This window comes from Stenotrophomonas sp. YJH_SMC_94-11, from assembly GCF_059370435.1.
Genome location: NZ_JCAFTR010000007.1, coordinates 229,338 through 282,003, shown reverse-complemented (window position 1 = coordinate 282,003; position 52,666 = coordinate 229,338). Strand labels below are relative to the sequence as shown.

Here is a 52,666-nt window from a genome sequence, read left to right as displayed (position 1 = left end):
GCTGCTTACATCCACGGCTTCTACAATCCAGCCCGGCTACACTCGGCGCTGGGCTACCACTCGCCTAACAACTACGCCCGGCAGCTCCGGGCTGCCGCCTGAAACGGCTTCATGGCGTCCGTTTTCAGGGGGCCAGATCAGGATACCCCTTGATATACCCCCACCGTCTCATGGATTGAAGCGGATTGCCCCGGTCTGCTGCGGACAATAAAAAAGCCCGGAAACCCTTGTGATGCGGGGGTTTCCGGGCTTCTCCGGTCCTTATCGAACCGTTCGTTGGTGGAGGTGGGCGGAATTGAACCGCCGTCCGAAGGCACTCCATCCCCAGCACTACATGCTTAGCTCACCGTTGGATCTCGTCCCCGAACAGCACGGTGCGCAAAGCGCATCCGGGAACCAGCCTGTTGTGTTCTAGTGCCGGACTGACAGGCAGCCGTCCAGCGCGATTCCATGATAGTGACTCTACACCGCGAGCATGGACACAAGCGGTTTCGAGGCTTAGGCCTTAAGCGGCCAGAGCGTAGTTGTCGTCGTTGGCAACTAGAGTTTTGCAGCTGGATTTACGAGGAAAGCTACCCCCTCGGCATGCGCCAGGCGACTTCACAACCCCCGTCGAAACCAATGCACCCCCGGTTTCTTCAAGTTCTGCAAGGTACAAGGCCTGTTTGGTGTTGCCACGGTCAGAGCCTGCCCAACAGTGGCAATGCTACGGCAAAACAGCTGAACAGTCACCTTGGCAATCCACAACAAGTTGTAGAGCCTCCGTCATAGCGGATTGGTAACGTCATGGGCACGAATTTGCGACACACTGGCGGCGACCATCCGGGCCAGGACAAACACGGAGACTGTGGGTGACCGAGGCAAGCCAACAACGCAGCCTGCGACAGCTGGTCGGACCCGTCGGGGCCGACTACCAGCGACGGGCATTGCCCCCCGGCTGGGTCTGGGCCGTGCTGGGCGCGCTGCTGGCGGCCACCTGCCTGACCGAACTGCCGGCCACGGCCGCGGCGGCACTGGTCGCCAGCGCGGTGGTGGTGCACTGGTCGCAGCGCGGTCGCATCCATTGGCTGGGTTGGCGCTTGCCGGGCCTGGCCTTACTGGCGGCCCTGCTGTGGGGGCCGGAAGTGCTGTCGCAGTGGTTCGAGCACGGGCTGGCCGTGGTCCTGATGTCGCTGGCCAGCCTCAGCATTGGCGTGCACGTGTGGCAGTCGCGGCAGATGGCCCGCCAGCTGCAGGGCGCGGCCGATGCGCTGGATGATGCCCAGCTGCTGGCGTTGCTCCCGGAAGATGCCGCACAGGTGGCCCAGCAGTGGCGGGCGGGGGAAGATCGCTATGCGCCGGAACTGGCGGTGGTGATGCACCTGGCCGTGATGCACGCGGCGCTGGCGCCGCGCATGCGAGGGCAGGGCGTGCTCGCGGGGTGACCCGCCTTTTGTAGGGCCGAGCCTGCGCTCGGCTGCTCTTCTTGCCGAAGCCGGGCATGGCTCGGCTCTACAGAAAACCAAGGCAGCCGAGCATGGCTCGGCTTTACAGGGTGATGCGCAGTCGCCTTACGCGTCGCGGTTGCCGCGACGCATCACGCGCTGCTTCTCGATCGCCCAGTCGCGGTCCTTGGCGGCATCGCGCTTGTCGTGGGTCTGCTTGCCCTTGGCCAGCGCGACTTCGAGCTTGATCTTGTTCTTGCTCCAGTACATCGCAGTGGGCACGATCGTGTAGCCATCGCGCTCGACCTTGCCGATCAGCTTGTCGATCTCGTTCCGGTGCAGCAGCAGCTTGCGCTCGCGCCGGTCATTGGCCACCACGTGGGTGGAGGCCTGGATCAACGGGGTGATCTGTGCGCCAATCAGGTAGATCTCGCCGCGCTTCACATAGGCGTAGGCATCGATGATGTTGCCACGGCCTGCGCGGATCGACTTGACCTCCCAGCCCTGCAGGGCGAGGCCGGCCTCGAAGCGCTCTTCGATGTGGTATTCGTGGCGGGCACGCTTGTTCAACGCGATGGTTTTGTTGGCCGTCGCGCTCTTTGCTTTATCCTTGCCGCTGTTCTTGCTCATTTCCGTATTGTCTCCGATTCGGGCCCGCCCGGTCGATTGCCGAAACGTCCTGTATTCATGCCTACTATCCGCCGCAGCGCCCTGGTCGAACATTCGGCCGCGCGCATGTTCGACCTGGTCAACGACGTCCAGGCCTATCCGCGCCGTTTCCGCTGGTGCTCTGCTGCCCAGATCGTTGAGGAGGGCGAGGACCGCCTGGTGGCGCGACTGGACCTGGGCCTGGGCTCGTTCAGCACATGGTTCCAGACCGAGAACACCCTGCAGCGCCCGCACAGCATTGATATGCAGCTGCGCGATGGCCCGTTCAAGCAGCTGCACGGCCGCTGGGAATTCCATGCGCTGGCCGAGGATGCCTGCAAGGTCACCCTGACCCTGGAGTTCGAACCCAGCTCGCGCCTGCTCGGTCCGGCGCTGGCGATCGGCTTCCAAGGGCTGGCCGATCGCATGGTCAACGATTTCGTCCGCGTCGCCGACGAGGGCTGAGCGATGATCGAGGTCGAGGTGGTGCTGGCCTGGCCGCAGCGGGTGCTGTCGCGCCGCTTGCAGCTGGAAGAAGGTGCGACCGTGGCCGACGCCATTGCCGCCGCCGCGCTGGAAGGCAGTGCCGATTGCCCCGCCGTCGCCGTTCATGGTGTGCTGGCTCGCCCGCAGCAGGCACTGCTGGAAGGTGATCGCATCGAGTTGCTGCGCCCGTTGCTGGCCGACCCCAAGGACAACCGCCGGCGTCGCGCACTCGGCGGTTGATTCCGGCAGCCGTACCTGCGGACGGGCAGGGGGCTCAGCGGCCCTTCTTCTTCTTGTCCTTCGGCAGGTTGCGGCCGAACTGGCGCACGGTCTGCTGGGCCAGGGCCTTGTCGTTGCCCGGGAAGTAATCGCCTTCCCAGCGGGTCACGGTGTCATTCTCGAAGAACACCACGAAGTTCTTCACTTCGGTACGACCCAGGCGGTTCACGCGCTGGCTGGAGGTGTAGTCCCAACGCTGGGCGTGGAACGGGTCGGGAATGGACGGGGTGCCCAGCAGCGCGGTGACCTGCTGCTTGCTCTGCCCGACCTGCAGCTTGGCCACGGCATCTTCCCGGATCAGGTTGCCCTGATAGATGGGTTGCTTGTAGATGATGCCGCACCCGGTGGTGGACAGGGCGACGGCGGCGACCAACAGGAGATTGCGCATCGGGACTGGCGGTTGGGGAAATCAAACCGATGATACACTCCCGGCGTGCCACCGCGACCCAATCCGAGGCAGCTGGCGCTAAATCGCCAATGAACGGAGACCTATGGAAACCCACGACCTGCGTAAAGTCGGCCTGAAGGTGACCCATCCGCGGATGCGGATCCTGGCGCTGCTCGAGCAGCGCAATGCCCAGCACCACATGACCGCCGAAGACATCTACCGCCAGCTGCTGGAGCACGGCGACGAGATCGGCCTGGCCACGGTGTACCGGGTGCTGACCCAGTTCGAGGCCGCCGGCCTCGTGCTCAAGCACAATTTCGAGGGCGGCCAGGCGGTCTACGAACTGGACCGTGGCGGCCACCACGACCACATGGTCGACGTGGACAGTGGCAAGATCATCGAGTTCGAAAGCCACGAGATCGAGGAGCTGCAGCGCAAGATCGCCGCAGACCATGGCTACGAGCTGGAAGAGCACTCGCTGGTGCTGTACGTGCGCAAGAAGCGCAAGTAATCCGTTTCGGCCAGCTGGATGCGACGAAACCCCGGGCCTGCCCGGGGTTTTTCGTTGATGGGGTCAGAGCCCTTTCCGTTCAGGTAAGGGATCCGACCCCTTGCGGCCCAGCAGGATCTCCAGGTCCACCGCCTCAGCCATGGCCCGGTTGCCGGCATCACCCGGGTGGAGGTGGTCGCCGGAGTCGTAGGCCACGGCCATCCGTGAGGGATCGGCCGGGTCGCGCAGCGCCGCGTCCAGGTCGATCACCGCGTCGAACGGGCTGTCCGTGCGCAGCCAGGCATTGAGCTGGCGGCGCAGGGTGTCCTTGTCCGGTTGGTAGTAGTCGTCCAGCGGCGTGCCGGGCACGGCGCCAGCGAACGGTGGCAAGGTAGCGCCCACGATCCGCACACCTCGGCGGCGGGCCTGTTCTGCCAGCGCGCGATACCCCGCCTGCAGCTCGCTCAGCGTGGGCCGGGCCTGGTTGCGGGCGAATGCGGTACCTGGCCAGCTGATGTCATTGATGCCGATCAGCACGATCACACTGGATACCGCAGGCTGGTCCAGCGCGTCGCGCCGGAAGCGGACCAGGGCGGATTCACCCATGCCGTCGCGCAGCAGCCGCCCCCCGGAAATGCCGGCGTTCACCACGGCTATGCCCCGCGCTGCCAGGAGCGCGGCCAGATGATCGGTCCAGCGCTGGTCCTGGTCGAGGCTGGCGGTGGCACCGTCGGTGATCGAATCCCCGATCACCACCACGCTGCGCGCGTCGGTGTCGGCCTCGACGTCAATTCCGGTCAGCAGCAGGCGGGCGGTGGTGCTGCTGGCTGCGCTCAGGGCCTGGGCCCGGCTCTGGTCGCCAGGGGCGATCCAGCTGGTCTGGCGGCCTTCCCAATGGAACGTCTGAACGGTTGCCGGCCCCGGCACAAAGACGCTGACCTGCAATGCCTGGCGGTCATCCGTGGCCAGCGGGAGCGGATCGCTCAGCTGTTCCTGACCGGGCCCGATCAACACCCCGGGCTGGCCGCCGAAGCTGAGCGGTTGCGGGATGGCGCCCGCGCGTGCGGCCACGCTGGCCGCCCCGATCCGCAGCGGCCGGGTGCCGTAGGCATTGCTCAGCCGCACCCGCAGCCGCGGGCCGCCCAGGCTGACACGCACCGTCTGGCGGAAGGTCTGGTCCTGCAGCGTGGCCGGGACCAGGGTCGGGAACAGGAAATCCGCGTTCCAGACCGGCTGCGGGCTGGCCTGCCAGCTGGCGACCCAGTGCGGGGCGGATGCGGCACTGGCGGCGCCGGACACGGCGAGCAGGGCGGTGGTGGTGAGCTGGCTCAAGCGGTTCATCGGGCAGTCCCGAGTGGAGGGACCGCCATGGTGATTCCGTGCTTATCTGTGAACTAGACTGCGCACGGACAATCATCTGTGAACTGGATTCATCGCCATGGCGCGACCCGACATCAACCGATCCGGCGAACTGGAAGTGTTCGTGCGGGTGATCGAGACCGGTGGCTTTTCCGCTGCGGCCCGCACGCTGGACATGACGCCGTCGGCGGTGAGCAAGCTGGTGGCGCGGCTGGAGCAACGGCTGGGCACGCGCCTGCTGCAACGCTCCACCCGCCAGCTGCAGCTGACCCCGGAAGGCTGCGCGTTCTACGAGCGTGGCCTGCGCGTGCTGGCCGACCTGGACGAGGCCGAGCGTTGTGCCAGCGCCCATGCCGAGCCGCGCGGGCGGCTACGGGTCAACTCCAACGTGCCGTTTGGCCGCCATTTCCTGTTGCCGCTGCTGCCGGCGTTTCTTGAGCGTAACCCGCAGGTGGGCGTGGACCTGACCCTCAACGACGAGGTGATCGACCTGTTGGAGCAGCGCACCGATGTGGCAGTGCGGGCCGGGCCGCTGAAGAGCTCCAGTCTGGTGGCGCGACGGCTGGGCGCGACGCGGATGATGATCGTGGCTGCACCGGCCTACGCGCAGCGGCACGGGCTGCCACGCACTGCCGAGGAGCTGCAGTCGCACAACCGGCTGGACATCGGCCATGCCCGTGCGATGCAGGGGTGGCCGCTGCTGCAGGAGGGGCGCGAGCGGATGCTGCTGCCCAGTGGCAATGCCCGCGCCAGCAACGGCGATGCGCTGCGCCAGCTGGTGCTGGGCGGGCTGGGCATGGCGCGGCTGGCGGCATTCCAGGTGCAGGAGGACATTGCTGCCGGGCGCTTGCTGCCGGTGCTGGAAGAGGCCAATCCCGGTGACCTGGAAGAGGTGCACGCGGTGTTCCTCGGGCAGGGCGGTTACCTGCCGCTGCGGGTGCGCGCGTTCCTCGATTTCCTGGTGGAGAACGTCGACCTGACGCAGCCGTTGGGGTGATACGGGTAGTGCCGGCCGCTGGCCGGCAACCTCACGATCATCGTCCACCGGTGTTGGGTTGCCGGCCAGCGGCCGGCACTACCGTGCGGGTGGGTTGTAGATCCACGCCATGCGTGGATAACCGTGAACAGGCCTCAGGCCTGCAGCAGCTTGCGGGCGGCGGCGCGCGCTTCCTTGCTCACTTCCACGCCGCCGAGCATGCGCGCCAGCTCTTCCTCGCGCGCCTTGTTGTCCAGCTTTTCCACTGCGCTCTGGGTCATGCCTTCCACCGGGGCCTTGCTGACCCGGTAATGGGCGTGGCCCTTGGAGGCGACCTGCGGCAGGTGGGTCACGCACAGCACCTGGCGCTTCTCGCCGAGCGCGCGCAGCTTCTGGCCGACGATGTCAGCCACCGCGCCGCCGATGCCGGAGTCGACCTCGTCAAACACCATGGTCGGCACCGCATCCAGGTCCAGCGCGGCCACTTCGATGGCCAGCGAAATACGTGACAGTTCACCGCCCGAGGCCACCTTGCGCAGGGCGCGCGGCGGTTGGCCGGCGTTGGCCGCCACCAGGAACTCGACGCGCTCGGCACCCTGCGGGTCGGGCTTGCCGCTGTCCTGTGGCTCCAGTTCGATCAGGAACTGGCCGCCGCCCATACCGAGCTCGGCGATGATGCCGGTGGTGGTGGCCGACAGTTCGGCAGCAGCGCTGCGGCGGCTGGCGGTCAGCACTTCAGCCTGTACGCGCCAGGCGGCGGCGGCCTTGTCGATCTCGCCGGCCAGGCGCTGCAGGCGCTCGTCGGCGCCACGCAGCTGCTCCACTTCGGCATGCATGCGCTCGCGCTGTGCGCCCAGTTCGTCCATCGGCACGCGGTGCTTGCGGGCCAGGTCGTGCAGGCGGCCGAGGCGGCGCTCGTTCTCCTCGAACTGTTCCGGGTCGGCATCCAGATCGTCGTGCACGCGATCAAGCAGCGACAGGGCTTCGTGCAGCTGGATCGAGGCGTTCTCGATCAGGCCGTCCACTTCGCCCAGGCGCGGGTCGTGTTCGATCAGGCGCGACAGCTCGTGGCGCACCTGCTGCAGCAGGTCCAGCGCAGAGCTGCCGTCATCGCCGTTGAGCTGGTTGCTGGCTGCCTGGCAGGCGCTCAGCAGGGCGCTGGCGTGGGCCTGGCGACGGTGGCTGGCGCCAAGCGCGGCAATCGATTCCGGTTCAAGGTCCTCGCGGTCCAGTTCGCGCAGCTGGTGCTCCAGGAAGGCGATCCGGTCACTGACGTCGCCCTGTTGCGACAACGCCAGCGATTCATCGACCAGTGCCTGCCAGGCCGCGGCGGCGTGGCGCACCTGGCGGCGCTCGTTCTCGTTGCCGGCATAGGCATCCAGCAGGGCCAGCTGCGACGGGCGCGCCAGCAGCGCCTGCTGTTCATGCTGGCCGTGGATCTCCACCAGCAGCGAGGCCAGGTCGCCCAGCTGTGCCAGCGTCACCGGGCGGCCATTGATCCAGGCCCGCGAGCCGCCGTCGGCGCGGATCACGCGGCGCAGCTGGCATTGGTCCTCGTCGTCCAGCTCGTTGTCGGCCAGCCACTGGCGGGCGGCCTGCAGCTGCTCCAGCGCGAACTCGGCGGAAAGCTCGGCGCGTGCGGCACCATGGCGGACCACGCCGCTGTCAGCGCGCAGGCCGGACAGGAAGCCCAGTGCGTCGACCATCAGCGACTTGCCGGCGCCAGTCTCGCCTGAAACCACGGTCATGCCTGGCCCGAACTCCAGTTCGGTGGCGCGGACGACGGCGAAATCCTTGATCGAAAGATGTCTGAGCATGGGTAAGGGGGTGTCAGCAGCCGCGCAACGCTAGCACGCGGGCGCGGGAGGTCCAATGACTTGCCAAGGCGATGCGCCGCCATTATCTAGTGTCCGTGTCTCACAGGTTGATTCCATGCACGGTTCTCCCGACCAGCTTGCCCCGCGTGCGCGCCACCTGCTGCGCACGCTGATCGCGCGATACATCCAGGACGGCGAGCCGGTCGGCTCGCAGACGCTGGCGCGCGTGGCCGGCCTGGAGGTCAGCCCGGCCACCATCCGCAACATCCTGGGCGACCTGGAGGATCTGGGCCTGCTGGCCTCGCCACATACCTCGGCCGGCCGCGTCCCGACCGCGCATGGCTACCGGGTGTTCGTCGACAGCCTGCTGCAGATGCAGCCGCCGGGCGAGGGCGAGCTGGCCCGGTTGCGTCAGGAACTGGCCGGTGGCGGCAGCACCCAGGCCCTGCTCGGCAGCGCCTCGGAGCTGCTGTCGGCGATGAGCCACTTCGTCGGCGTGGTCAGCGCACCGCGGCGCGAGCAGTTCGCCTTCCGCCAGATCGATTTCGTGGCGCTGGACGGGCGCCGGGTGCTGGCGATCCTGGTATTTGCCGACAACGAGGTGCAGAACCGGGTGATCGAGACCCGGCAGGAGTTTGCGCCAGGCCAGCTGGAGCAGGTCGCCAACTACCTCAATGCGCATTTCGCCGGCCTGCCGATGGCCGAGATCCGTACCCGACTGCTGCTGGAGCTGCGCGACGCCCGGTCCGAACTGGAGCAGTTGCTGGCCCACAGCATCGAACTGGCCGAGCAGGCCCTGCAGCCGGCGGCCGACGACATGCTGGTGGCCGGGCAGACCCGCTTGATGGGCGTGCAGGACCTGTCCGACCTGGAGCGCCTGCGCGAACTGTTCGAGCTGTTCTCCAGCAAGCGCGAGATCCTGCAGCTGCTGGAGCGGACCATCCAGGCGCCGGGGGTGCGCATCTTCATCGGCGAAGAGACCGGAATGATGCCGCTGCAGGGCGTCTCGCTGGTCACTGCCCCGTACACCGCCAATGGCCAGGTGCTGGGCGTGCTGGGCGTGATCGGTCCCAAGCGGATGGCCTACGACCGGGTGATCCCGCTGGTCCAGGCCACCGCCGATGTGCTTGGCGCGGCCTTTTCACCGGCCGGACGCACGCCGGGAACATCCGACGCTTGAAACGCAGCATCCCGCCCACACTAGGGTGGGTGGAGGCGGAGAGTGACCGCCAGGGACCCAGACATGAACCACGAACATCCAGATATCGAATCCCAGCAGAGTGCCGCCGATGCGGCTGCCACCGCCGGCGTCAACGACGAAGTCGAGCGCCTGCGCGCCGAAGTCGAGCAGGTCAAGGCCGATGCGCTGCGTGAGCGCGCCGACCTGGAAAACCAGCGCAAGCGTGTTGCCCGTGACATCGAGCAGGCCCGCAAGTTCGCCAACGAGAAGCTGCTGGGCGAGCTGCTGCCGGTGTTCGACAGCCTGGATGCCGGCCTGAAGGCCGCTGGCGACGACCCGCACCCGCTGCGCGAAGGCCTGGAGCTGACCTACAAGCAGCTGCTGAAGGTCGCCGCCGACAACGGCCTGGCGCTGCTGGATCCGATCGGCCAGCCGTTCAACCCGGAACACCACCAGGCCATCAGCCAGGTGCCGACCCCGGGCGCGGCCCCGGGCAGCGTGGTGACCGTGTTCCAGAAGGGCTACCTGCTCAACGAGCGCCTGCTGCGGCCGGCGCTGGTGGTGGTGGCCGCCGACTGATCCGGCAGGGCCGGGCGGCAGACAGGCCCGTCACCCGACCCGACGCTGAACGCGCCGGATCGTCGGAAACACAGCGTTCGGGAGGTGGCTTGAATGTTCCACGAGCCTCCCCCACATCGTATTCATCCACCGGCCGCACGGCCGGACTGACCCCAACAAGCATCCTCAGGAGTCTCCCCCATGGGCAAGATCATTGGTATCGACCTCGGCACCACCAACTCGTGCGTGGCGATCATGGACGGCGGCAAGGCCCGCGTCATCGAGAATTCGGAAGGCGATCGCACCACCCCGTCGATCGTCGCCTACACCAAGGACGGCGAAGTTCTGGTCGGCGCCTCGGCCAAGCGCCAGGCCGTCACCAACCCGAAGAACACCTTCTACGCGGTGAAGCGCCTGATCGGCCGCAAGTTCACCGACGCCGAAGTGCAGAAGGACATTGCCCACGTCCCGTACAGCATCCTCGCCCATGACAATGGCGACGCCTGGGTCGCCACCAGCGACGGCAAGAAGATGGCCCCGCAGGAAATCTCGGCCAAGGTGCTGGAGAAGATGAAGAAGACCGCCGAGGACTTCCTCGGTGAGAAGGTCACCGAAGCGGTCATCACCGTGCCGGCCTACTTCAACGACAGCCAGCGCCAGGCGACCAAGGACGCCGGCCGCATCGCCGGCCTGGACGTCAAGCGCATCATCAACGAGCCGACCGCGGCTGCGCTGGCCTATGGCCTGGACAAGGGCGACAACAAGGATCGCAAGATCGTGGTGTACGACCTGGGCGGCGGCACCTTCGACGTCTCGGTGATCGAGATCGCCAACGTCGACGGCGAGAAGCAGTTCGAAGTGCTGGCCACCAACGGCGACACCTTCCTGGGTGGCGAAGACTTCGACAACCGCGTCATCGAATACCTGGTTGAAGAATTCAACAAGGACCAGGGCATCGACCTGCGCAAGGATCCGCTGGCCCTGCAGCGCCTGAAGGATGCTGCCGAGCGCGCCAAGATCGAGCTGTCCAGCGCCCAGCAGACCGAAGTGAACCTGCCGTATGTCACTGCTGACGCCTCGGGTCCGAAGCACCTGAACATCAAGCTGACCCGTGCCAAGCTGGAAGCGCTGGTGGACGACCTGATCAAGAAGTCGATCGAGCCGTGCCGCGTCGCCCTGAACGATGCCGGCCTGCGTTCGAGCGACATCAGCGAAGTGATCCTGGTCGGCGGCCAGACCCGCATGCCGAAGGTGCAGCAGGCGGTGACCGAGTTCTTCGGCAAGGAACCGCGCAAGGACGTCAACCCGGACGAAGCCGTGGCACTGGGTGCGGCGATCCAGGGCGGCGTGCTGGGCGGCGACGTCAAGGACGTGCTGCTGCTGGACGTGACCCCGCTGTCGCTGGGTATCGAAACCATGGGTGGCGTGTTCACCAAGATCATCGAGAAGAACACCACCATCCCGACCAAGGCCTCGCAGGTGTTCTCCACCGCCGAGGACAACCAGTCGGCCGTGACCGTGCACGTGCTGCAGGGTGAGCGCGAACAGGCCCGCTTCAACAAGTCGCTGGCCAAGTTCGACCTGTCCGGCATCGAGCCGGCCCCGCGCGGCCTGCCGCAGGTGGAAGTGTCCTTCGACATCGACGCCAACGGCATCCTGCACGTGTCGGCCAAGGACAAGAAGACCAACAAGGAACAGAAGGTCGAGATCAAGGCCGGTTCGGGCCTGTCCGAGGAGGAGATCGCGCGCATGGTCGCCGACGCGGAAGCCAACCGCGAAGAAGACAAGAAGTTCCAGGAACTGGTGCAGGCCCGCAACCAGGCCGACGCCCTGATCCACGGCACCCGCAGCGCCATCACCGAGCACGGCAGCAAGGTCGGCGGCGATGTCATCGGCAAGGTCGAGGCGGCGCTGGCTGACCTGGAAACCGCGATGAAGGGCGACGACAAGGCACAGATCGAAGCCAAGTCGAAGGCACTGGAAGAAGCTGGCCAGTCGCTGTTCGCCGCTGCTTCGGCCGACCAGGGCGGTGCCCCGGGTGCCGACGCCGGCAATGCCGGCAAGGCGCAGGACGACGTGGTCGACGCTGAGTTCACCGAAGTCAAGGACGACAAGAAGTCCTGATCCGGACCGACGCGGGACGCTGGCCACCAGCGTCCCGTTGTCGCATCAGGGTCCTGACCGCCTACCGGCGTGTCGGGGCGCCCGACGCAAGAGCGGACCTGGTTCCGCTCTTCCGCTTTGACGAATCCCGACGTTCCGGAACCCGATTCACGATATGAGCAAGCGCGATTACTACGAAGTGCTGGGCGTTGCCCGCACCGCCACCGACGAAGAGCTGAAGAAGGCCTACCGTCGCTGCGCGATGAAGTTCCACCCGGACCGCAACCCGGGTGATGCGGCGGCCGAAGCCTCCTTCAAGGAGTGCAAGGAAGCCTACGAAGTGCTGTCCGACGGCAACAAGCGCCGCATGTACGACAGCCACGGCCACGCCGCGTTCGAGCATGGCATGGGGGGTGGTGGTCCGGGCGGCCCGGACATGAACGATATCTTCGGCGATATCTTCGGCAACATTTTTGGCGGTGGCGGCGGTGGTCCGCGCCAGGCCCGTCGCGGCGCCGACATCGGCTACGTGATAGAACTGGACCTGGAAGAGGCCGTGCGCGGCGTCGAGCGCCGGATCGAGATCCCGACCCTGGCCGAATGCGGCGACTGCGATGGCAGTGGCTCCGAAGACGGCAAGGTCGAGACCTGCAACGTGTGCCATGGCCGTGGTCAGGTGCGCATCCAGCGCGGCATCTTCGCCATGCAGCAGGCCTGCCACAACTGCGGCGGCCGTGGCCAGATCATCGCCAAGCCCTGCAAGACCTGCCACGGCAACGGCCGTGTCGAGGAAGACAAGGTGCTGTCGGTGAAGGTGCCGGCCGGCGTCGACACCGGCGACCGCATCCGCCTGCAGGGCGAGGGCGAGGCCGGCCCGGCCGGCACGCCGCCGGGCGACCTGTACGTGGAAGTGCGCGTGCGCGAGCATGCCATCTTCCAGCGCGATGGCGATGATCTGCACTGTGAAGTGCCGATCCGCATCTCGCAGGCGGCGCTTGGCGACACCGTGCGCGTGGCCACCCTTGGCGGCGAAGCGGAGATCCGTATCCCGGCCGAGACCCAGACCGGCAAGCTGTTCCGCCTGCGCGGCAAGGGCGTGCGTTCGGTGCGCAGCCGCAGCGAAGGCGACCTGTACTGCCGCGTGGTGGTGGAGACGCCGGTGAACCTCACCAACGAGCAGCGCAAGCTGCTGGAACAGTTCGAAGCCACCTTCGTCGGCGAGGAAGCGCGCAAGCATTCGCCGAAATCGGCCACTTTCATCGACGGCGTGAAGGGCTTCTGGGACCGGATGACGTCCTGAGTTTTTCAACGGAAGCGTTGAGCGGAAGCGCCGGGCCATGCCCGGCGTTCTCGTTTGCGATCCGCGATGCTTTCCGCCGGGCATGCGCCGTGATGGTGGATCCACGCCATGCGTGGACGGCGTTACCGGAAAAACGCCGCAGGTGTCTGCCCCAGCTGGCGCTTGAACATGCTGGTGAACGCGCTGGGGCTGTCGTAGCCCGTCGCCAGCGCGACATCGATGACCTTGTCGCCGATCGCCAACCGCTCCATCGCGGCCAGCAGCCGTGCCTGCTGCCGCCACTGCCCGAAGGTCATGCCCAGCTCGGTGGCGAAGCGCCGCTGGATGGTTTTCACGTCCACCTCCAGCGCCTGTGCCCAGTCCTGCAGCGTGGCGTCATCGCCGGGGTGCTTCTGCAGGTGCTGGCAGATCCGCTGCAGGCGCGGGTCGCTTGGCGCAGGCAGGTGCAACGGCAGTACGTCCATGCGGTGCAGCTCGTCCAGCAGCAGGCGGACCACGCGGCCATCGCGGCTGTCCTCGATGTGCTCGCCCTTGACCAGCGTGGCGGCCTGCAGCAGCTCGCGCAGCAGGGGCGAGACCTGCACCGCGAACGGCTCGGCCGGCAGGTGCAAGGCGAACGACGGATCGATGTACAGGCTGCGCATGTGCACGGCGGCGATGCAGTCCACCGCGTGCACCATGCCGGCCGGCATCCAGATCGCGCGGTTTGATGGGACCACCCAGCGCCCGACTTCCGACCGCACCACCATCAGGCCGGAGATGGCGTAGACCAGCTGGTGGCGCTGGTGCTTGTGACCAGGGATGTGGGTACCTACCGGGTACTGGGTGACCCGATAGGTGACCGGTCGATGCAGTGGAACCTCCCGCCAGGGCGCGGCCGGATCGACGTCACTGGCAATGTCCTTTTTGCGATAGGGCATGACCTGAACGCGGCAGAAGGGAGAGAGGGGCAACCGTAGCATGCGTGGCTCGCCCCCAACCTGACTGCGTCCATGTCCACCCTGGCTTCTCCCGCAACGACCTCACGCCCGGCGGCTCCCGGCGTGCTGGCCGCCATCTCCACCTCGCACGTCGTCAACGACATGATGCAGTCGCTGATCCTGGCCATCTATCCGGTGATCAAGGGCGGCTTCAATCTCAGCTTCACCCAGATCGGCCTGATCACGCTGACTTACCAGCTCACTGCGTCGATCTTCCAGCCGTTGATCGGTGTAGCCACCGACCGCCGCCCGGCACCGTATTCGCTACCGATCGGCATGGCCTCGACCTTGTGCGGCATGCTGCTGCTCGGCTTCGCGCCGAACTACGCGATGGTGCTGCTGGCAGCGGCAATGGTCGGCATCGGCTCGGCGATCTTCCATCCGGAGGCCTCGCGCATCGCGCGGCTCGCCTCGGGCGGCCGTCATGGCTTCGCACAGTCGGTGTTCCAGGTGGGGGGCAATTTCGGTACCGCGTTGGGCCCGCTGATTGCGGCGGCAGTGATCGTGCCGTACGGCCAGCATGCCGCGTCGTGGTTCGCAGGCGCGGCCCTGATCGGCATCGCATTGCTGACCTATGTTGGCCGCTGGTACGCGTTGCATCTGGGCACGCCGCGCCCGGCCAGTACCGCCTCGATGGCGCCGCGCCATCCACCACGCACGGTGGCCAAGGTGCTGGCGATCCTGCTGGTGCTGATCTTCAGCAAGTACTTCTACATGGCCAGCATCGGCAGCTACTTCACCTTCTACCTGATCCACCATTTCGGCATTCCGGTGGCGCAGGCGCAGCTGCACCTGTTCGCGTTCCTGGTGGCGTCCGCCGCTGGCGGCTTCCTCGGCGGCCCGTTGGGTGACCGGATCGGCCGCAAGCCGATCATCTGGACCTCGATCCTCGGCGTGGCGCCTTTCGCGCTGATGCTGCCGCATGCCGACCTGTTGTGGACGACGGTGCTGGCGGTGCTGATCGGCTTCGTGCTGTCTTCGGCGTTCTCGGCGATCGTGGTCTATGCGCAGGAGATGATGCCGCACCGCATCGGCATGGTGTCCGGCCTGTTCTTCGGTTTCGCGTTTGGCATGGGCGGGCTGGGTGCCGCCGTGCTCGGCCTGCTGGCGGACAAGACCAGCATTGAGTACGTCTACCAGCTGACCGCGTTCCTGCCGCTACTCGGCATCGTGGCGGCGTGGCTGCCGCCGTCGCGGCCTGCTGCTCACTGAGAGGTTTTGGTTTGCAGGGCTTGCAGCCCTGCACCTGCCGAAGCAACGTCAACGTCAAAAGCTGGCTATCCGCGGGTTGGCAGGGTGGGTCCGGTTGCAGGGGACGCCGTAAACCCATCCATGGGGGCTTGGCCGCGGCATCCATGCCGCGGACACCCCTGCAACCGGACCCACCCCGCCTTCGACAGTTGGCCGCGATCTGTTGGAGCAGCACTCTGCTCTGGTGGGTGTCGACCTTGGTCGACACGGTAGATCCACGCCATGCGTGGATGAATTCATTCGATGTCTGACAGATGTGTCGACCAAGGTCGACACCTACCAACAGACATCCGGAATCTGTCAAAGGCGGGGCGGTGTGGGTGGGCAGGACCGTTGGCGCCATGGATGGCGCCATCGAGCCCCATGGATGGGTTTACGGCGTGTCCTGACCACCCACACCGCCCCGCCACCCCACGGATAGCTCGCTTTTGCCGTTGCCGTTGCCGTTGCTTGCAGCTTCGGCAGGTGCAGGGCTGCAAGCCCTGCCGAACACTCCACCGGGCGTAGAATGCGGCCATGAGCGAATCCCTTGATAACCACCTGGTCCACGGCCGCCGCCAGCGGCCGGATGGCCCCTCGCCGATCGATGTCATCTCGGTCCAGTCGCAACTTGTCTACGGCCACGCCGGCAACAGCGCCGCCGTACCGCCGATGCGCGCGCTGGGCGTGCGCGTGGCGGAAATCCCGACCGTGCTGCTGAGCAATGCGCCTTTCTACGACACCACGCGTGGCCGCGTGCTGCCCGCTGACTGGTTCGCCGACCTGCTGCTGGGCAGCCACGAGCGTGGCCTGCCACAACGGGCGAAGATGCTGGTCTCCGGCTACTTCGGCAGCACCGCCAACGGCGCCGCCTTCGCCGACTGGCTGGACGGGATCCTGCCGGCCTGCCCGCAGCTGCGCTATTGCCTGGACCCGGTGATTGGCGATACGCACACCGGCCCCTACGTGGAACCCGGGCTGGAAGCGATCTTCGCCGAGCGCCTGTTGCCGCATGCCTGGCTGGTGACGCCGAACGCTTTCGAACTGAATCGCCTGACCGGCATGCCGGCGCTGGCCGAGGCCGATGCCATCGCCGCCGCGCGCACGCTGCTGGATCGCGGCCCGCATTGGGTGATCGCGCACAGCGTGGGCGGCACCCCGGGTGAACTGGTGACCCTGGCCGTCGGCCGCGAGGAAACCTGGCGCTGGACCTCGCCGCTGCTGCCGGTGGACGTGGCGGGTACCGGCGATGTGCTGATGTCGCTGGTGGTGTCGTTCCTGCTGCGCGGCGAATCGATGCAGCAGGCGATTTCGCGTGCGATTGCCGGCACCCATGCGGCGCTGGAGGCGACCCTGGACAACGGCTTCGAGGAATTCGACGTGGTCGCCGCCGCGCCGGCGGCGCTGGCCGAAGGCACGCGCTTCCGCGCCGAACGCGTTGCATGAGCGGCCTGGACCCACGCACGCCGCGCACGGTCGGCATCGTCGGCAGCGCTGGCGCCTACGGGCGCTGGCTGACCCGCTTCTTCCAGCAGCACCTGCAGTTGCAGGTGATCGGCCACGATCCGGCCGACCCAGGTTCGCACACGCCGGAACACCTGCTGGCGCAGGCCGATGTGCTGGTGTTCTCGGCACCGATCCGGCACACCCCGGCGTTGATCGCCGAGTACGTGCGGCAATCGGCGGGCCGCGAGCAGGGCAGGCTGTGGCTGGATGTGACCTCGGTAAAGGAGGCGCCGGTGCAGGCGATGCTGGCGTCGCGGGCCGAAGTGGTCGGCCTGCACCCGATGACCGCGCCGCCGAAGGCGCCGACCCTGAAGGGCAGGGTGATGGTGGTCTGCGAAGCGCGGCTGCAGCTTTGGCAGGCGTGGGTCGATACGCTGTGCGCCGCGCTGCAGGCCGAGTGCGTGCGGGCCACGCCGCAGCACCACGACCAGATGATGGCGCTGGTGCAGGCGATGGTGCATGCCACCCATCTGGCCCAGGCCGGCGTGTTGCGCCAGTACCAGCCGCAGCTGGGCGATCTGGCTGCGATGATGCCGTACCGTTCGGCATCGTTCGAGCTGGATACGGCGATCATTTCGCGCATCCTGTCGCTCAACCCGGCGATCTACGAAGACATCCAGTTCGGCAACCCGTACGTGGCGCCGATGCTGGAGCGGCTGGTGGGCCAGCTGCACGCATTGCAGGCCCAGGTCGTGCAGGGTGACGACGGTGCACGTGGTGCATTCCGCGAGCAGCTGCTGTCGGCCAATCGCACTGCCTTCGGCGAGCAGGCGCTGGCGGACGGCAACTACACGTTCGAACGCGTGGGCTATCTGCTGGCTGACCTGACCGAGCGCAACGCGCTGTCAGTACACCTGCCGGAAGATCGGCCCGGCTCGCTGCGCGAGCTGCTGAACGTGTTCGAGCAGCATCGCATCAGCCTGGCCTCGATCCATTCCTCACGTACGCCTGGTGGCGAAGTGCACTTCCGCATCGGGTTCATCGCCGGCAGTGATCCGGCAGCGATCACCCGGGCGGCCGCGGAAGTGGACGCCAGCGGCATCGGGCGGGTGCTCGGCTGACCACATTCATCCACAGGCGGTGTGGATGGATCCTGAGCAAACGTGTGGATAACCTCGTTCAGGCCTTGGCAGCGAAGGCTGTCAAGATGGTTGGTCAAAAATTGATCACGCATTTTGTAGCGTCGAGTCATGCCCGACCGCCCTTGGCAAAAAGCGTGTCGACCAAGGTCGACACCTACCAGAGCGGGGCGATACGAAATCCGGTAGCGCCGGGCCATGCCCGGCGAACCTCAAATCGTCAACCGCAGTTCACCACCACTGGTGGTGAACTCACGCCCATTGCGCACCAGCTGGCGCCCGTCATCCAGCTCATAGCGCGGCGTGGCTTCGGAGTGGTGCCCGCTGCCGTTCGCCTCGGGCTTGAATTCGATGATGATGTGGCTTTCGCCATTACTGTCGACGGCGGGGAACTGACGGAACGACATCGCGTACCTCCTTCAGCGGATGCTGCGGGTGCGGGGCCAGCTTGGTCTTGCCGATGTTAGCCGGCCGTCATCAATCGATGAACTGCAGTCGTGCCAGTTCAGCGTAAAGTCCGCCTTCGGCCAGCAGCTGCGCATGGGTACCTTCGGCGACGATGCGGCCCTGGTCCATCACCACGATGCGGTCGGCCTTGAGCACGGTGGCCAGGCGGTGGGCGATGACCAGCGTGGTGCGACCGGCCATCAGCCGCTCAAGTGCCTGCTGCACGCCATGCTCGCTCTGCGCATCCAGTGCGCTGGTGGCCTCATCGAGCAGCAGGATCGGCGCATCCTTCAGCAACGCGCGGGCGATCGCCACGCGCTGCTGCTGGCCACCGGACAGGCGTGCGCCGCGCTCGCCCAGTTCACTGTCGTAGCCTTGTGGCAATGCCCGCAGGAAGCCATCGGCCTCTGCTGCACGTGCGGCGTCCTCGACCTCGGCGTCGCTGGCCTGCAGCCTGCCGTAGCGGATGTTGTCGCGTGCACTGGCTGCGAACAGCGTCGGCTGCTGCGGTACCAGTGCCAGCTGCGCGCGCAGCTCGGCCGGATCGACCTGGCGCACGTCGATGCCATCCACGCAGATGCGGCCGCTGGCCGGATCGTGGAAGCGCAGCAGCATCGACAGGACCGTGCTCTTGCCTGCGCCCGACGGGCCGACCAGGGCCACGGTCTCACCCGGGCGGACATGCAGGTTGAAGTGGTCCAGCGCGGCCTGGTCCGGGCGCTGCGGGTAGTGGAACACCACGTCGTCGAACTGGATTTCGCCGCGTAGCGGTTGCGGCAGTGCGTGCGGCTGCGCCGGCGCACGGATCTCGATGTCTTCCTGCAGCAGCTCGCCGATACGGCCCATGCCACCGGCCGCACGCTGCAGCTCGTTCCACACTTCGGCCAGGGCGCCCACCGAGCCGCCGCCGATCAGCGCGTACAACACGAACTGGCCCAGCGTGCCGGCACTGAGGCGGCCGTCGATGACATCGTGCGCGCCCAGCCACAGCACGCCAACGATGGCGCCAAACACCAACAGGATGGCACTGGCGGTAACCAGCGATTGCGCACCGATGCGCCGGCGTGCGGCACCGATGGCATCGCCCAGCGCCTTGTCAAAGCGCCCGCGCTCATAGGGCTCGCGCGCATGCGCCTGCACCGTGCGCACGGCGCCCAGCGTCTCGCTGGCCAGGCTGTTGGCATCGGCGATGCGGTCCTGGCTGCTGCGCGCAACCGTACGCAGCTTGCGCGCGCCGACGATGATCGGCAGCACCGCCAGCGGGATGCCGAGCAGTGACCACGCGGCCAGCCGCGGGCTGGTGACGAACAGCATCGCCAGGCTGCCGACCACGGTTACGCTGCTGCGCAGGGCGACCGACATGGTCGAGCCGACCACGCTGCGCAGCAGTTCGCTGTCGGCGGTCAGGCGCGAGACCAGTTCGCCGCTGCGGCTGCGGTCGTGGAAACCGGCGCCGAGCTGGATCAGGTGTGCATACAGGCGGCTGCGCAGGTCGGCGACGACCTTCTCGCCCAGCAGCGACACGAAGAAGAACCGTGCGGCCGTCGCCAGTGCCAGCACCACCGCCACCAGCATCAGCAGGGCGAAGGCACGGTTGATCTGGCCACCGCTGGTGAAGCCGTGGTCGATCATCTGCTTCACGGCGGGGGGCAGGCTCAGCGTGGCGGCCGAAGAGACCGCCAGGGCAAGCAGCCAGGCGGTGAACAACCCGCTGTGGCGGCGCACGAACGGCCACAACGTCCGCAGGCTGCCAAGGCGGCGCAGCGGCGGGGTCGAGGCAGGGGCGTCGTCCTTGTCAGTCATCCTGGTTGTCGTCTTGTATGCGGATACGGTCACGGGTGGCGTCGCGCAGGCGGATTTTCAATGCATCGACCTGATCGGCCGGCAATTCGGCCCGCAGGCACACGCCGTTGGCATCGAACTGTTCATCGAGTTTCCCGGCGCCGAAGGCGGGCAGGGTGGCGTGCAGGATGCCCAGGTCCTCGAAGCCGGCCAGCAGCTGCAGCCGGGCCATCGCCACCAGGGGCAGGCGGGGGGCGGTGCGCAGGCACTCGGCGGCAGCGCCACCGTAGGCGCGCACCAGTCCACCGGCGCCCAGCTTGATGCCGCCGAACCAGCGCGTCACCACCACCATCACACGGTCGAAACCCTGGCCATCGATTGCCGCCAGGATCGGTCGTCCGGCCGTTCCAGCGGGCTCGCCATCATCGCTGGAGCGGTAGTCCTGGCCGTACCGGTAGGCCCAGCAGTTGTGGGTCGCGTCGGCTGCTGCAACCTGCTGCAGGATCGCCATGGCCGCTGCGGCGCTGTCGATCGGCGCAGCATGGGCGATGAAACGACTGTGTTTGACTTCCAGCGTGTGGCTGACAGGCTGGGCGAGGGTATCGAGCATTCCCGTCATTCTACGGGGTCGCCGGAGGTCACGTTCTGCTTCAGTCGTCCAGCAACGGGCGCAGGTCGCGCGGCAGGCGGGCTTCCGGATACTGCTGCACGTAGCGCTCCAGGCTGGCGCGGGCCAGATCGCGCTGGCCGTCGTCGCGTCGCGCGCGGATCTTCTGCAGCCACTGCCGGCGCGGCAGTCGCGCGTCGGCGTCCACCTCGGCCTGCACGGCATCCGCGCTCAGGCCCGCGTCGCTGCCGCGGCGCATGATGCCCGGTGCGGAACGGCTGGGCGCCTCACGCTTCATCGAGGTGATCTCCACCCGATCCAGCGCCTGCGTCCGCTCGGCCTCGGCGGCATTGGTTGCCGGTGCCGTGGTCGTGCGTGCTTTCATTGCCCCGGACGCTGCTGGCGCGAATGCCGGTTCGGGTGCGGGTGCCGAGTAGGCGGCCGGTGCAGGTGGCGCTGGCGGTGCTGCAGCCGGAGCGGGCGGGAGCGCCGCAAAGGAGGTGTCGGCGGCCGCATCCGCGGCCATGGACCGTGCAGCCTGGGCCGGCGCTTCAGCGGTCTTGGCCGGCGCAGGCTTGTGCGCACGCGCGATGGCCGGTGCCGGGGCAGCGGAAACAGGGGCGGACTCGGGTGCTGCCGGAGCAGCGGCCGGTTCCACAACCGCCACTGCGCTGTCGGCTGAACCACTTCCAGCGGCCTGATCGGCAGCCGCGACGTCTTCTGCCGCAGCCGGTGCTGCGGCAACAGCAGTCTCGCCCGCCGGAACCGGTGGCGGTTCAGGACGCAGCTGCCAGGCGATGCCGATGGCGAACACCATCGAAGCGGCGATGCCGAACACCGCTGGCCAACGCGGGCCTGTGCGCTGCTTGCGCGGCGCCTCGGGAGAGGCAGCAACATCGGTACCCGGAGCGTCAACCGCGGCACGCGCCGCGGCCAGGATGGCGGCGTCCAGTGCGGCCGGTGGTGCCTGCTCGGCGCGACGGCCGAGCAGCCGGGCCAGCTCGCGTTCTTCCGGCGTCAGCGGTTCGTCTCGGTTCATGCGTTCAATCCCGCACGCAGCTTGTCCATCGCATAGCGCAGCCGCGATTTCACGGTTTCCCGGCCTACGCCGGTGATCTGGCCGATCTCCTCCAGGCTCAGTTCCTGATCCAGCCGCAGTTGCAGCACTTCGCGCTGCTCGGGCGGCAATTGCTCCATCGCCAGCTGGATGCGGCGACGTTGTTCGAATTCGGAAAGCTCGGCTTCCGGGGTCTGCCCGTCCTCGATCGCGGCCAGGCGCAGGTCGGCGTCGGCCGGCGCGGCAGGGCGATGGCGGGCGGCGCGCCAATGGTCGTTCAGGCGGTTGTGGGCGATGCGGAACAGCCAGGTGCTGAACGCTGCTTCGGGCTGCCACCCGGCACGGGCGCTGATCACCCGCTGCCAGACGTCCTGGAAGATCTCCTCGGCCAGCGCGTTGTCGCGCAGTTGGCGCAGCAGGAAACCGAACAGTCGCTTGCGATGGCGCGCATACAGGCTTTCGAACGCGTGCAGGTCGCCGCCGGCCCAGGCCAGCATCAAGGCTTCATCGGTTGGCAGTGCGCTGGCTTCCACGGCGTACAGGGTAAGGCCTGCAGGCGATGGCGCATAGCCGGTGGCAGGGGCGGGCAGGGCGAGGGTCATGGCTCGGAAGAGGCTGCGGACGGCAGGAAAAACGTACGGGCGCACGATTCGGGGTTTACGGGCTTCCATTGCCCCCCGGGTGGCGCGCTATGCTCGTCGGCTCAGGGGAGGCGACGCATCGACGGCGCCAAGAGATTGTCATTTGTCCACGCATGCTGAACCGGCGGAAGGGCCACAACACGAGGCCGTGCTGAGCACGGCGCTGGTGCGCGCGTTGCATGCGCTTTTGCCGGAAACGGCCTTGGTCCGCGTCGGCTGGGACGACCCGCAGCTCGGGCGTGGTCAGGGCGGGTGGCCGGCCGACGGGGCGGCAGGCGCGTTCACTGCGCCGGGCATCGGCGAGGGCTCCCATGGCTGGGAACATGACGGTGCACGCCTGCAGTTGTCGGTGGAAGGCGCCGTGCCTTCCGCGGCGTGGTGGGGGCTGGCCCGTCAGGCCATGGAACTGGCGCTGCAGCGTGGCCGCCAGGCCGGGCAGATCAAGGCGCTGGAAGAAGCTGAACGGTTGCAGCAGGCGCTGTTCCAGATCGCCGATCTGGCCGGCGCCGATCTGGAAATGTCGGAGATGCTGCGTCACGTGCACGGCGTGCTCGGCACGCTGATGTATGCCGAGAACTGCTACATCGTTGAATACGATGATGTGCGTGACCAGATCCGCTTCCTGTACTTCGCCGACCAGGTCGACGATTTCGTCGCCGACCCGACGCAGAGCCATGACGCCGCCGAGATGCCGCGCAGCTTGACCGTCGCGCTGCTGCGCCATGGCAAGCCGCTCAGCGGACCCTCGCGCGAACTGCTGGCGCGCGTGGTCGAGCAGGAGCACGACCCGCAGCGTGGCCCCGAAAGCCTGGACTGGCTGGGTGTGCCGATGCTGCGCGATGGCCGGGTATGCGGCGCGATCGTGGTGCAGAGCTATGAGCTGGCGGCCCGTTATGGCGAGGCCGAGCGGGCGTTGCTGGGCTTTGTCGCGCAGCACGTGCAGACTGCGATGGATCGGCGCCAGGCGCAGGTCCGGCTGGAGCAACAGGTGGAGCGGCGTACGCTGGAACTGCAGCGCGCCAACCACAGCCTGCAGGACGAAGTAACCGAGCGCCGGCGCGCCGAGCAACTGCAGACCGCGCTGTACAACATTGCCGAAATGGCGATGTCGGCCGACAGCCTGGCCCAGTTCTACGGGCAGGTGCATGGCGTGGTCGGGCGCCTGCTCGATGCGCGCAACTTCTATATCGCGCTGGTGAACGTAAGCGGCAACGGCCTGGACTTCGTCTATTCGGTGGACGAGCACAATGCCAGCCGTGCACCTCGTCCGTTCAGTCGCGGCCTGACCGAATACGTGGTGCGCAACCGGCGGCCCCTGCTGGCCTCACGCGCCCAGATCGATGCGCTGCTGGCCAGTGGGGAGGTGCGTGAATCCGGCGCGCGCTCGCATTGCTGGCTGGGCGTGCCGCTGCTGCGCGATGACGAGGTGGTCGGTGCGATCGTGGTGCAGAGTTACAGCGAGAACAGTACGTTCAGCGTGCACGATCAGCGGCTGTTGACGTTCGTTGCGCAGAACATCGGAACCGGGTTGGCGCGCCAGCGCGACCAGCAACGGCTGCGTTTGGCGCATGCCGAACTGGAAAAGCGCGTGGAGGAACGCACGCGTGAGCTGGCCGAGGTCAACGAGAAGTTGCTCGGCCAGATCGGCGAGCGCCTGCGGGCCGAGCAACGCCTGACCCATCAGGCCATGCACGATGCGCTGACCGGCCTGCCCAACCGGCTGCACCTGCTCGATCGCCTGCAGGATGCGCTGGCGCTGGCCAAGCGCGAGGGTGGGCCGGTGTTCGCCGTGCTGTTCCTCGACCTGGATCGCTTCAAGCTGGTCAACGACAGCATCGGCCACGCCGCGGGTGACCGCATGCTGGTGGAGGTGGCCAAGCGCATCGTATCGATGGCCGGTGCCGATGATGTGGTGGCACGGCTGGGCGGTGATGAATTCGCGGTACTGCTGCAATGCCCGCAGGGCCTGGCACAGGCACTGGATTTCGGCCAGCGCCTGCTGCTGGCACTGCAGGAGTCGATGTGGATCGCCGGCCGCGAACTGTTCCCGTCCGGCAGCCTGGGCATCGCGCTGTGGAATCCGCGCTACCGTACCGGCGAGGAGCTGCTGCGTGATGCGGACGCGGCGATGTACCGGGCCAAGGCGCAGGGCCATGACCGCTGCGCGATCTTCGACGAGGACATGCGTGAACAGGCCATGCGCAGCCTCGACCTGGAAGCCGATCTGCGGCGCGCGATCAACAACCGTGATTTCGTTCCGTTCTTCCAGCCGATCGTGCGCCTGTCCGATGGCGAAGTGGTGGGACATGAGGCATTGCTCCGCTGGCAGCACGAGCGTCGTGGCCTGCTGTTGCCCGGCGCGTTCCTGGAGCTGGGAGAGGAAAGCGGCCTGATCGAACAGGTCGACTGGCTGATCTACGAGCAGGTCATCGCGCGCCTGGCCGAAGGTGGGCAGAGCTATGTCTCGGTGAACGTTTCGCCGCGCCATTTCCGCTCGGCCGAGTTCAGCGACCGCCTGTTCGGCCTGCTCGACGCGTGTGGCGCCGATCCGCGCCGGCTGCGGCTGGAGATTACCGAGGTCGCGCTGCTGGACGATGCGCCGCACACGCTGCGCATCCTGCAGGGCCTGCGCGAGCGTGGCATCCAGGTGCAGCTGGACGACTTTGGTACCGGCTTCTCTGCGCTGTCCTACCTGCACCGATTCCCGATCAGTACATTGAAGATCGACCAGAGTTTCATCGCCGGCCTGCACGGGCCGGAAGTGCAGAGCACGCGCGCGCTGGTCGAAGGCGTGCTGTCACTGGCCCGCACCCTGGGCATCGAAACCATTGGCGAAGGCATCGAGACCGAGGCGCAGCGGCAGACACTGCGCGAACTCGGTTGCGACTATGGCCAGGGATACCTGCTGGGCCGTCCCGCACCGTGGGCACGGACGCTGGCGTGAGCCACCGCGACGGTTCGCTTCAGCGCAGAGCCGAGCGACGTTTCTCGTCGATCCACTTCGAGGCCTGCGCCGGCTGGTAGTTCTGCATCCACACCAGCATTTCCTCGATGTCCGAGCCGTACCAGAGGTCCTGGCGCTGGTCCGGATGCAGGAAACGCTCTTCCACCATGCGGTCGATCATGCCGATCAGCGGCGCGTAGAAACCTTCCACATCGAGGAACGCGCACGGCTTGTTGCCGATGCCAAGCTGGCGCCAGGTCAGCATCTCGAAGATCTCTTCCATGGTGCCGAAGCCACCGGGCAGGGCAACGAAGCCATCGGCGAGGTCGAACATGCGCGACTTGCGCTCATGCATCGAGCCGACGATCTCCAGTTCGGTCAGGCCACGGTGGGCCACTTCCCAGTCGGCCAGCTGGCGCGGGATCACGCCGGTCACCTCGCCGCCAGCGGCGAGCACGGCGTTGGCCACGGTACCCATCAGGCCAACGTTGCCGCCGCCATACACCAGGCGCAGGCCATCGCGGGCAATGCGGTCGCCCAGTGCAATGGCGCGTTCGGTATAGGCCGGCTTGCTGCCAGCGTTGGAACCACAGTACACACAGATCGATTTCATGGATCTTCCTGTCTCTTGGCCGGAAACGAAAACGCCCCGTCGCCGACCGCAGGGCGGTCAGAGACGGGGTGTCAGTGGATTATGAGGCCTTGACAGGCCTTCTGTAGCGCCGAGCCGCGCCGCGTTTAACCGGCGGTGCCATTGCAAACCTCGCATCGCAATGCGCGCGGAGCCCTCCGTTCCGGGGGGATGGTTCCGGGCTCGGCTGCGCTTCGTCCAGATCACGGCAAAGGCCAGCCGAGCATGGGCTCGGCTCTACGTAAGCGACGGCTTACGCCGCCGCGGCCTGCTCGCGGCGCGGGCCTTCACGCAGGGCACGGCCCACCATGGCCACCAGCAGGTCCAGCTCCTGGCTGTCCATGCCGAAGTGCGGGGTGAAGCGCAGCGAGTTCTCACCACCGTGAATCACGTTGATGCCGTGCTGGCGCAGCCATTCCTCGGTGGAGTTGGCGCCATAACACTTGAACTGCGGGGCCAGCTCGCACGAGAACAGCAGCCCGGTGCCCTGCACCTTGGTGATCAGGCCGCCCAGCTCGCTCTTGAGCTGTTCCAGCTTGCGCACGGCCTCGGCACCGCGCTCGGCGATGTTGGCGCGTACTTGTGGGGTCAGCTGCGCCAGGGTGGCGCAGGCGACGTCCAGCGCACGCGGGTTGCTGGTCATGGTGTTGCCGTAGATGCCCTTGCGGTACAGCTGCGCAGCATGCTCGGTCACCGCCAGCACCGACAGCGGGTACTGCGCGGCGTTGAGCGCCTTGGAATAGGTCTCCATGTCCGGCGGGTCAAGGCCTTCAAAGCCCGGGTAATCGACCACCGACAGCACGCCATGCGCGCGCAGGCCGGCCTGGATCGAGTCGAGCAGCAGCAGGCTGCCATGCGCACGGGTCAGCTCACGGGCAACGGCATAGAACGACGGCGGCACCGAACGGCCCGGGTCGCCTTCGCCCATCACCGGCTCCAGGAATACGGCTTCGATGAACCATTGGTTGCGTGCAGCATCCTCGAACACCTTGCGCAGGCCGGCCTCGTCGTAAGGCGCCACGGTGATCACCGAGTCCTCGCCACGGTAGCTGGCCAGGTGCTGCATGTAGCTCTTGCGGCTGGAATCCGAATAGAGGGCAGGGCGGTCGGTACGGCCATGGAAGCTGCCCTTGACCACCACGCGCTTGATCGTAGCGCCGGCGTGACGTGCGCCAGGATCGGTCTGCAGCTTGGCGTTGACGTCGGCGATGCGCGCGGCCAGGCCGACGGCTTCGGAGCCGGAATTCAGGCACATGAAACGGGCGAACGGGCAGCCGCCACGGCGGTGGCCGATCTCGGCGCGCAGGGCGGTGATGAAGCGCTGCTGCGACAGGCTGGGGGTCATGATGTTGGCCATCACCTGTGGGCGCGCCATGGCCTCCAGCACGGCGTCCGGGGTGTGCCCGAAGCCGAGCATGCCGTAGCCGCCGGCGTCGTACAGCACGGCGCCCTTCAGGGTGACCACCCATGGGCCGCGCGCGGCCAGCGCCACGTACGGGGTCACCGCGTCATCGGCATAGAAATTGACGAATCCGTCCTGCATCGCGTCGATCTGTGCCTGTTCGTCCTGCGCCAGCAGCGGCCCCAGGTCGGCCTGCACGCGCGCGAATTCCTCGGCGGCGGCGTCCACTGCGGCGATCAGCTGCGGGTGGTTGGCGGACAGGGCGGTCAGGGTGGCATCGTCCAGGCCGGTGGTGAGGCGGGTGCCGGGCTGGTTGCGCAGGGGGGCGAGGCGTTCGATGAAGCTCATTGCAGATCTCCTGAAACAATGGGTCGCACGGGCCATCAAAAGCAAAACGCGCGTCATCACGCGCGCTTGGGGCAGGCTCGTGCAGCGGACTTCCGGTTCGATGCTAGCACTTGTTTTTTTGCGCGATAACCCCGCAGAAACCTGCTGCATAGCAGCATTTTGCGCGACGTTCGCCGCGAAGTGCGCCGGCTCGCAGACGCTGGACGTACAATGCGCGCCATTGTCGACCTGTTGCCGCCCACCGCCTTGAAGAAGTCCGATTTCCACTACGACCTGCCGGCTGAACTGATCGCGCAGGCTCCCCTGGCCGAACGCTCCGCCAGCCGCCTGCTGCTGGTACCGCCGGCACCTGCCGCCTTCACCGACCTGCAGGTGCGTGACCTGCCGTCGCTGCTGCAGCCGGGCGACCTGCTGGTGTTCAACGACACCCGGGTGATCCCGGCGCGCCTGTTCGGGCAGAAGGCCAGCGGCGGCCGCGTGGAGATCCTGATCGAGCGCCTGCTCGGCGGTCAGCAGGCGCGTGCGCAGGTCGGCGCCAGCAAGTCGCCGAAGGCCGGCAGTCGCATCGCGCTGGATGCCGGTGGCGAAGCCGAGGTGCTGGGCCGCGATGGCGAGTTCTACGTGCTGCAGTTCCATGTGCCGGAGTCGCTGGAGCAGTGGCTGCTGCATGCCGGCCGCCTGCCGTTGCCGCCCTACATCCAGCGCGAGCCGGGCGTGGACGACCGCGAGCGGTACCAGACCGTGTTCGCGCGCGAGGTAGGCGCGGTGGCTGCACCGACCGCCGGCCTGCATTTCGACGAGCCGCTGCTGGCGGCGCTGAAGGACAAGGGCGTGGAGTTCGGCCACGTCACCCTGCATGTGGGTGCGGGCACCTTCCAGCCGGTGCGCGCCGATGACCTGAAGGACCACGTGATGCACCGCGAGTGGCTGAACGTCGGCGCCGAACTGGTGCGGCAGGTGCGGCGCACGCGCGGCGGCGGCGGCCGGGTGATCGGCGTCGGCACCACCGTGGTGCGCGCGCTGGAAAGCGCGATGCGCGATGGCGAGCTGCTGCCGTTCGCCGGCGAGACCCAGATCTTCATCACGCCGGGCTACCGCATCCGCAGCGTCGACGCGATGGTGACCAATTTCCACCTGCCGGAAAGCACGCTGCTGATGATGATCTCGGCGTTTGCAGGCAAGGACCGCGTGTTCGAGGCCTACCGGCACGCGATCGAGCAGCGCTACCGCTTCTTCAGCTACGGCGACGCGATGCTGCTGTTCCCGCAGGCGGGGTAGGGCGCTGACCTCTGCCTGCTTGGGGTGGGTGCGCACCGTTGGTGCGCACTTGCAGGTGCCTGGAGACCAGGAAAGCCACGCATGGCGTGGCTCTACTGCCGTGCCGTTCAGGCCTGAATGGGCGGTCGAGCCGGTTTTGGGAGACAATAGACAACTATTTGCCTGAACGACCGCTCCATGTCCCGACTGCAGTTCCAGCTCCAGACCCGCGATGGCCGTGCCCGCCGTGGCCGCCTGACCTTCCCGCGTGGCACGGTGGAAACGCCGGCCTTCATGCCGGTGGGGACCTATGGCTCGGTCAAGGGCATCCTGCCGGACCAGGTGCGGGCGCTGGGCGCCGAGATCATCCTCGGCAACACCTTCCACCTGTACCTGCGCCCCGGCCTGGACATCATCGCCGACCACGGCGGGCTGCACGGCTTCTGCCGCTGGGATGGCCCGATCCTGACCGACTCCGGTGGTTTCCAGGTGTTCTCGCTGGCCCATCGACGCAAGATCACCGAGCAGGGCGTGACCTTTGCCTCGCCCACCGACGGCGCCCGGGTGTTCCTCGGTCCCGAGGAGAGCATGAAGATCCAGAAGGTGCTCGATTCGGACATCGTGATGATCTTCGACGAGTGCACCCCGTACCCGGCCACCGAAGACGTTGCCCGCCGTTCCATGGAGCTGAGCCTGCGCTGGGCCCAGCGCAGCCGCAACGCGCATGACGAGCTGGGCAACGACGCGGCCTTGTTCGGCATCGTCCAGGGGGGCGTGCACACCGACCTGCGCAGCCGCTCGGCCGACGCCCTGCAGGCGATCGGCTTCGACGGCTACGCCATCGGCGGCCTGGCCGTGGGCGAGCCGGAGCACGAGCGCAACGCCATGCTCGACCACCTGGATCCGGAGCTGCCGGGCGACCGCCCGCGTTACCTGATGGGCGTGGGCCGGCCGGAGGACCTGGTCGAGGGCGTGGCACGCGGCGTGGACATGTTCGACTGCGTGATGCCGACCCGCAATGCGCGCAACGGCCATTATTTCACCTCGTTCGGCACCGTCCGCATCCGTAATTCCCAGTACGCGCGCGACATGGACCCAATCGAGCCGGGCTGCGGCTGCGTGGCCTGCACCGGTGGCTATACCCGTTCCTACCTGCGCCACCTGGACCGCTGCAACGAGATGCTGGCGCCGATGCTGGGCACCCTGCACAACCTGTTCTATTACGAAAAGCTCATGGCCGACATCCGTGCGGCCATCGAGGCGGGAACCTTCCTGGCCTTCCGTGAGTCTTTCTACGCGGCACGCGGGGCGGTGGCCCCGCCCCTCTGACCCGGACGCCCCCTGCCGAACGGCCCAAGGACGAACGCCCGGGGCCGTGGCATACTTCAAGGCTGACCCAGATCCGCGGTCGACACCCCCGCCCCTCAAGGGACGGGAGCGCCGCCCAACCAAAGGACCAACGATGAACCTGCTTGCTTTCCTGATTCCCGCCGCCCACGCCCAGGCCGCCGGCGGCCAACCGCAGGGCATGGGCCTGACCACGCTGCTGTTCCCGATCATCCTGATCGCCATCATGTACTTCCTGATGATCCGCCCGCAGATGAAGCGGCAGAAGGAGCACAAGGCCATGCTGGAGAAGATCAAGCGCGGCGATGAAGTGCTGACCAACGGCGGCATCGCCGGCAAGGTCACCGACATCGGCGACCACTTCATCACCGTCGAAGTGGCCGACAACGTGCGCATCCGCGTGCAGAAGGGCGCTGTCGGCAGCGTGCTGCCGACTGGCACCCTGGATTCGGCCAAGTAAGCCACTCCCTTTCCGAAGCACAACCGCGGCGCCGGGGATGGCGCCGCGCGGGACCCAAGCAATGCTCGAATTTCCACGCTGGAAGTACGTCGTCATCCTGATCGTACTGGCGCTCAGCGCGCTGTACGCGCTGCCCAACATCTACCAGAAGGACCCGGCCATCCAGATCACCGCCAACCGTGGCGGGCAGATCGACGATGCGCTGCGCGACCGTGTGCTGGCCGATCTGAAAAAGGCCGGCATCGCCACCATCGGTGCCGAAAAGGAAGGGGAAAGCCTGATCGTCCGCCTGTCGGACCTGAAGTCGCAGTCCGCTGCCAGCGACGTCCTGCGTGACACCGTCGGCGAGAAGTACACCGTGGCGCTGAACCTGGCTTCGACCGTGCCCGACTGGCTGGCCAACCTCGGCGGTCGCCCGATGGTGCTGGGCCTGGACCTGCAGGGCGGCGTGCATTTCGTGCTGCAGGTCGACCAGAAGGCTGCCCTCGACAAGCGCCTGGATGCCTATACCGAAGACGTGCGCAGCACCCTGCGTGACGCGCGCATCGCCTACCAGTCTGTGGAACGCCGCGCCGATAACAGCATCGTGGCCAACCTGAGCCCATCCGCCGGCGATGACGCCGCGCAGCGCGCCCGCGCCGCGCTGGTGAAGGCGCAGCCGACCCTCGGCTACGACGTCAGCGGCAACCGCATCACGGTGACCGTGCCCGATACCGAGATCGCGCAGATCTCCAATGGTGCCATCGAGCAGAACATCAACACCCTGCGCAACCGCGTGAACCAGCTCGGCGTGGCCGAGCCGATCATCCAGCGCCAGGGTGCCGACCGCGTGGTCGTGCAGCTGCCCGGCGTGCAGGACACCGCCGAAGCCAAGCGCATGATCGGCGCCACCGCCACCCTGGAGTACCGTGCGGTGGTCGAGGGCAATGCGCAGGACGCCATCAATTCCGGCCGCATCCCGCCGGAAGCGAAGGTCTACCAGCAGCGTGACGGCCGCGGCCCGATCCTGCTGAACAAGCGCGTGATCGTCACCGGTGACCAGATGGTCGGCGCGCAGGCGGTGACCGATTCGAACAGCGGCTCGCCGGCGGTCAGCGTGACGCTGAACAACGTCGGTGGCCAGCGCATGTTCGACTTCACCAGCGCCAACGTGAACAAGCCGATGGCGGTGGTCTACACCGAGCGCGTGCCGACCGTGACCGTCGTCGACGGCCAGGAAGTGCGTGGCTTCAAGGTCAACGAGGAAGTGATCTCGGTGGCCAACATCAACGGCGTGTTCGGCAAGAACTTCCAGACCACCGGCCTGCAGAAGAAGGAAGCCGAAGACCTGGCCAAGCTGCTGAAGTCGGGTTCGCTGGCTGCGCCGATGGACTTCGTCGAGGAGCGCGTGGTCGGCCCGAGCCTCGGCGCCGAGAACGTCAAGAACGGCATGCGCGCGGTGGTGTTCGCGTTCCTGTTCACCCTGGTGTTCTTCAGCGTGTACTACCGCATGTTCGGTGTGATCACCTCCGCAGCGATGCTGTTCAACCTGCTGATCGTCGTGGCGGTGATGTCGCTGTTCGGTGCGACCATGACCCTGCCGGGCTTTGCCGGCCTGGCGTTGTCGGTTGGCCTGTCGGTGGACGCCAACGTGCTGATCAACGAGCGTATCCGTGAAGAGCTGCGAGCAGGTGTGCCGGGCAAGACGGCGATCGTGACCGGTTACGAGCGTGCCTCGGGCACCATCCTCGACGCCAACCTGACCGGCCTGATCGTCGGCGTGGCGCTGTTTGCATTCGGTACCGGTCCGCTGAAGGGCTTCGCGCTGACCATGATCATCGGTATTTTCGCCTCCATGTTCACCGCGATCACCGTGTCGCGTGCGCTGGCGACGCTGATCTACGGCCGTCGCAAGAAGCTCCAGAACGTGGCCATCTGACGGGACGACACGCACAATGAAACTGTTTCCGCTGCACATCCTCCCGAACGACACCAAGATCGACTTCATGCGCTGGCGCCATGTCGCCATGGCAGTCACCATCGTGGTGTTCCTGGCCTCGGTCGCCATCATCGGCATCAAGGGCTTCAACTACGCGCTGGACTTCACCGGCGGCACCCTGATCGAAGCCCGCTTCGACAAGGCGGTGGATGTTGAGCAGGTCCGCACCAAGCTCGAGCAGAGTGGCTTCGAAGGCGCCCAGGTGCAGAGCGTGGGTGGCAACACCGACCTGCTGATCCGCCTGGCCCCGCACGGCGAGCATGCTCCGGGTACCGGCGACGCCGCCCACGAGGACAAGGCCACGGCCGCTGCCGTGGTGAAGGCGTTGTCCACTGCCGACAATCAGGCCACCGTGCTCCGCAACGAGTTCGTGGGCCCGCAGATCGGCAAGGACCTGGCGATGAATGGCCTGTATGCCACCATCTTCATGCTGGCCGGCTTCCTGATCTACATCGCAGTGCGCTTCGAGTGGAAGTTCGCGGTCACCGCCAGCATCGTGGCGATGTTCGACCTGATCGTGACGGTCGCTTACGTGTCCCTGCTGGGCCGTGAGTTCGACCTGACCGTGCTGGCCGGCCTGCTGTCGGTGATGGGCTTTGCGATCAACGACATCATCGTGGTCTTCGACCGCGTCCGCGAGAACTTCCGCAGCCTGCGCGTGGATTCGATGGAAGTGCTGAACCGTTCGATCAACCAGACGCTGTCGCGTACGGTGATCACTGCGGTGATGTTCTTCCTGTCCGCGCTTGCCCTGTACCTGTACGGCGGCAGCTCGATGGAAGGCCTGGCCGAGACGCATATGATCGGTGCGGTGATCGTGGTGCTGTCCTCGATCCTGGTGGCAGTGCCGATGCTGACGATCGGTTTCCTGCGCGTCAGCAAGCAGGACCTGCTGCCGAAGGCGAAGGACGTTGAGGCCCTGGCCCGTCGCCCGTAAGCGTTCGCGCTGCACCCAACCCACAGAGAACCCCGCGCAAGCGGGGTTTTTTGTGTTGCAGGGCTTGCAGCCCTGCACCCACGGTAGTGCCGGCCGCTGGCCGGCAACAGCAACAGCAACAGCAACAGCAACAGCAACAGCAACAGCAACAGCAACAGCAACAGCGTGCGTTCCGTGGGTGGGCGGGGCGGTGTCGGAGCGCGGGGACGCCGCAAGTACGTCCGTGTAGGCTTGGCAGCCGCATCCATGCGGCTGACACCCCGCACTCCGACACCGACCCACCTTCGACGGGTTCACGCGGCTGTCGGTAGGTGTCGACCTTGGTCGACACATCTGTTGAAGCCGGGGTCAGATCCGTTTTCCGCAGGAAAACGGATCTGACCCCAAGAGCTGTTCCGACAGATCGCGGAAGACTGTCAAAGGCGGGGTGGGTCCGGTTGCGGGGGTGTCCGCGGCATGGATGCCGCGGCCAAGCCCCCAAGGATGGGTTAACGGCGTCCCCCGCAACCGGGCCCACCCCGCCAACCCACAGGAACCCAGCTTCTGCCGTTGACGTTGCCTCTGCGGGTGCAGGGTGCAACCCTGCAAAAGAAACACCACCCTACGCCAGCGTCGGTTGTGCAATCCTCCCCCGCGCACTACGATCCTGCGGTTCGCGCGCGTGCGCGCCCTTACTCCTGCTGAGCGCCCCGCGCGCCGCATCTGCCAACCCGAGGTATCCATGGTCATCAAACCGCGCGTCCGCGGCTTCATCTGCGTCACCACCCACCCGACCGGCTGCGAGGCCGCGGTCAAGCAGCAGATCGACTACATCCGTGCGCGCCCGCCGATCCAGAACGGTCCCAAGCGTGTGCTGGTGATCGGCGCCTCCACCGGCTACGGCCTGGCTGCGCGCATCACCGCTGCCTTCGGCAGTGGTGCTGCCACCCTCGGCATCTTCTTCGAACGCCCGGGCAGCGAGACCAAGCCGGGTACCGCGGGCTGGTACAACTCGGCCGCGTTCCACAAGTACGCCGACGAAGCCGGCCTGTACGCCAAGAGCATCAATGGCGATGCCTTCTCCGATGAAGTGAAGGCGAAGACCATCGAAATGATCAAGGCCGATCTGGGCCAGGTCGACCAGGTTGTCTACAGCCTGGCCGCGCCGCGCCGCAAGCACCCGAAAACCGGCGAGATCATCAGCTCCACGCTGAAGCCGATCGGCGAGCCGATCACCCTGCGCGGGCTGGATACCGACAAGGAAGTGATCACCGAGACCACCCTGCAGCCGGCCACCCCGGAAGAAATCGCCGGCACCGTCGCGGTGATGGGCGGCGAGGACTGGCAGATGTGGATCGATGCGCTGGCCGATGCCGGCGTGCTGGCCAATGGTTGTACCACCACGGCCTTCACCTACGTGGGCGAAGAGATCACCCAGGCGATCTACTGGAATGGCTCGATCGGCGCGGCCAAGAAGGACCTGGACACCAAGGTGCTGGGCCTGCGCGAAAAGCTGGCGAAAATCGGCGGCGACGCACGCGTGTCGGTGCTGAAGGCCGTCGTGACCCAGGCCAGCTCGGCCATTCCAACCATGCCGCTGTACCTGTCGCTGCTGTTCAAGGTGATGAAGGAAAAGGGCACCCACGAAGGCTGCATCGAGCAGCTCGACGTGCTGTACGACATCCTTTACGGCGGCAAGTCCGATGGCGTGGCGGTCGATCGCCTGCGCCACGACCTGGTCGATGGCGACGGCCACACCGTCGCGCTGGTCGATGAGGAAGGCCGCCTGCGTGCGGACTACAAGGAAATGGCCGCAGACGTGCAGGGCAAGGTGGTCGCGCTGTGGCCACAGGTGACCAACGAGAACCTGTACGAAATCAGCGACCTGGCCGGTTACAAGGCCGACTTCCTGCGTCTGTTCGGTTTTGGCGTGGAGGGCGTGGACTACGAGGCCGACGTCAACCCGGACGTGAAGATCGGCAACCTGGTCGACATGACCTGATCAGGCAGAAGGCCGGCGAAAGCCGGCCTTCTGGTTTGTGTAGAGCCGAGCCATGCTCGGCTGCTCTTCGCTTGAGTCCCGCAGCCGAGCATGGCTCGGCTCTACAGAGAGGCGTTACCCGAATTCGAACCCCATCTCCGGCAATGCCGGGCCGACAAAGTCGCCCTGCACGTAATCCACGCCGGCACTGAACAGCAGCGTCATCGAGTTGGCATCGCTGACGAATTCGGCGATGGTGCGGATGCCCGCTTCCTGAGCACGCGCAGTGATCTGGCTGATGCGGTCGATGTTCTCGCGGGTGGCAGCCAGGTCGCTGGTGAAGCCCCGGTCCAGCTTGAGGAACTGCGGCTGGAAGTGGGCCAGCAGCTGGAACGAGTCCAGCCCGGAACCGAACTGCTCTAGGCCGATGCGGCAGCCCAGTGGCGCCACTTCGGCAAGGAATTGCTGTGCACTGCGCAGGTGGGTGAACACCTTCGCTTCCGGTGCATGCAGCCACAGCCGTTCGCCGGGCACGCCCTGTGCCTGCAGTTCGCGGTGCAGGGTGGCGATCATCTGTGGGTCATCGAACGATTCCGGCGTGACCTTCACCAGCACCTGGGTGGCATGACCCGCACGTGCGCGTTCACCCAGCACCGCGATCGCCTGCGAGACCACCCAGCGGTTGATGTCGGCCAGCAGGCCGTGTTCCTCGGCGATGCCCAGGAACGCGGTCGGGCTCAGCAGCTCGCCATTGTTTTCCAGGCGCAGATAGGCTTCGTACAGCTCCAGTGGTTCGCCCTGCAGGTTCAGCACCGGCTGGTAGTGAAGCTGGAAACCGTCGCCGGCCAGCGCCTCGCGGATGCGCGCCACCCAGCGCTGCACACGCTCTTCCTCGACACGGTCGGCGGCAGCCGGGTCGAAGATGCGGCAGGTGTTACCCAGCTCGGCTGCAGCCTGGGTGCATTCGCTGGCGCGCGCCAGCACCTGGCCGATGCTGGCGATCTTCTCACCGACCTGTACGCCACCGATGCTGACCGTCACCGTGGCCGAGCGTGCGCCGATGCTGAAGACGTGCGCGGCGTAGGCTTCTCGGATGCGCTCGGCCAGCGCCACGGTCTGTGCGTAGGGTCCGGCCTGCAGCACGGCGAAATTGTGTTCGCCGAAACGGGCCAGTTGCGCGTCCTCGCCAACCACTTCGGCCAGCAGGGCGGCGAGGGCGCCGATCAGGGTATCGGCCGAGGCCAGGCCGATATCCGGCAGCAGGCGCGCGTAGTGGTCCGGCTCGATCAGCAGCAGGCCGAACTGGCCCTCGCTGCGCCCGGCCTGGGCCACCGCGCTTTCCAGCTGCAGCATGAAGGTCGGGCGATTGAGCAGGCCGGTGACCTGGTCGCGCTGGCGCAGGTCCTCGACCTCGCGTGCCAGCTCGGGGTCGAACTCCATGCGGCGGCGGAGCACCACCTGCAGGCAGGACTCGCCTTCGTAGGTGGCCGCCGCAAATTCCATCGTCGCCGGGAACGCACTGCCGTCCTGGTGGCGCGCGTCGAGCTGGTACTGCGGCGGCGGCGCCTCGCCACGGCTGAGGCCCTTCAGCAGCTGCTTGAAGCCCTCCACGTGTTGGGCAGCGACCATGTCCAGCAGCGAAATGCCTTCGATGTCGTCGAATTGCTCGTAGCCGAACATCTCCAGATAGGCGTCGTTGGCGCGGATGTGCATGCCTTCATGCACGTAGGCGATGGGGTCGCGCGAGGAGGCGATCAGCGCGTCGCAGCGGCGCTCGGTCTCGCGCATCTGCGCCTCGATGCGGCGCAGGCCGCGGCGTGCCTGCAGGTCGACCCACTGGTCGCGGACCACGGCGAGCAGGTGCTCGGGGCGCTGGCGCAGGGCGAGGGCACGGATGCCATGGCTGCTGGCCTGCACCAGTTCGTCCTCGTCGATGCGCTCGGCCAGCAGCACCAGCGGGATGTCCTTGCCGCTGGCGGCGATGTGCTGGGCTGCCAGCTGCAGCGGAATGCCCTGCGACGGCGAGGCCAGCACCAGGTCGATGGCCTGGCTGGTCAGCACCTGGGCCAGCTCGGCCGCATCCTGCGGGCGCCACGGGCGTACCGCGATGCCGCTGTTGCGCAGGGTGCTGACGATGGCTTCGGCATTCTCGCCGCTGTCATCGACGATCAGCAGGCGGATGGTGATGTCGTTCGCGTTCTGCATGCACTGCTCCCCAATCTGCGAATCTAGATACACGATGCGCGGCGAACCGTCCATGCGCGTACCCCTTGCGCGCATGGAACGGCGAAGTGGTTCACACCACGCCGCCCGCTGCGTGGCCGCTGGCCCAGGCCCATTGGAAGTTGTAGCCGCCCAGCCAGCCGGTCACGTCCAGCACCTCGCCAACGAAGTGCAGGCCGGGGACGCGCTTGGATTCCATCGTTGAGGATGACACTTCGGCGGTGTCCACGCCGCCCAGGGTGACCTCGGCGGTGCGGTAGCCTTCGGTGCCGCTGGCCACCAGCGGGAATGCGCCCAGCAGCTGCGCAGCCTGGCGCAGCACCGGCTCGTCCAGCTGGCGCACGGGGCGGTCGGGCAGCCAGTGCTCGCACAGGCGCTGCGCCAGCCGCTTCGGCAGTACCTCGCCCAGCACCGTGCGCAGCTCGGCGGCGGGGCGGTCGCGCTTCATCTGGCGCAGCCACTCGCCCGCATCCTGGCCCGGCAACAGGTCCAGCTCCAGCGCATCGCCGGGCCGCCAGAACGAAGAGATCTGCAGGATGGCCGGACCGCTCACGCCACGGTGGGTCAGCAGCATGAAGTTCTGGAAGCTCTTGCCGTTGCAGCGCGCCTCGATCGGTAGCGCCACGCCGCTGAGGTCGGCCAACCGTTCCTGGTGCTTGCCGCTGAGGGTCAGCGGCACCAGCCCGGCGCGGGTCGGCAGCACCTGGTGGCCGAACTGGCGGGCCACTTCATAGCCAAAGCCGCTGGCCCCCATGCTGGGAATCGACAGGCCGCCGGTGGCAACCACCAGCGAGGCGCAATGGAACAGCCCGTGCGTGGTGTGCACGCGGAAACCATCGTTGCCGTGCTCGATGCGCTGCACGCTGCAGTCGGTACGGATCTGCACGCCGGCCGCCTGGCATTCGTCCACCAGCATTTTCACGATCTGCTTGGAGGAGACATCGCAGAACAGCTGCCCCAGTTCCTTTTCGTGATACGCGATGCCGTGCTTGTGCACCAACTCGATGAAGTGCCAGGGCGTGTAGCGGGCCAGCGCCGACTTGCAGAAGTGCGGGTTGGCCGACAGGAAGTTGGCCGGGGTGGTGCCGGTGTTGGTGAAGTTGCAGCGGCCACCGCCGGACATCAGGATCTTCTTGCCGACCTTGTTGGCATGGTCGATCACCTGCACCTGGCGGCCGCGCTGGCCAGCCGTGATCGCGGTCATGAGCCCGGCTGCGCCGGCGCCGATGACCACCACGTCACAACGGATCGTGCTCATGCCTTGGCGCGCTTGCGCCAGGTCGGGATCACGTCGAGCTGCATCTGATCGTTGAGCAGCTGCACTTCACCGTCCTGGATCAGCACGCTCCAGCGCATCGCGCGCTGGATCTGCTGGCCCCACAGTTCTACGAAGGCACCGTCGAGGTCGACCACCGAGAGGTTGTCGAAGCGCGCCAGGCCCTTGCCCTGCTTGCCCCACCAGATCTCCGAGGCGTTGCCGCCATAGTTGACCACCTGCACCTGGCGGCTGCGGTTGCTGGCCTTGCGGATGCGCGATTCGTCCGGATGGCCCAGGTCGATCCACTGCAGGATGTCGCCGGTGTAGTCGTGTTCCCACAGATCGGGCTCGTCATCGGTGCTCAGGCCGCGGCCGAACTCCAGGCGGTCGCCGGCGTTCAGCGCGAAGGCGAGCAGGCGCACCATCAGGCGCTCGTCGGTCTCGGACGGATGCTGGGCCAGGGTCAGGTTGTGGGTCGCGTAGTAGCCGCGATCCATGTCGCTGATCTGCAGTTCGGCCTTGCGGATGGTGGCGGTAAGAGCCATGGGGGGTCCGTGGACTAAAGAAGACAATGATAGAGGTTTGCTCCGGGGGTGTCCGTGGCTGGGCTGTCTGCATGCCGTCAACGGTGGCACTCTTGAGGTCTTTCCTGTGGCCGGAGTGGACGCCATGAGCCTGCCCAGCCGGTTGCAGCTGCCGCCCGGCCCCTGGGCCACCCTGCTGGATGGCCTGTGTGCACGTTTCCCGCGCATCGCGCGCGCGCAATGGCAGGATCGCTTCGCGCGTGGCCGTGTGCTGGATGCGCAGGGCAGGGCGCTCACTGCGGACATGCCCTGGCAGGTCGGGCGGGAGATCCAGTACTTCCGCGAGGTGGCCGACGAACCGGTGATTCCCTTTGTCGAGACCATCGTCCATCTGGATGCGCACCTGCTGGTGGCCGACAAGCCGCATTTCCTGCCGGTGACACCTGCGGGTGGGCATGTGCGCGAGACGCTGCTGGCGCGGCTGGTCGCCCGCACCGGCAATGCCGATCTGGTACCGCTGCACCGGCTGGATCGGCTGACGGCCGGGCTGGTGCTGTTCTCGACCCAGCGAGCGTCGCGCGATGCTTACCAGCGCCTGTTCCGTGAGCGGCGCATCGAGAAGACCTATGAGGCCCTGGCGCCGGCGCTGCCGGGGCTGGCGTTTCCGTTGCAGCGGGACAGCCGGTTGGTGCCGGGCGAGCCGTTCTTCCGCATGTCCGAAGTGCCCGGTGAGCCCAATGCGCGCAGCCGGATCGAGCTGATCGAGGCCGAAGGGCCGATCTGGCGCTACCGGCTGCTGCCGGAGACCGGCCGCAAGCATCAACTGCGCGTGCACATGGCCATGCTGGGGGCGCCGATCATGGGTGACGACCTGTACCCGCAGCTTCGGCAACGTCCGCCGAACGTCGCCGAGGCGCCGCTGCAGCTGCTGGCGCGGGCCCTGGCCTTCGACGACCCATTGAGCGGCGAACGACGGGCATTCAGCAGCGGCCGCAGCCTGAGCCTTCCGGCTTAGCGCGGCCAGGCGCTCAGCGGGCCGGGCGTCGCGCCAGCCAGCGGTCCAGCTCGGCGGCGAACAGCTGCCGGTCGCGGGGACCCAGGGGCGGCGGTCCGCCGGTCTGGACCCCGGCGCCGCGCAGTTCCTCCATGAAATTGCGCATCGACAGCCGCTCGGCCATGTTGTTCGGGGTGTACAGCTGGCCGCGCGGGTTCAGCGCCACGGCCTTCTTCTCCAGCACCAGCGCAGCCAGCGGGATGTCCTGCGTGACGACCAGGTCTCCGGCGGCGACCCGCTCGACGATGGCGCTGTCGGCCACATCCAGCCCCTGCGGTACCTGGATCGAGCGCAGCCAGCGCGATGGCGGGGTGCGGATCCACTGGTTGGCGACGAGGGTCAGCTCGATCCCGACCCGTTCGGCGGCCCGGAACAGGATGTCGCGAATGACGGTGGGACAGGCGTCTGCGTCCACCCAGATGCGAGGGGGCGCGTATTCAGCGGGGGTTTCAGCTTCAGTCATTTCCCCAGTGTAGGGTAGGAAAAACCTGAATGGGGGCTCGGGGTTAGCCGCGATTGGCTGCCAACCCTTGTCACGCCTAGCGGGTGACGTGTTCCCATGAACGTCGGGACTATCGCTTTTTGCAGAAAACACGCGTATCGTGCGACCCACTGTGTTTGCTAGGGTCACCGTGAATCGTGGCCTGGTGCAGTTGATCTCACGATCCGCTCATCGATCCGCTTTACCAACGCCTGCAACTCAGTCTCGGCCCCGATACCCGGTGGCTGCGATTTTTTTCAACATGTGTTTCAGGAGTTAGTAAAATGTCTGAACGTCAGACCGGCACCGTCAAGTGGTTCAACGACGCCAAGGGCTTCGGCTTCATCACCCCGGAAAGCGGCCCGGACCTGTTCGTGCACTTCCGCGCGATCCAGGGCACCGGCTTCAAGACCCTGCAGGAAGGCCAGAAGGTTACCTTCATCGCCGTCCAGGGTCAGAAGGGTATGCAGGCTGACCAGGTGCAGGCGGTCTAATCCGTCTGCTACCGTTGGGTAGCCAGAACGCCGGAAGCGAGAGCTTCCGGCGTTTTTTATTGCCCGCTGTTTTTTGTAGAGTCGAGCCACGCTCGACTGTTCTCAAGGACAGTGGAGCAGGGCTCGACTCTACAAAGGGCATGCAGCCGGCGCGGTAGGATGGCGGCCTTCCCAAGGATCGTCCCCATGCGCATTGTTCATCACCTGGAAAACTCCCGTTCCCTGCGCGTGCTGTGGATGCTGGAGGAGTTGGGGCTGGACTACGAACTGCGCCGCTATCCGCGCGATCCGAAGACGCTGTTGGCGCCGCCGGAACTGCGCAACGTGCATCCGCTCGGCAAGTCGCCGGTGCTGCAGGATGGCGAGCTGGTACTGGCCGAGTCCGGGGCGATCCTCGACTATCTGGCTGACCGTTACGACACGCAGCGCCAGCTGTCGCCGTCACCGATGCCGGCCGACGGCACCGAACGCATCGCGTACCGCTACTGGCTGCACTATGCCGAAGGCTCGGCGATGCCGCCGCTGCTGCTGACCCTGGTGATGGGCCGCATCCGTAATGCGCCCATGCCATTCTTCGCACGCCCGATTGCACGCAGCATTGCCGACAAGGCCGAGCGGGGCTTCGTTGGGCCGCAGCGGCGCCTGCACCTGGACTGGATGGAGCGCCGCCTGGCCGAAAGCCCATGGTTTGCCGGCGAGCGCTTCAGTGCGGCCGACATCCAGATGAGCTTCCCGATCCAGGCTGCTGCCGCGCGCGGTGGCGGTCTCGACGGCAAGCCGGCACTGCGTGGCTTCCTCAAGCGCATCAGCGAGCGGCCTGCTTACCAGCGCGCCGAGGCCCACGGTGGCCATCTGCAGGCGCTCAGCGGCAATTGAGGCCGGCGGCGGTCGCCCCCACCTCCAGAGTCATGGATACCGACAGCCCCCGTTTCGACAACCGCCTGCTGCATGTCCTGCCGGGTGACCCCGAATCCGGCCCGCGTCGCCGTGAAGTGCTGGGCGCGGCCTGGTCGCCGGTGATGCCGACGCCGGTGGTGGCGCCCACGTTGCTGGCGTGGTCGCCTGAGGTTGCCACGATGCTCGGCTTCGATGCTGCCGAGATCCAGAGCGAAGGCTTCGCCGATGTATTCGGCGGCAACGCGCTGTACGCCGGCATGCAACCATGGGCCGCCAATTACGGTGGCCATCAGTTCGGTCACTGGGCCGGCCAGCTCGGCGATGGGCGTGCGATCTCACTGGGCGAGCTGGTGGCACCCGATGGCCGCCACTGGGAGCTGCAGCTGAAGGGGGCCGGGCCGACGCCTTACTCGCGCGGTGCCGATGGACGGGCAGTGCTGCGCTCGTCGATCCGCGAGTTCCTGTGCAGCGAAGCGATGCACCACCTGGGCGTGCCGACCACGCGCGCGTTGTCGCTGGTCGGTACCGGCGAGGAGGTGGTGCGCGACATGTTCTATGACGGCCACCCGCGTGCCGAGCCTGGTGCCATCGTGTGCCGGGTCTCGCCGTCGTTCCTGCGTTTCGGTTCGTTCGAGCTGCCGGCCTCTCGAGGCGAGACTGCCTTGCTGCAACAGCTGGTGGACACCTGCATCGCCCGTGATTTCCCCGGGCTGGGGGGGCAGGGCGAGGCACGGTACGGCGACTGGTTCGCGCAGATCGCGGTGCGCACCGCCGAGATGATCGCGCACTGGATGCGTGTCGGCTTCGTACATGGCGTGATGAACACCGACAACCTGTCCGTGCTCGGTCTCACACTGGATTACGGCCCCTATGGCTGGGTCGAGGATTTCGATCCGGACTGGACGCCGAACACCACCGACGCCCAGGGGCGCCGCTATCGCTTCGGCACCCAGCCGCAGGTGGCGTACTGGAACCTGAGCCGATTGGCCCAGGCGCTGTCGCCGCTGTTCGCCGATGTCGCACCGCTGCAGGCGGGCCTGGCGGCCTTCCAGTCCACCTTCGTGGCCTGCACGCGTCGCGATGCCGCGGCAAAGCTGGGGCTGGCCGCGGCCGACGATGACGACCTGCAGCTCTACCAGCGCTGGCAGCAGCTGATGCAGGAGGGTGCCATGGACATGACCCTGGCCTGGCGCGCACTGATGCGCATCGACCCGTCGGCAGCGGACGCTACGGTTCTGGACGCGGTGTACTACGACGAGGCGCGGCGACAGGCAGTGCAGGCACCGTTGCAGCACTGGCTGCAGGACTACGCGGAGCGCCTGCGCAGCGATCCGCTGCCGGCCAGCGAACGCGTGGCGAAGATGACGGCGGCCAACCCGCTGTACGTGCTGCGCAACTGGTTGGCGCAGGAAGCGATCGACCGCGCAGAGCAGGGTGACCTCGGCGGTGTGCATGCGCTGCAGGACGTGCTGCGCGACCCATACACCGAACGCCCGGGGCTTGAACACTTCGCCGGCAAGCGCCCGGCGTGGGCCGACAACCGCGCCGGCTGCTCGATGCTGTCCTGCAGTTCCTGAGGCTGGGTTTCGGCAGGGCTGCGCCCTGCACCTGCAGAGGCCAAGTCAACGGCCAGAGCAAAAGCCGGATCCCGTGGCTTGGCGGGGCGGTGTCGGAGTGCGGGGACGCTGCAAGTACGTCCCTGTAAGCTTGGCAGCCGCATCCATGCGGCTGACACCCCGCACTCCGACACCGCCCCACCTCCGACAGATTCCTGCTGCTGTGGGTAGATGTCGACCTTGGTCGACACGGTAGATCCAGGCCATGCGTGGATGCTCTTCATTCAATTCTCGAAATATTCGATTTCGATGGAGATTCATCCGTGCATGGCGTGGATCCACGACAGATCGCAGGACTCTGTCGAAGGCGGGGTGGGTCCGGTTGCGGGGGCGTGAGCGCCATGGGCCCGAGGCATGCCTCGGGCGGGTTGGGCAGGACGCCCAACCCCGGTCTTGCCGTGTGCGCAGGACAGCGCACACGAGCAAGCGGCGACCGAGCTTACATGGGTGAGGGCGCTTTGCTTGCGAAGCATTGCTTCGCAAGCGCCCGAACGCACAGCCGCCAGCGGCTGGGCCGGGCCCCGGAGGGGGACTTGCAGCGGCCCCCGCCACCGGACCCACCCCGCCATCCCACAGGAAACCCGCTTCTGCCGTTGCCGTTGCCGTTGCTTGAAGCCTCTGCAGGTGCCGGGCGCAGCCCGGCCGAACACCCCCAACAGGCAGCCGGCGCCCGGAACGGGTACCCTATGCCGCCATCAGATAGCCAATGTGACATGACCGACGCCATCGTCGCTCCGCAGTGGGCCTCCCGCCTGCGCGACATCGCCGACTTCCCCAAGCCCGGCATCCTGTTCAAGGACATCATGCCGCTGCTCGCCCACGGCGAGGACTTCCGCGGCGCGATCACCGCGATGGCCGACCGTTGGCGCGACCAGAAGCTGGACGCGGTGGTCGGCATCGAATCACGTGGTTTCATCCTCGGCGCCGCGATGGCGCTGGAGCTGGGCGTCGGCTTCGTGCCGGTGCGCAAGCCGGGCAAGCTGCCGGGCCAGGTGCTGCGCGAGGAATACACGCTGGAGTACCGCAGCGACTGCATCGAAGTGCACGCCGACGCGCTGCCGGGCGGTGCCCGTGTCGCGATCATCGATGACGTGCTGGCCACCGGCGGCACGCTGGTCGCTGCGTTGTCGCTGGTGCGCCGCCTGGGTGTTGAAGTGGTCGGCGCCGGTGTGCTGGTCGAGCTCGATGGCCTGGGCGGCCGGGCCCGCTGGGAGGCGGGCTTGCCACTGCACACCGAACTGGTGTTCTGATCGAAGGGTGAATGCCAACCAAGGTTGGCATCTACCAGAGCGAAGAGCCGGGAGCCGGTCGTTGCCAACCGTGGTTGGCAACCCGGCTTCAATCACATCATCCGCACGCGGAAGCGACGGCCCTTGATCTTGCCGGCTTCCAGCCTGGCGACGGCCTTGTTGGCCTGTTCACGCGCGATCGCCACGTAGGAGCGGGTCGGGAAGATCGCGATCTTGCCGATGAACTTGCTCGACAGGCCGGCATCGCCGGTCAGTGCGCCGAGGATGTCGCCCGGGCGCAGCTTGTCGGTCTTGCCGCCGTCAATCCGCAGGGTGCGCATCGCCGCCTGCGGCAACTCGGCCGGGCGCGAGGTCGCCAGTGGCGTCTTCTGCCAGTCCAGTGGCTGACCCAGCTTTGCTTCGATGGCTTCGGCGCGGGTCTTCTCGCGGCCGGCCACCAGGCTGATCGCCAGGCCGCTGGCACCGGCGCGACCGGTACGGCCCACGCGGTGCTGGTAGCTCTCCACGTCGGTCGGCAGTTCGTAGTTGATCACCGCCGCCAGCTCTTCCACGTCCAGTCCGCGCGCGGCGACGTCGCTGGCGACCAGCACGTTGCAGCTACGGTTGGCCAGCCGCAACAGCACTTCCTCACGGTCGCGCTGCTCCATGTCGCCGTGCAGGGCGAGTGCGGAGAAGCCGAACTGCTGCAGCGAGTTGGCCACTTCGTCCACGTCCTTGCGGGTGTTGCAGAACACCACCGCCGATTCCGGCGCGTACTTCAGCAGCAGGCCGGCCAGCGCCTTCTGGCGATGCGCCGGTTCCACCTCGCAGAACAGGTGGCGGATGGCCGGTGCCTGGTCGGCACCTTCCACGGTCACCTCCACCGCGTCGCGCAGCAGGTCACGCGCCATGGCGCGGATGCTGTCGGGGAAGGTGGCGGAGAACAGCAGGCTCTGGCGATCCCTGTGGGTGCGGCCGGCGATCTCGCGGATCGGCTCCTCGAAGCCCATGTCGAGCATGCGGTCGGCCTCGTCCAGCACCAGCGTGCGCACCGCGCCAAGATTCAGCGCGCGCTTTCGTGCCAGCTCCTGCACGCGGCCGGGCGTACCCACCACCACGTGCGGGTCGTGGCCTTCCAGCGAGGCCAGCTGCGGGCCCAGCGGCACGCCGCCTACCAGCAGCAACAGCTTCAGGTTGGGAATGCCGGTGGCCAGCTTGCGGATCTGCTTGCCGACCTGGTCGGCGAGTTCGCGGGTCGGGCACAGGACCAGCGCCTGCACGCGGATCAGGCTGGGGTCGACGGCCTGCAGCAGGCCCAGTCCGAAGGCGGCGGTCTTGCCGCTGCCGGTCGGCGCCTGTGCGATCACATCGTGGCCATCGAGGATGGCCGGCAGGCTCTGCGCCTGCACGGGGGTGAGGGTGGTGTAGCCGAGGGCGTCCAGGCCGGGCTGCAGGGCCGGGCTCAGCGGCAGGGTCGAGAAGTCAGTCATGGCGCATTGTACCTGCCTGCGCGGCAGCGCCCGTCCTGGGCCGCCATCCACGCATGGCGTGGATCTACGGGTGGGTGCCGACCGTTGGTCGGCACGCCTTGCTCAGCCCAGCACCGCCAACACACCCTGGTGGATCGCCAGGCCACCGAACAGCAGCCAGGCGAACAGGATCAGCGCCAGCAGCAGTGGCTTCAGGCCGGCCTGGCGCAGCGCCGAGACATGGGTGGTCAGGCCCAGCGCGGCCATCGCCATCGCCAGCAGCACGGTATCCAACTGCACCAGCCCGGCCTGCAGGCTGGCCGGCAGCAGGTGCAGTGAATTGAAACCGGCCACTGCCACGAAACCGAACGCAAACCACGGCACTACGATGCGCGCCTTGCTGCCGTCGGCGCTGGCCTTGCCGCCACGCGCCAGCCACAACGACAACACGACCAGGAACGGCGCCAGCAGCATCACCCGCACCATCTTGGTGATCACCGCGGTATCGGCGGCGGCTTCGCTGACCGTGCGGCCGGCGGCCACCACCTGGGCCACTTCGTGCACCGTCGCACCAGTGAACAGGCCGTACTGCCGCGCATCCATCGCCAGCCAGCCGTGCGACTGCACCAGCGCATACAGCGCCGGGTACAGGAACATCGCCAGCGTGCCGAACACCACGACGGTAGAAACCGCGACAGTGACCTGCGCAGCGCGGCCACGCACCACCGGTTCGGCGGCCATCACCGCTGCCGCACCGCAGATCGCGCTGCCGGCGCCGATCAGCATTGCCGCCTCGCGTTCCATCTTGAACACACGTACGCCCAGCCAGCAGGCCAGGCCGAAGGTGCTGGCGACCACCAGCACGTCCATCAGCACGCCGCTGACGCCGACATGGCCGATGTCCTGGAAGGTCAGGCGCAGGCCGTACAGCACGATGCCGGCGCGCAGCAGCCAGTGCTTGGAGAAGCCGACACCGGCCGCGCTGCTCGGCGCCAGCCGCGGGTAGAGGGTGTTGCCGACCACGATGCCGGCCACGATGGCGACGGTCAGTGCACTCAGGCCATGCGCCTGCAACCAGGGAAGCTCGGCCAGGTACAGCGATGCCGCCGCGATCAGGCCCACCAGCAGAAGGCCGGGCAGGCGCGGCTGCCAGCGTTGGCGCAGGGCGGGCAGCGACCAGGAGGAGAGAGCGGGGGCGTTCATGGCAGGGGTAGGGCTGTAGTGACGGGGCAAGCGTGCGCCTTCGTCCCTGACCTGTAAAACGAATAATATGGGTGAAACCTACCTATCAAGCGGGTAAATGCCATGCGCCTGACCTTGCGCCAGCTGCAAGTCTTCGTCGCCATCGCCGACCACGGCAGCACCACCGCCGCCGGCCAGGCCATCGCGCTCTCGCAGTCGGCCAGCAGCGCCGCCCTGCAGGAACTGGAGGCGCACTTCGGTACGCCGCTGTTCGACCGCATCGGCCGTCGCCTGGCGCTGAACGGGCACGGCCGCGCACTGCTGGAGCCGGCGCGCACCCTGCTGGTCAATGCCGCTGATCTGGAGCGGCAGCTGGCCGCCGGCGGAGACCCGTCGCAAGGGGCACCGCTGCGGTTGGTACTGGCCGCCAGTACCACCATCGGCAACTACCTGCTGCCGCAGCGCATCGCTGAACTGCTGCGGCAGGCGCCGCAGGCCGAAGTCGACCTGCGCATCGACAACAGTGCTGGCGTAGTCGCCGCCGTGCAGCGCCTGGACGCCGACGCCGGCCTGATCGAAGGCCCGTGCCATGAGCGCGGTTTGCAGGTCACGGCCTGGCAGCAGGATCCGCTGGTGATCGTCGGTGCCGCCCACGCCCCCCCGCGCTGGTCGCTGGACGAACTGCGCCGTGCCCGCTGGCTGCTGCGCGAACCCGGCTCCGGCACCCGCGAAGCAGTGGAACAGGCGCTGTTGCCGCACCTGCGCGGCTTCGCCCAGACCCTGCAGCTGGGCAATACCGAAGCGATCAAGCAGGCCGCCATCGCCGGTCTCGGCCTGGCCTGCCTTTCCCGCCACGCGCTGGAAGAGCCGCTGGCCCTGGGCCGCCTGCGCGTGCTGGAGACCCCGCTGCCGCCCCTGCAGCGCACCCTGTGGTTGGTACGCCACCCGGGCAAGCAATGGCTGCCGGGCCTACAGGCGTTGCTTGGGGAGGTGGGGTAATTCATCAGATTCCCATGTGTCGACCAAGGTCGACACCCACCAGAGCAGAATGCCGTTCCGACAGATCGCAGAAACCTGTCGAAGGCGGGATGGGCCCGTTGCGGGGGCGTGAGCCGCATGGGCCCGAGGCATGCCTCGGGCGGGTTGGGCAGGACGCCCAACCCCGGTCTTGCCGTGTGCGCAGGACAGCGCACACGAGCAAGCGGCGACCGGGCCTACATGGACGTATTTACGGCGTCCCCCGCAACCGGACCCACCCCGCCTCCCACAGGAAGCCGCTTTTGACGTTGCGTTGAGGTTGCCGGCCAGCGGCCGGCACTACCGCGGGTGCCGGGTGCAACCCGGCCGACGCCCCCAACCCGTACAATATCCGGATGCCTCTGATTACTCTGCAGAACGTCGACTTCAGCGTCGGCGGCCCGTTGTTGCTGGAAAAGGCCGAACTGTCGATCGAGCCGGGCGAACGCATCGCCTTGATCGGCCGCAACGGCGCCGGCAAATCCACCCTGCTCAAGCTGCTGTCCGGCGATCACAAGCCCGATGACGGGGAAGTCCGCGTGCAGCAGGGCGTGCGCGTCACCCGCCTGGAGCAGGAAGTGCCACATGGCGCCGCCGGCTCGGTGTTCGACGTCGTCGCCGATGGCCTCGGTGAACTGGGCCAGTGGCTGGCCGAATTCCATCACCTGAGCCACGCCGAAGTATTTGATGGCGAAGCACTGGGCAACGTGCAGGCCAAGATCGACGCCGCCAACGGCTGGGGCCTGGATCAGCGTGTCAGCGAAACCCTGACCAAGCTCGACCTGGACGGCGAGGCCGAGTTCGGCCGCCTGTCCGGCGGCATGAAGCGCCGCGTGCTGCTCGCCCGTGCGCTGGTGTCCAGCCCCGACGTGCTGCTGCTGGACGAACCGACCAACCACCTCGATATCGAAGCCATCGACTGGCTCGAAGCGTTCCTGAAGGGTTGGAGCGGCAGCGTGGTGTTCGTTACCCATGACCGCCGCTTCCTGCGTGCACTGGCCACCCGCATCGTCGAGATCGACCGTGGCCAGGTCACCAGCTGGCCGGGCGACTGGGCCAACTACGAGCGTCGCCGAGAGGAACGCCTCAACGCGCAGGCGCAGGAAAACGCGCGCTTCGACAAGCTGCTGGCGCAGGAAGAAGTCTGGATCCGCCAAGGTATCAAGGCGCGCCGCACCCGCGATGAGGGTCGCGTGCGCCGCCTGAAGGCGATGCGCGTGGAGCGTTCGCAGCGCCGTGATCTCAGCGGCAACGTCAAGATGGAAGCCGCACAGGGCATCAGCTCTGGCAAGAAGGTCATCGACGTCAAGGATATTTCGTTCGCCTTCGGTGAGCGCACCATGGTCCGCGACTTCACCACCACCATCATGCGCGGCGACCGCATCGGCCTGATCGGCCCCAACGGCAGCGGCAAGACGACGCTGCTGAAGCTGCTGCTGGGCGAGCTGCAGCCGGCCAAGGGCGAAGTCAACGCCGGCACCAACCTGCAGATCGCCTATTTCGACCAGTACCGCGCGGTGCTGCGCGAAGACTGGAGCGCGATCGAGAACGTGGCCGAAGGCCGCGATTTCCTCGAGTTCAACGGCAAGCGCAAGCACGTGCATGCCTACCTGCAGGACTTCATGTTCACCCCGGAACGCGCGCGTGCGCCGATTACCCGCCTGTCCGGTGGAGAGCGCAACCGCCTGCTGCTGGCCAAGCTGTTCGCGCAGCCGTCCAACCTGCTGGTGATGGACGAACCGACCAACGACCTGGACGTGGAAACCCTGGAGCTGCTGGAAGAGCTGCTGGGCGAATACACCGGCACTCTGCTGCTGGTCAGCCATGACCGTGACTTCATCGACAACGTGGTGACCTCCACGCTGGTGATGGAAGGCGACGGCGTGATCGGCGAGTACGTCGGTGGCTACAGCGACTGGCAGCGTTATGCGGCCAGCATCGCGGCGCCTGCCTCGGTCCCCGCAGCCAAGCCGCCGGCCGCCGCCCCGGCCGCTGCCCCCCCGGCTGCCCCCAAGCGCAAGCTGGCCTACAAGGAAGCACGCGAGCTGGAGCAGCTGCCGAAGACCATCGAGAAGCTGGAAGGCGACGTCGAAGGGTTGACCTCGGCGATGAACGACCCGGCGTTCTATACCCGCAGCAGTGCGGAAGTGACCGCGCACACCCAGCAGCTGGCCAAGGTGCAGGCCGAGCTGGATGCCGCGTACGCGCGCTGGGAAGAGCTGGAAGGCTGAGTATCGGTCGGCGCCAGCAGTGCGCCGATTGATCGGATGAAGAATCAGTAGATCCACGCCATGCGTGGATATGCGGATCTGTGCGGACCAACGGTCCGCACCCACCAATCAACGGTCCGTGCGGACCAGGGTCCGCACCCACCGGGGGCCGGCCGTCATTTGACCCCGTGCAGATCCCGCAGCTGGCTCGGCCGGCTGCCGAAATACGCCGCCAGATCGGCGATGTCCTGATCACTCAGGTCCTTCGCCTGCGGCGTCATCAGCGCATGCTGGCGGTCGCCGGCGCGGTAGGCCTGCAGCGCGTGCGCCAGGTAGTCACCGTACTGGCCACCCAGCTTCGGATAGGTCGGATCGATCGGCGCATTGCCGTCGGCCCCATGGCAGTCGATGCAGCTCTGGTTGGTGGCCTTGCCCTTCACCTTGGCGCGGGCCTCACCGGCGGCCTCGCGGCCTGCCGGCAGGCCGGCGGAGGACGAAGAACCGTGTTCGCCGCTGGCATGGCCCGGGTCGGCAGCGGATTTCTCGCTGTTCTCCACCTGCGACTGCGAACAGGCGGCCAGCAGCAGGGCAACGGACAGAGCGATGGCGTGACGCATCGGATGCGCGGCTTTCGACATGGGCGGGCCTTACTTGACGGTGGACAGGTAAACAGAGAGATCGGCGATCTCCTGTTCGCTGAAACTCATCGACTGCGCCTGCATCGTCGGATGCCGGCGCTTGCCCTGGCGGTACTCGGTCAGGGCCTGGGCCAGGTACTGCTGGGTCTGGCCGCCGATCTTCGGCACCCGGTAGCTGGGGTAGGCGTTCTTGTAGCCGGTGATGCCGTGGCACCCCTGGCAGGTGTAGGCCAGGACACGGCCATTGTCGAAGTTGCCGGTGGGCGTGGCAGGCGCCGGCGCGGCGGCAGGCGCCGGGGTGGGTGTGGCAGGAGCGGGAGCGGGCTGTGCGGCGGCCCCAAGGGGCAGGAGGACGGCCAGAGCGAGACAAGCGGCGAGCGGCTGCGGGCGCATGGTGTCGTTTCCGGGGATTCGGGTCTGGTCGTTCCGGCGTGGGGTACGGAACGACCCGAGTATAGCCTCAGGTTTCATCTAGCTGAAATGGGGGCGGGCCGACCAGCGGCACGAAGGCACCATGACCTTTGGGATATGGTGTTGCTGTGAAGTGGTGCATTACTTTGCTACCACACCTGTCCACGCATCCTCCAGGGACCTGACGATGTCGCACCCAACCTTCCTGTCCGGCCGTCGCAGCGGAATCTGCGCTGCCGCACTGCTGATCTCCACCTCCCTGCTGCTGGGCGGTTGCGCCGCAGGGCCCAATTCCGAAGCCAAGGCCGCCGAGACCAAGGAGGAGAAGAAGGTCGACGCAGTCCCGGTCGAAGTGGCGGTGG

The 52,666-nt window shown here is 67.0% G+C and carries 47 protein-coding genes and 1 other RNA gene (1 of these 48 running past the window's edge); 27 read left to right on the top strand and 21 right to left on the bottom strand.

Annotation, left to right across the window (positions count from 1 at the left end):
• Positions 1-277: 277 nt before the first annotated feature.
• Positions 278-631: a transfer-messenger RNA gene (ssrA, locus tag AC5P74_RS14275) on the bottom strand.
• Positions 632-851: 220 nt separating this feature from the next.
• On the opposite strand from ssrA, the gene AC5P74_RS14270 reads away from it, so the two are divergent.
• Positions 852-1,424 carry a hypothetical protein gene (locus AC5P74_RS14270; protein WP_346608203.1) on the top strand — a complete coding sequence of 191 codons (573 nt, stop codon included), beginning with the start codon at positions 852-854 and terminating at the stop codon, positions 1,422-1,424.
• Between the two features lie 126 nt (positions 1,425-1,550).
• On the opposite strand, the gene smpB is transcribed toward AC5P74_RS14270, so the two are convergent.
• Positions 1,551-2,054 (bottom strand): SsrA-binding protein SmpB, encoded by a 504-nt coding sequence (smpB, locus tag AC5P74_RS14265; protein WP_005416174.1) that lies wholly within the window; start codon positions 2,052-2,054, stop codon positions 1,551-1,553.
• 57 nt (positions 2,055-2,111) lie between these two features.
• Here smpB and AC5P74_RS14260 point away from each other — a divergent pair, with 57 nt between their 5' ends.
• Both AC5P74_RS14260 and AC5P74_RS14255 read left to right on the top strand, forming a co-directional pair.
• Positions 2,112-2,537, top strand: a complete 426-nt coding sequence (locus tag AC5P74_RS14260) for a type II toxin-antitoxin system RatA family toxin (protein ID WP_005416175.1) — start codon at positions 2,112-2,114, stop codon at positions 2,535-2,537.
• Between the two features lie 3 nt (positions 2,538-2,540).
• Positions 2,541-2,798: an RnfH family protein gene (locus tag AC5P74_RS14255; RefSeq protein WP_005416176.1), complete on the top strand. Its 258-nt coding sequence runs from the start codon at positions 2,541-2,543 to the stop codon at positions 2,796-2,798.
• A gap of 34 nt (positions 2,799-2,832) precedes the next feature.
• Here AC5P74_RS14255 and AC5P74_RS14250 read toward each other — a convergent pair whose 3' ends face one another.
• On the bottom strand, positions 2,833-3,225 hold the full coding sequence (locus AC5P74_RS14250; RefSeq protein WP_005409234.1) for an outer membrane protein assembly factor BamE: 393 nt from the start codon (positions 3,223-3,225) through the stop codon (positions 2,833-2,835).
• A 103-nt stretch (positions 3,226-3,328) separates the two neighbouring features.
• On the opposite strand from AC5P74_RS14250, the gene fur reads away from it, so the two are divergent.
• Positions 3,329-3,736 carry a ferric iron uptake transcriptional regulator gene (fur, locus tag AC5P74_RS14245; protein ID WP_005409235.1) on the top strand — a complete coding sequence of 136 codons (408 nt, stop codon included), beginning with the start codon at positions 3,329-3,331 and terminating at the stop codon, positions 3,734-3,736.
• Positions 3,737-3,799: 63 nt separating this feature from the next.
• Here the strand turns inward: fur and AC5P74_RS14240 are convergent, their stop codons facing one another.
• Complete coding sequence (locus AC5P74_RS14240; RefSeq protein ID WP_346608204.1) at positions 3,800-5,056, bottom strand: SGNH/GDSL hydrolase family protein; 1,257 nt, start codon at positions 5,054-5,056, stop codon at positions 3,800-3,802.
• A 97-nt stretch (positions 5,057-5,153) separates the two neighbouring features.
• Between AC5P74_RS14240 and AC5P74_RS14235 the strand changes: the two genes are divergently transcribed.
• Complete coding sequence (locus AC5P74_RS14235) at positions 5,154-6,071, top strand: LysR family transcriptional regulator (protein WP_188248723.1); 918 nt, start codon at positions 5,154-5,156, stop codon at positions 6,069-6,071.
• Positions 6,072-6,205: 134 nt separating this feature from the next.
• Here the strand turns inward: AC5P74_RS14235 and recN are convergent, their stop codons facing one another.
• Complete coding sequence (recN, locus tag AC5P74_RS14230; protein WP_346608172.1) at positions 6,206-7,867, bottom strand: DNA repair protein RecN; 1,662 nt, start codon at positions 7,865-7,867, stop codon at positions 6,206-6,208.
• A gap of 115 nt (positions 7,868-7,982) precedes the next feature.
• Between recN and hrcA the strand changes: the two genes are divergently transcribed.
• From hrcA to dnaJ, 4 genes are all read left to right on the top strand, one after another.
• On the top strand, positions 7,983-9,047 hold the full coding sequence (gene hrcA / locus AC5P74_RS14225) for a heat-inducible transcriptional repressor HrcA (RefSeq protein ID WP_005416180.1): 1,065 nt from the start codon (positions 7,983-7,985) through the stop codon (positions 9,045-9,047).
• A 63-nt stretch (positions 9,048-9,110) separates the two neighbouring features.
• On the top strand, positions 9,111-9,626 hold the full coding sequence (gene grpE, locus AC5P74_RS14220) for a nucleotide exchange factor GrpE (protein WP_005416181.1): 516 nt from the start codon (positions 9,111-9,113) through the stop codon (positions 9,624-9,626).
• A 180-nt stretch (positions 9,627-9,806) separates the two neighbouring features.
• On the top strand, positions 9,807-11,729 hold the full coding sequence (dnaK, locus tag AC5P74_RS14215) for a molecular chaperone DnaK (RefSeq protein ID WP_005409241.1): 1,923 nt from the start codon (positions 9,807-9,809) through the stop codon (positions 11,727-11,729).
• A 154-nt stretch (positions 11,730-11,883) separates the two neighbouring features.
• Positions 11,884-13,008 carry a molecular chaperone DnaJ gene (dnaJ, locus tag AC5P74_RS14210; RefSeq protein WP_346608173.1) on the top strand — a complete coding sequence of 375 codons (1,125 nt, stop codon included), beginning with the start codon at positions 11,884-11,886 and terminating at the stop codon, positions 13,006-13,008.
• A 122-nt stretch (positions 13,009-13,130) separates the two neighbouring features.
• Here the strand turns inward: dnaJ and AC5P74_RS14205 are convergent, their stop codons facing one another.
• On the bottom strand, positions 13,131-13,928 hold the full coding sequence (locus AC5P74_RS14205; protein WP_049416914.1) for an AraC family transcriptional regulator: 798 nt from the start codon (positions 13,926-13,928) through the stop codon (positions 13,131-13,133).
• Between the two features lie 72 nt (positions 13,929-14,000).
• On the opposite strand from AC5P74_RS14205, the gene AC5P74_RS14200 reads away from it, so the two are divergent.
• The 3 genes from AC5P74_RS14200 (at position 14,001) to AC5P74_RS14190 (ending at position 17,785) form a co-directional block, all read left to right on the top strand.
• Positions 14,001-15,200 carry an MFS transporter gene (locus tag AC5P74_RS14200; RefSeq protein ID WP_171958238.1) on the top strand — a complete coding sequence of 400 codons (1,200 nt, stop codon included), beginning with the start codon at positions 14,001-14,003 and terminating at the stop codon, positions 15,198-15,200.
• A gap of 555 nt (positions 15,201-15,755) precedes the next feature.
• Positions 15,756-16,664 carry a pyridoxal kinase gene (pdxY, locus tag AC5P74_RS14195; protein ID WP_095377747.1) on the top strand — a complete coding sequence of 303 codons (909 nt, stop codon included), beginning with the start codon at positions 15,756-15,758 and terminating at the stop codon, positions 16,662-16,664.
• A complete protein-coding gene (locus AC5P74_RS14190) occupies positions 16,661-17,785 on the top strand; it encodes a prephenate dehydrogenase (protein WP_206620134.1) in 1,125 nt (374 codons plus the stop codon). The genes pdxY and AC5P74_RS14190 overlap by 4 nt, the downstream gene beginning before the upstream one ends.
• Positions 17,786-18,015: 230 nt before the next feature.
• On the opposite strand, the gene AC5P74_RS14185 is transcribed toward AC5P74_RS14190, so the two are convergent.
• The 5 genes from AC5P74_RS14185 to AC5P74_RS14165 all read right to left on the bottom strand — a co-directional run bounded on the left by AC5P74_RS14185 (position 18,016) and on the right by AC5P74_RS14165 (position 22,193).
• Positions 18,016-18,210 carry a hypothetical protein gene (locus AC5P74_RS14185; protein WP_005416191.1) on the bottom strand — a complete coding sequence of 65 codons (195 nt, stop codon included), beginning with the start codon at positions 18,208-18,210 and terminating at the stop codon, positions 18,016-18,018.
• A gap of 70 nt (positions 18,211-18,280) precedes the next feature.
• Complete coding sequence (locus AC5P74_RS14180) at positions 18,281-20,053, bottom strand: ABC transporter transmembrane domain-containing protein (RefSeq protein ID WP_053500873.1); 1,773 nt, start codon at positions 20,051-20,053, stop codon at positions 18,281-18,283.
• Positions 20,046-20,642, bottom strand: a complete 597-nt coding sequence (locus AC5P74_RS14175) for an IMPACT family protein (RefSeq protein ID WP_005416193.1) — start codon at positions 20,640-20,642, stop codon at positions 20,046-20,048. The genes AC5P74_RS14180 and AC5P74_RS14175 overlap by 8 nt, the downstream gene beginning before the upstream one ends.
• A 40-nt stretch (positions 20,643-20,682) precedes the next feature.
• Positions 20,683-21,678: a hypothetical protein gene (locus AC5P74_RS14170; RefSeq protein ID WP_346608101.1), complete on the bottom strand. Its 996-nt coding sequence runs from the start codon at positions 21,676-21,678 to the stop codon at positions 20,683-20,685.
• Positions 21,675-22,193: an RNA polymerase sigma factor gene (locus AC5P74_RS14165; RefSeq protein ID WP_229298559.1), complete on the bottom strand. Its 519-nt coding sequence runs from the start codon at positions 22,191-22,193 to the stop codon at positions 21,675-21,677. Before AC5P74_RS14165 ends, AC5P74_RS14170 begins: the two co-directional genes overlap by 4 nt.
• Before the next feature lie 247 nt (positions 22,194-22,440).
• On the opposite strand from AC5P74_RS14165, the gene AC5P74_RS14160 reads away from it, so the two are divergent.
• On the top strand, positions 22,441-25,281 hold the full coding sequence (locus tag AC5P74_RS14160; protein ID WP_346608102.1) for a bifunctional diguanylate cyclase/phosphodiesterase: 2,841 nt from the start codon (positions 22,441-22,443) through the stop codon (positions 25,279-25,281).
• 19 nt (positions 25,282-25,300) lie between these two features.
• Here AC5P74_RS14160 and AC5P74_RS14155 read toward each other — a convergent pair whose 3' ends face one another.
• Together AC5P74_RS14155 and AC5P74_RS14150 are read right to left on the bottom strand one after the other, a co-directional pair.
• The gene (locus AC5P74_RS14155) at positions 25,301-25,894 is read right to left on the bottom strand and encodes an LOG family protein (RefSeq protein WP_005416197.1); all 594 of its coding nucleotides are present in this window, start codon (positions 25,892-25,894) and stop codon (positions 25,301-25,303) included.
• A 271-nt stretch (positions 25,895-26,165) separates the two neighbouring features.
• Positions 26,166-27,662, bottom strand: a complete 1,497-nt coding sequence (locus tag AC5P74_RS14150) for an aminotransferase class III-fold pyridoxal phosphate-dependent enzyme (protein WP_005416198.1) — start codon at positions 27,660-27,662, stop codon at positions 26,166-26,168.
• 210 nt (positions 27,663-27,872) lie between these two features.
• On the opposite strand from AC5P74_RS14150, the gene queA reads away from it, so the two are divergent.
• From queA to fabV, 6 genes are all read left to right on the top strand, one after another.
• Entirely contained in the window at positions 27,873-28,940 is a 1,068-nt protein-coding gene (queA, locus tag AC5P74_RS14145; RefSeq protein WP_346608103.1) for a tRNA preQ1(34) S-adenosylmethionine ribosyltransferase-isomerase QueA, read from the top strand.
• A gap of 177 nt (positions 28,941-29,117) precedes the next feature.
• On the top strand, positions 29,118-30,248 hold the full coding sequence (tgt, locus tag AC5P74_RS14140; protein ID WP_014646826.1) for a tRNA guanosine(34) transglycosylase Tgt: 1,131 nt from the start codon (positions 29,118-29,120) through the stop codon (positions 30,246-30,248).
• A gap of 133 nt (positions 30,249-30,381) precedes the next feature.
• Complete coding sequence (gene yajC / locus AC5P74_RS14135; RefSeq protein WP_005416201.1) at positions 30,382-30,726, top strand: preprotein translocase subunit YajC; 345 nt, start codon at positions 30,382-30,384, stop codon at positions 30,724-30,726.
• Positions 30,727-30,787: 61 nt separating this feature from the next.
• Positions 30,788-32,644, top strand: coding sequence for a protein translocase subunit SecD (secD, locus tag AC5P74_RS14130; protein ID WP_053501057.1), 1,857 nt, complete (start codon positions 30,788-30,790; stop codon positions 32,642-32,644).
• 16 nt (positions 32,645-32,660) lie between these two features.
• The gene (gene secF / locus AC5P74_RS14125; protein ID WP_065185182.1) at positions 32,661-33,641 is read left to right on the top strand and encodes a protein translocase subunit SecF; all 981 of its coding nucleotides are present in this window, start codon (positions 32,661-32,663) and stop codon (positions 33,639-33,641) included.
• Between the two features lie 721 nt (positions 33,642-34,362).
• Positions 34,363-35,622, top strand: coding sequence for an enoyl-ACP reductase FabV (fabV, locus tag AC5P74_RS14120; RefSeq protein WP_005416204.1), 1,260 nt, complete (start codon positions 34,363-34,365; stop codon positions 35,620-35,622).
• Between the two features lie 114 nt (positions 35,623-35,736).
• On the opposite strand, the gene AC5P74_RS14115 is transcribed toward fabV, so the two are convergent.
• The 3 genes from AC5P74_RS14115 to AC5P74_RS14105 form a co-directional block, all read right to left on the bottom strand.
• A complete protein-coding gene (locus AC5P74_RS14115) occupies positions 35,737-37,806 on the bottom strand; it encodes an EAL domain-containing response regulator (protein WP_005416205.1) in 2,070 nt (689 codons plus the stop codon).
• A gap of 91 nt (positions 37,807-37,897) precedes the next feature.
• Positions 37,898-39,082, bottom strand: coding sequence for a BaiN/RdsA family NAD(P)/FAD-dependent oxidoreductase (locus AC5P74_RS14110; protein ID WP_206620129.1), 1,185 nt, complete (start codon positions 39,080-39,082; stop codon positions 37,898-37,900).
• Positions 39,079-39,627, bottom strand: coding sequence for a YaeQ family protein (locus AC5P74_RS14105; RefSeq protein ID WP_005416207.1), 549 nt, complete (start codon positions 39,625-39,627; stop codon positions 39,079-39,081). The genes AC5P74_RS14110 and AC5P74_RS14105 overlap by 4 nt, the downstream gene beginning before the upstream one ends.
• Before the next feature lie 124 nt (positions 39,628-39,751).
• Here AC5P74_RS14105 and AC5P74_RS14100 point away from each other — a divergent pair, with 124 nt between their 5' ends.
• Positions 39,752-40,621, top strand: a complete 870-nt coding sequence (locus AC5P74_RS14100; RefSeq protein ID WP_171958455.1) for a pseudouridine synthase — start codon at positions 39,752-39,754, stop codon at positions 40,619-40,621.
• A 13-nt stretch (positions 40,622-40,634) separates the two neighbouring features.
• Here the strand turns inward: AC5P74_RS14100 and AC5P74_RS14095 are convergent, their stop codons facing one another.
• Positions 40,635-41,123 carry a YaiI/YqxD family protein gene (locus tag AC5P74_RS14095; RefSeq protein WP_111097299.1) on the bottom strand — a complete coding sequence of 163 codons (489 nt, stop codon included), beginning with the start codon at positions 41,121-41,123 and terminating at the stop codon, positions 40,635-40,637.
• 302 nt (positions 41,124-41,425) lie between these two features.
• On the opposite strand from AC5P74_RS14095, the gene AC5P74_RS14090 reads away from it, so the two are divergent.
• From AC5P74_RS14090 to AC5P74_RS14075, 4 genes are all read left to right on the top strand, one after another.
• Positions 41,426-41,635, top strand: coding sequence for a cold-shock protein (locus AC5P74_RS14090; RefSeq protein WP_005416210.1), 210 nt, complete (start codon positions 41,426-41,428; stop codon positions 41,633-41,635).
• Positions 41,636-41,821: 186 nt separating this feature from the next.
• Positions 41,822-42,511 (top strand): glutathione S-transferase family protein, encoded by a 690-nt coding sequence (locus AC5P74_RS14085; RefSeq protein ID WP_053500891.1) that lies wholly within the window; start codon positions 41,822-41,824, stop codon positions 42,509-42,511.
• A gap of 32 nt (positions 42,512-42,543) precedes the next feature.
• A complete protein-coding gene (locus AC5P74_RS14080) occupies positions 42,544-44,109 on the top strand; it encodes a protein adenylyltransferase SelO (protein WP_346608153.1) in 1,566 nt (521 codons plus the stop codon).
• A 752-nt stretch (positions 44,110-44,861) separates the two neighbouring features.
• Positions 44,862-45,398 carry an adenine phosphoribosyltransferase gene (locus AC5P74_RS14075; protein WP_005416213.1) on the top strand — a complete coding sequence of 179 codons (537 nt, stop codon included), beginning with the start codon at positions 44,862-44,864 and terminating at the stop codon, positions 45,396-45,398.
• Between the two features lie 92 nt (positions 45,399-45,490).
• Here the strand turns inward: AC5P74_RS14075 and dbpA are convergent, their stop codons facing one another.
• Together dbpA and AC5P74_RS14065 are read right to left on the bottom strand one after the other, a co-directional pair.
• Complete coding sequence (gene dbpA / locus AC5P74_RS14070; protein ID WP_346608152.1) at positions 45,491-46,867, bottom strand: ATP-dependent RNA helicase DbpA; 1,377 nt, start codon at positions 46,865-46,867, stop codon at positions 45,491-45,493.
• Between the two features lie 102 nt (positions 46,868-46,969).
• Positions 46,970-48,049: a YeiH family protein gene (locus AC5P74_RS14065; RefSeq protein ID WP_164263342.1), complete on the bottom strand. Its 1,080-nt coding sequence runs from the start codon at positions 48,047-48,049 to the stop codon at positions 46,970-46,972.
• Positions 48,050-48,151: 102 nt separating this feature from the next.
• Here AC5P74_RS14065 and AC5P74_RS14060 point away from each other — a divergent pair, with 102 nt between their 5' ends.
• Positions 48,152-49,027, top strand: a complete 876-nt coding sequence (locus AC5P74_RS14060) for a LysR substrate-binding domain-containing protein (RefSeq protein ID WP_346608151.1) — start codon at positions 48,152-48,154, stop codon at positions 49,025-49,027.
• Positions 49,028-49,401: 374 nt separating this feature from the next.
• On the top strand, positions 49,402-51,276 hold the full coding sequence (locus tag AC5P74_RS14055) for an ATP-binding cassette domain-containing protein (protein WP_095377734.1): 1,875 nt from the start codon (positions 49,402-49,404) through the stop codon (positions 51,274-51,276).
• Between the two features lie 155 nt (positions 51,277-51,431).
• On the opposite strand, the gene AC5P74_RS14050 is transcribed toward AC5P74_RS14055, so the two are convergent.
• Entirely contained in the window at positions 51,432-51,893 is a 462-nt protein-coding gene (locus tag AC5P74_RS14050; RefSeq protein ID WP_005416218.1) for a c-type cytochrome, read from the bottom strand.
• A 9-nt stretch (positions 51,894-51,902) separates the two neighbouring features.
• On the bottom strand, positions 51,903-52,286 hold the full coding sequence (locus tag AC5P74_RS14045) for a c-type cytochrome (RefSeq protein WP_005416219.1): 384 nt from the start codon (positions 52,284-52,286) through the stop codon (positions 51,903-51,905).
• Between the two features lie 205 nt (positions 52,287-52,491).
• Here AC5P74_RS14045 and AC5P74_RS14040 point away from each other — a divergent pair, with 205 nt between their 5' ends.
• Positions 52,492-52,666 carry the beginning of an efflux RND transporter periplasmic adaptor subunit gene (locus AC5P74_RS14040; protein ID WP_049411461.1) on the top strand. Its footprint extends 971 nt past the window's final position, so 175 of the gene's 1,146 nt are visible here — the first part of the coding sequence; it begins with the start codon at positions 52,492-52,494; its stop codon lies beyond the right edge, outside the window.

What these genes read in the sequence shown, in the direction of transcription:
- smpB (WP_005416174.1), bottom strand. Translation starts at nt 2,054, where the DNA reads ATGAGCAAGAACAGCGGCAAGGATAAAGCAAAGAGCGCGACGGCCAAC.
- AC5P74_RS14260 (WP_005416175.1), top strand. Translation starts at nt 2,112, where the DNA reads ATGCCTACTATCCGCCGCAGCGCCCTGGTCGAACATTCGGCCGCGCGC.
- AC5P74_RS14255 (WP_005416176.1), top strand. Translation starts at nt 2,541, where the DNA reads ATGATCGAGGTCGAGGTGGTGCTGGCCTGGCCGCAGCGGGTGCTGTCG.
- AC5P74_RS14250 (WP_005409234.1), bottom strand. Translation starts at nt 3,225, where the DNA reads ATGCGCAATCTCCTGTTGGTCGCCGCCGTCGCCCTGTCCACCACCGGG.
- fur (WP_005409235.1), top strand. Translation starts at nt 3,329, where the DNA reads ATGGAAACCCACGACCTGCGTAAAGTCGGCCTGAAGGTGACCCATCCG.
- AC5P74_RS14240 (WP_346608204.1), bottom strand. Translation starts at nt 5,056, where the DNA reads ATGAACCGCTTGAGCCAGCTCACCACCACCGCCCTGCTCGCCGTGTCC.
- AC5P74_RS14235 (WP_188248723.1), top strand. Translation starts at nt 5,154, where the DNA reads ATGGCGCGACCCGACATCAACCGATCCGGCGAACTGGAAGTGTTCGTG.
- recN (WP_346608172.1), bottom strand. Translation starts at nt 7,867, where the DNA reads ATGCTCAGACATCTTTCGATCAAGGATTTCGCCGTCGTCCGCGCCACC.
- hrcA (WP_005416180.1), top strand. Translation starts at nt 7,983, where the DNA reads ATGCACGGTTCTCCCGACCAGCTTGCCCCGCGTGCGCGCCACCTGCTG.
- grpE (WP_005416181.1), top strand. Translation starts at nt 9,111, where the DNA reads ATGAACCACGAACATCCAGATATCGAATCCCAGCAGAGTGCCGCCGAT.
- dnaK (WP_005409241.1), top strand. Translation starts at nt 9,807, where the DNA reads ATGGGCAAGATCATTGGTATCGACCTCGGCACCACCAACTCGTGCGTG.
- dnaJ (WP_346608173.1), top strand. Translation starts at nt 11,884, where the DNA reads ATGAGCAAGCGCGATTACTACGAAGTGCTGGGCGTTGCCCGCACCGCC.
- AC5P74_RS14205 (WP_049416914.1), bottom strand. Translation starts at nt 13,928, where the DNA reads ATGCCCTATCGCAAAAAGGACATTGCCAGTGACGTCGATCCGGCCGCG.
- AC5P74_RS14200 (WP_171958238.1), top strand. Translation starts at nt 14,001, where the DNA reads ATGTCCACCCTGGCTTCTCCCGCAACGACCTCACGCCCGGCGGCTCCC.
- pdxY (WP_095377747.1), top strand. Translation starts at nt 15,756, where the DNA reads ATGAGCGAATCCCTTGATAACCACCTGGTCCACGGCCGCCGCCAGCGG.
- AC5P74_RS14190 (WP_206620134.1), top strand. Translation starts at nt 16,661, where the DNA reads ATGAGCGGCCTGGACCCACGCACGCCGCGCACGGTCGGCATCGTCGGC.
- AC5P74_RS14185 (WP_005416191.1), bottom strand. Translation starts at nt 18,210, where the DNA reads ATGTCGTTCCGTCAGTTCCCCGCCGTCGACAGTAATGGCGAAAGCCAC.
- AC5P74_RS14180 (WP_053500873.1), bottom strand. Translation starts at nt 20,053, where the DNA reads ATGACTGACAAGGACGACGCCCCTGCCTCGACCCCGCCGCTGCGCCGC.
- AC5P74_RS14175 (WP_005416193.1), bottom strand. Translation starts at nt 20,642, where the DNA reads ATGCTCGATACCCTCGCCCAGCCTGTCAGCCACACGCTGGAAGTCAAA.
- AC5P74_RS14170 (WP_346608101.1), bottom strand. Translation starts at nt 21,678, where the DNA reads ATGAACCGAGACGAACCGCTGACGCCGGAAGAACGCGAGCTGGCCCGG.
- AC5P74_RS14165 (WP_229298559.1), bottom strand. Translation starts at nt 22,193, where the DNA reads ATGCTGGCCTGGGCCGGCGGCGACCTGCACGCGTTCGAAAGCCTGTAT.
- AC5P74_RS14155 (WP_005416197.1), bottom strand. Translation starts at nt 25,894, where the DNA reads ATGAAATCGATCTGTGTGTACTGTGGTTCCAACGCTGGCAGCAAGCCG.
- AC5P74_RS14150 (WP_005416198.1), bottom strand. Translation starts at nt 27,662, where the DNA reads ATGAGCTTCATCGAACGCCTCGCCCCCCTGCGCAACCAGCCCGGCACC.
- queA (WP_346608103.1), top strand. Translation starts at nt 27,873, where the DNA reads ATGCGCGCCATTGTCGACCTGTTGCCGCCCACCGCCTTGAAGAAGTCC.
- tgt (WP_014646826.1), top strand. Translation starts at nt 29,118, where the DNA reads ATGTCCCGACTGCAGTTCCAGCTCCAGACCCGCGATGGCCGTGCCCGC.
- yajC (WP_005416201.1), top strand. Translation starts at nt 30,382, where the DNA reads ATGAACCTGCTTGCTTTCCTGATTCCCGCCGCCCACGCCCAGGCCGCC.
- secD (WP_053501057.1), top strand. Translation starts at nt 30,788, where the DNA reads ATGCTCGAATTTCCACGCTGGAAGTACGTCGTCATCCTGATCGTACTG.
- secF (WP_065185182.1), top strand. Translation starts at nt 32,661, where the DNA reads ATGAAACTGTTTCCGCTGCACATCCTCCCGAACGACACCAAGATCGAC.
- fabV (WP_005416204.1), top strand. Translation starts at nt 34,363, where the DNA reads ATGGTCATCAAACCGCGCGTCCGCGGCTTCATCTGCGTCACCACCCAC.
- AC5P74_RS14115 (WP_005416205.1), bottom strand. Translation starts at nt 37,806, where the DNA reads ATGCAGAACGCGAACGACATCACCATCCGCCTGCTGATCGTCGATGAC.
- AC5P74_RS14110 (WP_206620129.1), bottom strand. Translation starts at nt 39,082, where the DNA reads ATGAGCACGATCCGTTGTGACGTGGTGGTCATCGGCGCCGGCGCAGCC.
- AC5P74_RS14105 (WP_005416207.1), bottom strand. Translation starts at nt 39,627, where the DNA reads ATGGCTCTTACCGCCACCATCCGCAAGGCCGAACTGCAGATCAGCGAC.
- AC5P74_RS14100 (WP_171958455.1), top strand. Translation starts at nt 39,752, where the DNA reads ATGAGCCTGCCCAGCCGGTTGCAGCTGCCGCCCGGCCCCTGGGCCACC.
- AC5P74_RS14095 (WP_111097299.1), bottom strand. Translation starts at nt 41,123, where the DNA reads ATGACTGAAGCTGAAACCCCCGCTGAATACGCGCCCCCTCGCATCTGG.
- AC5P74_RS14090 (WP_005416210.1), top strand. Translation starts at nt 41,426, where the DNA reads ATGTCTGAACGTCAGACCGGCACCGTCAAGTGGTTCAACGACGCCAAG.
- AC5P74_RS14085 (WP_053500891.1), top strand. Translation starts at nt 41,822, where the DNA reads ATGCGCATTGTTCATCACCTGGAAAACTCCCGTTCCCTGCGCGTGCTG.
- AC5P74_RS14080 (WP_346608153.1), top strand. Translation starts at nt 42,544, where the DNA reads ATGGATACCGACAGCCCCCGTTTCGACAACCGCCTGCTGCATGTCCTG.
- AC5P74_RS14075 (WP_005416213.1), top strand. Translation starts at nt 44,862, where the DNA reads ATGACCGACGCCATCGTCGCTCCGCAGTGGGCCTCCCGCCTGCGCGAC.
- dbpA (WP_346608152.1), bottom strand. Translation starts at nt 46,867, where the DNA reads ATGACTGACTTCTCGACCCTGCCGCTGAGCCCGGCCCTGCAGCCCGGC.
- AC5P74_RS14065 (WP_164263342.1), bottom strand. Translation starts at nt 48,049, where the DNA reads ATGAACGCCCCCGCTCTCTCCTCCTGGTCGCTGCCCGCCCTGCGCCAA.
- AC5P74_RS14060 (WP_346608151.1), top strand. Translation starts at nt 48,152, where the DNA reads ATGCGCCTGACCTTGCGCCAGCTGCAAGTCTTCGTCGCCATCGCCGAC.
- AC5P74_RS14055 (WP_095377734.1), top strand. Translation starts at nt 49,402, where the DNA reads ATGCCTCTGATTACTCTGCAGAACGTCGACTTCAGCGTCGGCGGCCCG.
- AC5P74_RS14050 (WP_005416218.1), bottom strand. Translation starts at nt 51,893, where the DNA reads ATGTCGAAAGCCGCGCATCCGATGCGTCACGCCATCGCTCTGTCCGTT.
- AC5P74_RS14045 (WP_005416219.1), bottom strand. Translation starts at nt 52,286, where the DNA reads ATGCGCCCGCAGCCGCTCGCCGCTTGTCTCGCTCTGGCCGTCCTCCTG.